Here is a 55,614-nt window from a genome sequence, read left to right on the forward strand (position 1 = left end):
AAACCCGCCTTGCGGCGGGAGTCGTAGCCCATGAAAAAACCCGCCTTGCGGCGGGAGTCGTAGCCCATGAAAAAACCCGCCTTGCGGCGGGTTTTTGGGGGTCTTGCTGTCTTACTTGATCTTCGCTTCTTTGTACGCCACGTGCTTGCGCACGACGGGATCGTATTTCTTGATCTCCATCTTTTCCGGCGTGTTCTTCTTGTTCTTGTCGGTGGTATAGAAGTGGCCGGTGCCGGCCGTGGAGATCAGGCGGATCTTGTCACGCTTGGATGCCATGGTTCAGTCCTCAGATCTTGTCGCCGCGAGCACGAAGCTCGGCGATGACGACCTCGATACCTTTCTTGTCGATGGTACGCAGGGCGTGGTTGGAAAGGCGCAGCTTGATCCAGCGGCTCTCGCTCGGCAGCCAGAAGCGGCGCTCGTGCAGATTGGGCAGCCAGCGGCGGCGGGTCTTGTTATTGGCGTGCGAGACGTTGTTGCCGCTCATCGCACCTTTGCCGGTGACTTGGCATCTACGGGCCATACGTACCTCATCATGTGGTTTTGCCGTCCTTAGCCAGGACGGTATCGGCCCAGCGGCACGAAGACGTGCCACGCGTAGCTGGAAGGCGCCTGCGTCAGCAAAAACTGCGCGGAAATGCCGGAACGCGTGCCGGATTCCCTGGTCTGGACGGGCCAGACGCCGCAAAGCGAGCCGCGCTTTATAGCAGGACAGGCGGTGACGGGCAAGCGGACGGAGCGGCCGCCGGAACCGTTCGGCACGGTCGCGGCGATGACCGGCCAGCGCCGACTTATGGGATACTCCCGCCCCTTTTCTCTCGATCGATACCGGAGACAACCATGTCCGACAACGCCGCCAACGGCCAGGCTGCTGCCCAGGCGCAGCTGTCCGTGCAGAAGATCTACATCAAGGATTCCTCGTTCGAAGCGCCGGCCGCTCCGCACATTTTCCAGGATCAGGGTCAGCCGCAGATTCAGCTGCAGCTGGGCCAGCAGGTCAACGCACTGGCGCAGGACGTGTACGAACTCGTGCTCAGCGTCACCGTCACCTGCAAGCTGGCCGACAAGACCGCTTACCTGTGCGAAGTTCAGCAGGCCGGCATCTTCGGTGTGGCGGGCTTCGACGATGCCAACCGCGACGCGGTGCTCGGCAGCTACTGCCCCAATGTCCTGTTCCCGTATGCCCGCCAGGCCATCTCCGATATGGTCCAGGCCGGCGGCTTCCCGCCGTTCTTCCTGCAGCCGATCAACTTCGACGCGCTCTATGCCGAAGCCATGTCGCGCCGCAACGAAGGCGCCGAAACCCCAGCCCTGAACGCCTGATCGCATGAAAGCGCAAGCCCGGGTTGCCGTCCTGGGTGCCGGCTCCTGGGGCACGGCGCTGGCCAGTCTGCTCGCGCGGCATGGCGTCCACACCACGTTGTGGGGGCGCGATGCCGCGGCGATGCGGGCGATGGCCCAAACCGGGCGCAATGCGCGCTATCTGCCGCAAAGCCCGCTGCCGGAATCCCTGAATTACTGTGCGGATCTGGCTGCCAGCGTCGCGCACGCGGACTGGATCCTGGTCGTAACCCCGAGTCATGCCTTTCGCGAGCTCATCGAGATGCTGGCGAACCTGCCCGCGCACTTTCGCGGCATCGCCTGGGCGACCAAGGGTTTCGAACCGGGTACCGGCCGCTTCCTGCATGAGCTGGTCGAGGAGCTGCTGCCGGGACAGCCCGCCGCCGTCGTGACCGGCCCTTCGTTCGCCCGTGAAGTGGTCGACGGATTGCCCACTGCGGTGACCGTTCACTCGGACGATGCGCAGTTCGCCCAGACCGTCGCCGAACAGCTGCACGGGCCGACCTTCCGCGCCTATACCGGCACCGACATGCTCGGCGCCGAACTCGGTGGCGCGATGAAGAACGTACTGGCCGTGGCTACCGGCGTAGCCGACGGCATGCAGCTGGGTCTCAACGCGCGCGCGGGTCTGATCACCCGTGGCCTCAACGAAATGCTGCGCCTGGGCGTAAGCCTCGGAGCGAGGGCGGAAACCTTGATGGGCCTGGCCGGCCTCGGCGATCTGGTGCTGACCTGCACCGGCGACCTGTCGCGCAATCGTCGCCTTGGCCTGGCACTGGGACGCGGCACGCCGTTGCGTCAGGCCGTGGCCGAGATCGGCCAGGTCGTCGAAAGCGTGCAGACGGTAGACGAAGTCATGCGCCTGGCCGTGCGCCACGGCGTGGAGCTGCCGATCGCGGACTGCGTGCAGCGCGTGTTGCATGAGGAGATAACGCCGACCGAAGGCCTGCGCCTGTTGCTGTCGCGCGAGCAGAAGCCCGAGTATCCGGAGTCGTTTCCGTAGCAGCGAATGGGCGAGAAAAGAGGGAAGACAAGTGAGAAAGCAGCAAGCAACGGCCAAGCCGGCGTCTACTGATTTCCCACTTCTCTTCCCTCTTTCCTGCTCGTAATCAGTTTTTCTTTTTCGCCTTGTCCAGCGCTGCCTGGACGGATCCCGTCGTGATCGGGTGGTAGCCCTGGCGTGCCTTGGCGAATACGCCTTCGGCGAAGGCCAGTCCGTCAGGCGTTGCCATCAGCGCTTCCCAGGTCGGCATGATCAGCTTGCGCCGGCCGATGCCGATGAGGAACTTCTCGATGGACGGTCGCGCCGCCGCGAAGCCGCTGCGTACCGTCAACGGATACCAGCGCTGCGCGATCTCGCCGTTGGCCGTGCCGTTGAAGTGCAGTGCGCCGTCGAGTTCCGTCAGCTGCTTGGCGTCGAGCTTTTCCGGCAGGCCTTCGAGGAAGCGGACCGTTTCCTGCGTACCCCACTTGGCGGCCGCCAGCGCCGCGGCATCGCGCTTGCCGTCCAGCCATTCGGTACGTGCCGCGTCAACCTTGTCGAAGCGCGCGGACTTGGCCGGTTCGGCCGTCTCCGGCAGGCCGGGCTGCTTGAGCCACGCGTCGAGCTCGGCCGGCTTGGTCTTGCCCGGATGCTTGTCGACCAGGTTCTTCTGCAGGTAGGTGATGAAGACGTCGCTGTCGACGCTCTGGAACGCATGCGCATCGAACCAGCCGCGCAGGAAGGCATCGAACGCGGGGCGGCCGTAGCGCTTCTCGAGGAAGGTCAGGAACCAGGCGCCCTTGATGTAGGCGACATCGGTCAGCGCCTCGTCCGGATCGCGGCCGTCCAGCGGCGCGAGCATCAGCAACTGGTCGTTCGGCGCGAGGTCGGCCATTTCCTTCTTGAGACCGAACTGGCTGATGACGTCTTCCATGTCGCCCTGCTCGCAGCCGTAGACGGCTTCGACGATGCGGTTCTCGACATAGCTTGTGAAACCTTCGTTGAGCCAGATGTCCTTCCAGCTCGAATTGGTGACAAGGTTGCCCGACCACGAATGCGCGAGTTCATGCGCGACGAGCGAGGTCAGGCTCTTGTCGCCGACGATCACGGTTGGCGTCGCGAACGTCATGCGCGGATTTTCCATGCCGCCGAACGGGAAGCTCGGTGGCAGCACGAGAATGTCGTAACGCCCCCAGCGGTAGTCGCCATAGAGCTTTTCCGTCGCGACGATCATCTTCTCGGTGTCTTCGAATTCCTTCGCTGCCTTGTCCACCATGCTCGGTTCAGCGTAGACGGCCGTGCGCGGTCCGGTCGTCTTCACCGCGATGTCGCCGACGGCGATTGCCAGCAGGTACGAAGGAATCGGCTTGTCCATTTCAAAATGGAATTCGCCGCTGCCGACCGTCGCATCCGGGTTGTTGTTGGCGCTCATCACGGCGCGCAGCGGCTTGGGCACATGCACGTCGGCCTTGTAGGTGAAGCGCACGGCAGGCGTGTCCTGCAGCGGCACCCACGAGCGCGCGTGGATGGCCTGGGACTGGGAGAACAGGAAAGGATGTTTCTTGCCCGCGGTCTGCGCCTCGCCGAGCCACTGCAGTCCTGACGCGTTCGGGTTGGTGGCGTAGGAGACGCGCACCTTGGGCATCTGCTCGCCGAACTCGATCAGCAGCGGCGTGCCGAGAATCTTGTCCACGGCGCCGAGCGAGAATTTCGCGGGTGATGATTTCCCGGCCGCATCGACCAGTTCCACCGTGGCGATCGACAGGTCGCGCGTATCGAGCTTCAGCTCGCGGGCGCCCTTGTCGCGCCAGTCCAGGCTGAGTTCGACCTTGCCGATGATCTGGCGCGACTGGAACGCCACATGCACGTCCAGCGCAAGGTCAGTGACGCGGACCTTGTCCGTCTCGGCATACGAATTGGGATCGTTCGCGGCCTGGGCCGACATGGCGAACAGGGCAAGGACGGGGAGCACGGAATGGATCGAGGGCATGGCAGGATTCGCGCAGCGTACGAAGGTGCCGAGTATGCCACCGCGCGCCAGCGGCAGCAGTTGCCGCAGCTATCGACTGGAGCGCCGTCCCTCGTATCGCCCTGGCGCCGACACTCAGCGGCGTGAGCGGCGGTTCCGGGTCGCCAGCGGCCGGGTTGCCGTTCAGCGCCGCCGTCAGACCCGGTAGCCGCGGTGAATCGCGACGATGCCGGCGCTGAGATTGCGTACCTCGACCTTGGCGAAGCCGGCCTGCTCCAGCATGCCGCTCAGGGTTTCCTGATCGGGATGCTTACGGATGGACTCGGCCAGATAGCGGTAGCTGTCGGCATCCTGGGCAAACAGCCGGCCCAGGCGCGGCAGTACCTGGAACGAGTGGAATTCGTACAGCGGCTTGAGCCAGTCCTGGCGCACGGCGGAAAATTCGAGGATCAGCGCGCGACCGCCGATCCGCAGCACGCGGTGCATCTCATCGAGCGCACGCTGCTTGTCGGTCACGTTGCGCAGGCCGAACGCGATCGTCACCGCATCGAAGCTCCGGTCCGGGAACGGCAATGCCTCGGCATTCATCTGCGCATAGCGCAGTCCCTGAACCAGGCCGCGGTCGGTGAGGCGGTCGCGGCCCACGCGCAGCATCGCACTGTTGATGTCGCCGAGAACGACCTCGCCGTGTTCGCCGACCAGGGGCAGCAGCAGCGCCGCGATATCGCCGGTGCCGCCGGCCAGATCGAGCACGCGGTCGCCACGACGCAGGCCGCTGATCGCGGCGAAGTGCCGCTTCCAGAGCCGGTGGATGCCGAATGACATGAGGTCATTCATGAGGTCGTAGTTCGCCGCGACGGAGGTGAACACATCGCCGACGAGTTTCTGCTTCTCCGCGACCGGAACGTCGCGGTAGCCGAAATGGGTGGTTGGCTGGTCGCTCATAGGCTGGCGATGCTAGCGCACCCGGCTGCGCCGATCACGGGATTGCGACGGCATGTCGCGGGTGGAGCAAGCCGCACGCCCTGCGCTACGGCGCCAATCATTGCGGCTACTGCACCGGCCGTATCGTGCCGACCAGAGGCTTGCTCAGCGTGGTCCTGTCGCGGGGATTGTCGAGCTGGTCGGACGTCAGCAGCCAGTTCCCGTCGTCGCCACGTCTGAACGTCGTCGTGCGGACCCAGACACCGCGTTTCTGCACGAACTCGAGCTGCGAGGCGCCGGGCGGGTATTCCGCAGTCGCCGGGGGCAGTGGCGGCAGCGGCGCGCCCAGCGCTTCCGGACGTCCATCGCTGGCGTTGCTGATGCCAAAGGCACGTTCTTCCTGTGTGTCGAGGCTGCGCGCGAGAATGGCCTGCGCACCGTCAGGCTGACGAATCTCGATGCGCAGTTCGGTCCTGCCGGGCACCGGGGCAGCGGTTGCGCTGGTCGCGGCGGCAAGACAGACGCTGCCCAACAGTCGAGTCAGGAACCCAGAAACACGCATCGACACCCCCCGCTGCGGCCATGTCGCCTATTTGGCCGGTAATTGCGGCGCAGGGGAAGGGATGAGCCGACCCGGCTTTTGCCGGAATCGGCATTTCGACGATCCGGCCGTTCGCCGTGTCTCAGCGCGCCAGTCCGGCCTGTTCCAGCGCCGCGAGGTATGCAGCCCAGTTCGTTTCCTGGTTGCGGCCCAAGTCGTGCAGCACGGTCCAGGAAAAGATGCCGGTCTGATGGCCGTCGTCGAAACGCAGCAGCACGGCGTAATGGCCGACGGGGTCTATCGCGTCGATGTTGACATGGCGCTTGCCGGCCACGAGCACGCGCTGTCCCGGACCGTGCCCCTGCACTTCCGCGCTGGGCGAGTGGGTGCGCAGGTATTCGCAGGGCAGCTTGAACGTCTCGCCCGACTCGAAGCTCACTTCGAGCAGGTGCGAGGCGCGGTGCAGGGTGATGCCGGTAGGGCGCAACGCGCCGGCCACGATGCGGCGGGCCTAACGCGGGTCGGTACTGTGCAGGCGCGGCTCCTGCGGTACCGGGCCGCCGGGTTCTCCGGCGACACGGAACAGGGTCTGCATGTACGACGTGCCGAAGCCGATGGAGCCGATGTCGTCGTACTCGTAGTCGCCGGCATCCGGATACCAGCGCGCGTTCGGGTCGATCTCGCGCAAGGTCAGCACTTCGGGACCGGCGTTCTCGAGTTTTCCGATGTAGCTGGCTTCGCCGGTTTCCTCATCGAGCATGTTCACCGAGATTACCGGTGCCAGCGCCGCCGCGGCACGCGCCACGTTGGCCCAGTTGTCGAGCGGGAAACCGGGCGGTGCCTTGAGGGTTTCCTCGTTCAGTGCCAGCGCCTTCTCGACAAATTCGCGCGAGGGATCTTCTTCGGCGTGGCTCACATCGCCCAGGGAGAGGGCAAGAAAACCATCAAAACGCATGGAGTCGGAAATTTCGGCAATCAACACGAAATCGCCGGAAACATCGACGATCATGCCGTGAACCCAGCCCGGATCGATGCCTTCGCGCTTGATCCGGACGGGAATCTGCTGCTCCTGCGCCTCGCGCAGATAGGCGCGCGGACCGCGTGCCTTGAATTTCACGATATTGGTCATGGGCGGGATTGTAGCCGAGCCGGTGCGGAGCCGGGTTCACGACGCGTTATCTGGGGGGTGCCGCCTGCGTATCCAAAGCGCCGCAAAGCACGGCCGGACCCGATCCGGCGATCGGGTCCGGCGCACCTCTCTCCTCCCCAGGAGATCTGCTTGATGTCGCGCTGCCTGGAGACCCAGGTCAACGCGCGGCTTGGTCCGCCGGCGCTCAGGCCGCGTGGCGGTTGCCGTGGAACTGTTCTTCCTCGGTCGAGCCTTTCAGTGCGGTGGTCGAGGACTGGCCGTTCTGGATGGCCTGCGTGACCGCGTCGAAGTAGCCGGTGCCGACTTCGCGCTGGTGTTTGACCGCGGTGAAGCCGCGGTCGGCCGCGGCGAATTCCGCTTCCTGCAGTTCCACGAAGGCGCTCATCTGGTTGCGCGCATAGCCGTGGGCGAGGTTGAACATCGAGTAGTTCAGCGAGTGGAAGCCGGCCAGCGTGATGAACTGGAACTTGTAGCCGTAGCTGGCGATTTCCTTCTGGAACTTCGCGATGGTCGCGTCGTCGAGGTTCTTCTTCCAGTTGAAGCTCGGGCTGCAGTTGTAGGCCAGCATCTTGCCCGGGTACCTGGCGTGGATGGCTTCGGCGAACTGCTTGGCGAAGGCGAGGTCCGGCTTGCCGGTTTCGCACCAGACCAGATCGGCGTAGGGCGCGTAGGCGAGGCCGCGGCTGATCGCCTGGTCGATCCCGGGCCGGGTCTTGTAGAAGCCTTCGACGGTGCGTTCGCCCGTGCAGAATGCCTTGTCGTTGGAGTCGATGTCCGAGGTCAGCAGGTCGGCGGCTTCGGCGTCGGTGCGTGCGATCAGGAGCGTCGGCACGCCCATGACGTCAGCGGCGAGGCGCGCCGCGTTGAGCTTCTCGATCGCTTCGCGCGTCGGCACGAGTACCTTGCCGCCCATGTGGCCGCACTTCTTGACGCTGGCGAGCTGGTCCTCGAAATGCACGCCCGCGGCGCCGGCCTCGATCATGGCCTTCATGAGTTCGAACGCGTTGAGCACGCCGCCGAAGCCCGCTTCCGCGTCGGCCACGATGGGCTGAAGCCAGTCGATGTCGTCCTTGCCTTCGGCGTGGTGGAGCTGGTCGGCGCGCAGGAGCGTGTTGTTGATGCGCTTGACCACCAGTGGGACCGAGTTGGCCGGGTACAGCGACTGGTCGGGATACATTTCGCCGGCGATGTTCGCGTCCGCGGCAACCTGCCAGCCCGACAGGTAGATCGCCTTGAGGCCGGCCTTGACCTGCTGCATGGCCTGATTGCCGGTCAGCGCACCGAGCGCATTGACGAACGGCTCCTTGTGCAGATGGCTCCAGAGCTTTTCCGCGCCGAGGCGAGCGATCGAATGCTCGATCGGCACGGTGCCGCGCAGGCGCACCACGTCGGCGGCGGAATAGTTGCGCGTTACGCCGGCCCAGCGTGGATTGTTCTGCCAGTCCTGGGACAACTGTTCGGCGGTCGCGAAAGCACTCGTCATGATCATCAGCCTTGTGGTCGTGTGGTGCGAATGTGGTGGACGTGAGGCGGTTTTGAGGATGTCTTTGACACGCCGCAACACGCATCTGTTTCTGGAGCCCCTTGAGTCAAGGGGGTGAAGGGTGATCGCTGAGAACCGCAGGTTCTGATCACTCTGAACGCCCAACGGGCCGGACCGGCCAATGCCTGCAAAGCAGGCATTCGGCGGGGTTGTGGAGAGTGCAGGGACTTGTCGGGAACTCCCTCACGGCAGCAGCGCGTAGGCCGGTAGCGTCAGGAAATCGGCGAGTTGGCGCGCGTGGGTGAGCTCGGCCAGCATCCAGGCGGCCTGCGGCACGCGCTCCTGTCCGGGCAGGCCAGACTTGGGCAGGCGTTCGGCGATGGTCTGGATGGCTTCGTCGAACAGCGCGAAATCCAGCGGGGTGCCGTCGTCGAGCGTCAGTCCGTCGTGATGCAGCCAGTGCCACAGCTGGGCGCGCGAAATCTCCGCCGTGGCCGCGTCTTCCATCAGGTGATGGATGGGCACGCAGCCCAGGCCATCGAGCCAGGCGGCGAGGTAGCGCACACAGACGTCGATATTGTTGAGGAAACCCGTCCGCGTGATCGTGCCGGGTGGCGCGATGATCAGGTCGTCGCGCGTGACGCGCACGTCGTCGCGATGCCTGTCGAGCTGGTTGGCGCCCGGCATGGCCGCGTCGAACTCGGCCAGCGCCACCGCGATCAGGCCCGGATGGGCGACCCAGGTGCCGTCGTGGCCGGCCTTGGCCTCGCGCTGCTTGTCGGTCCGCACGCGCGCCAGCGCCTGTTCGTTCGCGTCCGCGTCGCCGGAAATTGGGATCTGCGCCGCCATGCCGCCCATGGCGAACGCGCCGCGGCGATGGCAGGTCTGGATCAGCAATTCCGAATACGCCTTGAGGAAGGGCACGGTCATGCCGACCTGGCTGCGCTCCGGCAGGATGTGGCTGCGATGGGCGCGGAACGTCTTGATATAGGAAAAAATGTAATCCCAGCGGCCGCAGTTCAGGCCAACGATGCGCGTCTTCAGCGCGTGCAGGATCTCGTGCATCTCGAACACGGCCGGCAGAGTCTCGATCAGTACGGTCGCCTTCATGCTGCCGGCGGGCAGATGCAGCTCCGTTTCGGCGAACGCCATCACCGCGTCCCACAGCGCCGCTTCGCGATGGCTTTCGAGCTTCGGCAGGTAGAAATACGGGCCGCGGTCGCGGCCTTGCAGGATCTGCGCGTTGTGGAAGGCATAAAGACCGAAGTCGAACAGCGCGCCGGCCATCTCCTCGCCGTCGACGCGGGCATGCTTTTCGGGCAGGTGCCAGCCGCGCGGACGCACGATGAGTACGGCGGTATCGGGCTTGAGGTGGTATTCGCGGCCGTCGGCTGCGCGGTAGTCGATCGTGCCGGCGACCGCGTCGCGCAGGTTGATCTGGCCGTCGAGCATGGATTCCCAGGTTGGTGCCGACGAATCCTCGAAGTCGGCCATGAACACCTTTGCGCCCGAGTTCAGCGCGTTGATGATCATCTTGCGTTCGACCGGGCCGGTGATTTCGACGCGGCGGTCGATCAGGGCGACCGGGATCGGTGCGACGGTCCAGTCGGATTCGCGGATCGCGCGCGTGTCGGGAAGAAAATCCGGTAGCTCGCCGGCATCGAAGCGACTCTGGCGGACGAGGCGGGCGTCGAGCAGCTCGCGCCGCTGCGCGTCGAAGCGCCGGTGCAGCGCAGCAAGAAAGGCCAGCGCCGGCGTGCTCAGGATCTGCTCGTAGCCGGGCTTGAGCACGGCGCGGATGTCGACCGCTGCCGCGCTGAACTGATCCACAGGAACTGCCATCGCCATCTCCGTCCACCGCCTTCGAGGGGATCGAGACTATGCGTGCAGTGCACCATTTGACAAACCAAACATTTCAATGCACTTCTTTAACAACGTTAAAGAAATTCCAAGTGATTGAAATCATGGCCACATCAAACGATCGTTTGAAGCCGGGGCGTGGCGAGACGGCGCAACGAAGCGGCACGCCGTCCCCGCGCGCCAAGCGCAAGACCAAGCCAGGCGGAGATACGGAGAAAACTCCGCGCTTCTACTACAAAGGCAATCGAATCAAGCAGCTGCGTGCGTTCTGCCACATCGTGAAGTTCGGCACGCTGGCGCGCGCAGGCGAGGCGCTGTTCCTCTCACAGGCCGCGATCAGCCTGCAGCTCTCTGCCTTGGAAACCGAGCTGGACGTGCGCCTGCTGGAACGCGCGCGGCCGCGTTTCGTGCTGACGCGCGAGGGTCAGATGCTGTACGAACTGGCGCGGCCGCTGGTGGAAGGGCTCGAAGGGCTGGACCAGCAGTTCCGCAGCCAGCTGCAGGGACTGGACGCCGGCGAGGTCAGCATCGCGGCCGGCTCGTCGACGATCCAGTACCTGCTGCCGCCGCTGGTGCGCGCGTTCCGCGACGAGCATCCCGGGGTGCGCCTCCAGCTCAACAATGTGACCGGCAAGGACGGCCTCGCCCTGCTGCGCCAGGACCAGGTCGATTTCGCGTTCGGCTCCATGCTCGATGTGCCGCATGACCTGTCCTACGAACCCGTGCAGTGGTTCGATCCGATGCTGATCCTGCCGCGCGACCATGCGCTGGCCGGCAAGCCGGACATCAAGCTCGAGGACCTGTCGCCCTACGGCCTGATCCTGCCGCCGCAGCGCCTGACCACGTATCGCCTTGTCGACCTGGTGTTCCAGCAGCGCCGCGTGCCGTACCGCGTCGCGATCGAGGTCGGCGGCTGGGAAGTGATCAAGGAGTACGTCGCCATGGGGCTGGGCATCTCCATCGTCACCGGCATCTGCCTCACCGAGTTCGACAAGACGCGCCTGGAAGTGCGCAACCTGCGGCAGTATTTTCCACAACGCAGCTATGGCGTGGTCATGCGCAAAGGCAAATACCTGTCGACGCAGGCGCGAGCGTTCGTCGACCTGATCCGTCCGGGTCTGTTCGGTCGCGGTGGTTATGACGAGGCGGGGCATTCGGAGCGCTGATGACTCGCGCCACCGGCCGTCGAAGCGAAGAACTGCGCCCGCGCCGGTGAGAGCAACGTGCTACGGCTCGTGCGGCTCGACGCGGAAACCCACGCCGTAGACCGATTCGATCGGATCGTGTCCCGCTTCGCCGAACCTGCGCCGCAGGTTGCGGAGATTTCGTGCAGACGCGCGCCCAGCTTCCGGCACTCGTCGTGGTCGTCCCGGGCGCCTAGGCTGCGGCGATCTACCGGGAGAATCACGATGAAGCTCAGACTGTGCGCAGGCGCGCTGCTGCTGTGCGCGAGTGGACTTGCCGCGGCGGCCGAACAGGTCGAGCGCAGCGAGGTGCTGACGATGGGTACCAAGGCGGGCTTCCAGGAGGCGCGCTACGCCGAGGATGGCAGCGTGCGCGTGCACTACGAGTTCAACGATCGCGGTCGTGGTCCCAAGCTCGATTCCGAGTACACGGTCGGCAGCGACGGCGGCGTCACCGCCATCGCGAACAAAGGCCTGACCTACTTCAAGGCGCCGGTCGACGAGACCTTCCGTCGCGACGGCAACCAGTACACCTGGAAGAATGCGTCCGAGGACGCCAGCCAGGCGTCGGCGAAGCCCGCGTTCTACCTGAGCCTCAACGGCACGCCGGAAGAATACGTGCTGCTGACGCGCGCGCTGCTCAAGGCGCCGGAGCAGCGCCTGGCCATACTGCCGGCCGGCGAAGCACGCATCGAGAAGCTGACCGAGTTGCGCGTCAAGGGCAAGCCCGGCGCGAAGAAGGTCACGCTGTACGCCATGCATGGCCTCGATCTGACCCCGAGCTTCGTCTGGCTCGACGAGCAGCAGCGCTTCTTCGCGAGCTATTCGAGCTGGTCCTCGCTGGTGCGGGAGGGTTATGGCGACGTGCTGCCGACGCTGGCCAAGACCCAGGACGCGCAGGAAAGCCGTCAGGCCCGGCAGCGCGCGCAGCAGCAGACCGAGGTGCTAAAGCGGCCGCTGCTGATCCGCAACGTGCGCGCGTTCGATCCGGCCACGGGTGTGACCGTCGACGATGCCGCCGTGCTGATCGACAAGGGCCGCATCGTCGCGAGCGGGAAGTCCGCCGACGTCACCGCACCGGCCGACGCGGAGACGCTCGACGGCGGCGGCCGCTTCCTGATGCCCGGCCTGTGGGACATGCACGCGCATTTCTTCGGCCAGGCCGACGGCGTGCTCGACATCGCCGGGGGCGTGACCACGATCCGCGATCTCGCCAACAATCCGCCGGTGCTGGCCGCGCGCATCGAGGCGATCGAGGCGAACGAGGACATCGGCCCGCGCATCATCAAGGCCGGCATCATCGATGGTCCTGGTCCGTTCGCCGGCCCGACCAAGGCGCTCGCGGACAACGAGGCCGACGCGCAGCGCATCGTCGACGAATATGCCGCGAGCGGGCATGAGCAGATCAAGATCTACAGCTCGATCAAGACCGAGCTGATGCCGGCGATCGCGCGCATGGCGCATGCCAAGGGACTGCGCGTCAGTGGCCATGTGCCGGCCTTCATGACGGCGCGCCAGTTCGTCGAGAACGGCGCCGACGAGATCCAGCACATCAACATGCTGATGCTGAATTTCCTGTTCGACAAGGTGCAGGACACGCGCACGCCGGCGCGCTTCACCGCGGTTGGCGAATACGGTTCGACCATCGACCTCGGTTCGCCGGCCGTGCACGACTTCGTCAAGTTGCTCAAGGACCGCAACATCGTCGTCGACCCGACGCTGACCGTGTTCGAGGACGATTTCCTGAGCCGTCCGGGCCTGCCCGGCCCGGGCTTCGCCGCGATCATGGACCGTCTGCCGCTGACCTGGCAGCGCGGCATCCGTTCGGGTTCCGGCGGCCTGCCGATCAAGCCCGGCCAGGAGTCGGCCTACCGCGACGGCTACCGGCGCATGATCGACTTCGTCGGCCTGCTGCATCGCAGCGGCGTGCGCATCGTCGCCGGCACCGACGGCTCGGGTGGCCTGCAGATTCCGCGCGAGCTCGAGCTGTATGTTTCCGCCGGCATTGCACCGAAGGACGCGCTGCGCACGGCGACCTACGACGCCGCTGCGGTCATGAAGCGCGACAAGGAATACGGCCGCATCGCTCCGGGCTATGTCGCTGACCTGATTCTCATCGACGGTGATCCGACCTTGAACATGGCCGATATCCGCAAGGTGCGCACCGTGATTCGTGGCGATCGCCGTTACGACAGCGCGAAGCTGTTCACCTCGATCGGCATCGCACCAGCACCGTGACCGGCAAGCCTGCCGCGCATCGCGCGCGGCAGGCGCTCATACCTCCTCACGCTAGGCGGCACCGCTGAAGGTGCCGCGTAGCCGTTCTCAGAACCTCAGCGTGACCGTTGCTGCATTGTTGCTTTCGTCCGGATCCGGTGCGCTGGCGGTCACATCGGCACTGACCACGACGCTCGACAGGCCGCCGAGCACGAAACGCAGCGTCTCCGTCGTGCCGGCCTGCAGCGGGCCGGTAGTGCAGCGATACGCAAGCACCCGAGTCAGGCTCGGCTGGGCAACGCAGTTTGACGGAGCATTGATGCGGCCGAAGCTGCGCGCGCGCAACTCCACCAGCACATCGCCGGTCACCGACGCGCTGCCACCCTGGTGAAGGATGTCGATCGCGGCGACCCTGCGCTCCTCGGCGCGGATGGCGACGGCGAGATCCGCCGTCGCAGCGCAGTCATGCCCACGCAGCGTCGCCACGCCCGTGCTGTTCAGCGCAATCGCCGCATCCGTGCAGCCGTCGCCATTGAGATCGCCGAACGCGAGGCCTTGCTGGTTGTAGTGCGACTGGTACGGAATCGTGACCAGCTGCTCCGCGCCAAGACCCGCTTCGCCTTGCAGGTAGAAGCCGAAGCGCGACCAGCCGCTGTGCAGCACACCCAGATCGCTGCGCCCGTCGCGGTCCAGATCGGCGGCCTCCAGCGTGTCCGGGATCTGGTAGCTCGGCAGACTGGCCACTGGCTGCAATTGCCCGTTGGCGTCCTGGCGGTATTGCCACAGCCAGGTCGGTGAGTTTCGCGCGCGCGACAGCACGGCGTCGTCGCGGCCGTCGCCGTCGAAATCCCCGACCGCCAGGCCGCCGGTGATCTCGCTGGCGCCGACTGTGTAGCTCTGCGCGGCGAGCCAGCCGGCCACACCGTCATGCCGGTGCACGGTCAGGTTCGGAATCGCATACGCCTGGCCCGACATCACGGCGAGGTCCGTGACGCCGTCGTCGTTGAGATCGCCGGTTTCCAGGTCGTTGAAACCGCCCACCGGCGTCGTCAGCGTCTGCTGGCTTGCGATGCCGCCGAAGCCATCGCTGTAGTAGATCGTCGCGGGTCCACTATGGCTCAGGCCGATCAGGTCGCTGACGCCGTTGCGATCGACGTCCAGGCTCGTGAGCACGTCGCCGCCGCGATTCGTGACGACGTTGCGCAGACTGAAGCCGCCGGTGCCATCGCGGCGAAGCAGCGCAAGGCCGCCGCCGTAGCCGACGGCGATGTCGAGTACGCCGTCGGCATCGATGTCTGCCAGCACCAGGCCGCGCGCGGTGCCGTAACTGGTGGTGTAGGCGACCGCGACCGGCTGCGCCAGCGTTCCGTCGGCTTGCTGCGGATACACGAGCACATGGTTTGACCAGGTGTTCGCAAAGTAGGCATTGTTCACCACGACGAGATCGTCGCGGCCATCTCCGTCGACGTCGCCAATTGCGACGGCTTCGGCCTCACCGTTCGTGGGAATCTGGATGTACGGATCGAAGCCGAACGTACCGGCGTGGGCAACGGCGGAAAACGACAGGGCGAGCGCGAGCGCTGCGCCAAGGCGGTGCTTGGGCATGAGTGATCTCCGGCGATTTGAGGGGAACGCCGGCATTGCGCCGGCGCCGCACGCGCACGCCGTGTTCAGCGGTCCGGCCGGACCGTCGTGGCAGTGCATCGTGCAGGCGAAAACGATCGCACTGGCTTGCCGCACGGCCTGAGACGGCGATTACCGGTCATCGGCGACCGGCGGCAGGGCTCTTCGGCCGTGCGGAAAATGCGGCCTGAAGCCGGCGCGAGGCGAGGGATGCTGCCGTCGCCGTGTCGGTACAGACGGCGGACAGGTCAGGTCCGTCGGTGCACGCCGGTCGGGTTACTCCCGTTCCTTGCGCCGCTTGGCCCGCGGATGCGCCGCGTCGTAGACGCGCGCCAGGTGCTGGAAATCCAGATGTGTATAGATTTGCGTCGTGGAAATATCTGCATGGCCGAGCAGTTCCTGCACCGCGCGCAGGTCGCCGGAGGACTCCAGCAGGTGGCTCGCAAAGGAGTGGCGCAGCAGATGTGGGTAGACGCGCTTCCACACCCCCTGGGACTGAGCCCAGCCCTTGAGGCGGAGGCGCACGCTGGCCGGCGAGATCGGCTTGCCGCCACGACCCAGGAACACGGGTGCGCTTCCCAGCGGCTGCGCCTGGGCCAGCAGCGCGTGCAGTGCCTGCAGCGCCTTGCTGCCGACCGGCACGACGCGCGTCTTGGAACCCTTGCCGAGCACGCGTACCAGTCCCTCGGCGAGATCGATGTCGTTCCAGACCAGACCGGTGAGCTCGGCCAGGCGCAGGCCGCTGGAATAGAACAGCTCGAGCATGGCGCGGTCCTGCACCGCGTTCGGGGTGTCGGCGGGGATCTCGACCAGCGCGGCCGCCTCGTCCACGTCCAGCACTTGCGGCAGCTTGCGCCGGAGCTTGGGCGCGCGCACGTCGAGAGCGGGATCCTGCGTGATCACGCCCTCGCGCAGCAGCCAGCGGAAAAAGCTGCGGCACGCGGACAGCAGATGATGCAGGCTGCCCGCCTCGCGGCCGCGGCGGTGTTCGCGCGCGACCAGGCTGCGCAGCGGTTCGGCGCGCAGTTCGCGCCAGTGGGTCAGGCCCAGCGATTGCGCATGCGCCTGCAGCGAGGCCAGCTCGCGCGCATAGTTGACGATGGTGCCGGCCGCGTAGCGCTTCTCGACGCGCAGGTAGTCGAGGAAACGCGCGATGTCGGCGGCAAGGGCGCTCACGAGGGCAGGTCAGTCCAGCGGATAGCGGGCTACCGACGCCGTGATCGCTTCGGCGATGAGCTTGAGGAACACGGTACCCATGCCCGGATGGAAGCGATCCATGTCGTGGCTGCCGATGGCGAGCATGCCAAGGCCGTTGACCGGCATTAGCACGGTCGACTGCACTTCGCCGGCGCGGGCGCCGAACAGCACGGCCAGCTTGTCGGGCTGCAGGCGGCCACACAGCGGTTCGTTGCGCTGCAGGAATTCGGCGAAGGCCGGCATCGCGTTCTTGCCGCCGGCTTCCAGGATCAGCCACTCGTTGGCCGGCGCGCTGTCGCAGCGGCCGAACAGCACGACGCGTACCAGGTCGGTGTGGAAATCCTCGGTCAGCCCGGCGACGACGCGGCTCACGCTGTCGCCGAGCGAGGTCGCCCGCATCAGCGACAGCGTCAGGCTGTGCACGCGGATCATGAGCTGCTCGTTCTCGTGCGCGATCTCGATGAGTTCGCGCAGGCGCCGGGTCAGCTCGCGGTTCTTGTCGCGCAGTACGTCGAGCTGGTAGCTCGCAAGCGACGCGGCGGCGCCCTGGTCGCGCGGCAGGCGCAGCGCGAGGGCGAGATCAGGAAACTCGTTGAGGAATTCCGGATGCCGGCGCAGGTAGCTCGCGACTTCCATTGCGGTCAGGCCGTCCTTCAGGGTCATGTCGCTCATAGGTAATAGTTCCCTTCGAAGACAAAGGTGGCGGGTCCTGTCATCCAGACCGGCTGGCCGGGGCCGGCCCAGGAAATCTGCAGCAGGCCGCCGGGCAGATGCACGTCGACCTCGCGGCCGACGCGGCCGCGGCTCGCGAGCACGACGACCGCGGCGCAGGCGCCGCTGCCGCAGGCCAGGGTTTCGCCGACCCCGCGCTCCCAGACGCGCAGACGGATCTCGCGCGCCGACAGCAGCTGAGCGAAGCCGACATTGGCCCGGTCCGGAAAGTCCGCATGGGTTTCCAGTGCCGGTCCCCACGCATCGACGGGCGCCGTGGCGCTGTCCGGTACCTCGATCACGGCATGCGGATTGCCCAGCGATACGGCGCCGAACGCCACGTCGGCCGTGCCCAGGCGGCGGCGATACAGCGGCGCCTGCACGTCTTCACGCAAGGGCACGGCCTGCGGCGCGAATTGCGGCACGCCCATGTCGACACGCACACGTCCGTCGTCGAGCATCTCGACCGCCACCGCGCCGCTGGGGCTCTGCAGCCGTGTCATGCCGTCGCCGAGCGCGCCGGCGCGGCGCAACCAGGCGGCGACGCAGCGCACGCCGTTGCCGCACTGGCCGGCCTGGCTGCCATCGCGGTTGTAGATGCCGTAGCGGAAGGCGCAGTCCGGATCGCGCGTGGGTTCTATCGTGAGTAGCTGGTCGAAGCCGACGCCGTTGTGGCGATCGCCGAGGCGCGCGATCGACGCGGCGTCCAGCGGCAGTGTCCGTTCGCGGCAGTCGATCACGACGAAGTCGTTGCCGGCGCCGTGCATTTTGCTAAAAGGCAGCAACTGCAATTCCGGAACGACGTTGCGGTTCACTTCGCCGCTTCGCTCTTCGCCGGCGCTGGCGTGGTGCCGGGCTTGACGAGATCGCCCTTGTTGCCGCAGGCGGCGAGCAGACACAGCAGGCAAAGCAGGAGCGAGGTACGCAGGACGATAGGCATGGCGTGGCCCGTAGATGCCCACGGGCCGCTGGCGATCCGTGATGCGAGGTTGACGAGGGATGCAGTATAACGAGGCCCATCATATCGATGCCCACCACGGGTACGGCGATCCACCATGCTGCCAGATATTCCCGCTCTGCTGCCTGCCGTCGCCGCCGCCCTGTTCGGGCTGGCCGCGCTCGCGCAGTCCTTCGCCGTGCGCCGGCGCTGGCGCCAGCGCCGGCGCCTTTCCGCCTGTCATCGCAGCGCCTGGCTGCTGGTTCTGGTCAGCCTCGCCCTGCTCGCCAGCGCGCTGGCCCTGTCGCTGGACGGCTATCGCCGCCTCAGCGCCGAAAAGCCTGTGGCGAGTATCGGCGTGCGCGCATTCGGACCGCAGCAGTGGGCGCTGCGCGTCGATCTCGCCGACGGTACACATGAGAGCGCGCAGATCAGCGGCGACGACTGGCAGCTCGACGCACGCGTGATCAAGTGGACGCCGCAGGCCGTCAGTCTCGGCGCGCAGCCGCTGTACCGGGTCGAACGCATCAGCGGCCGCTGGCGCGACGCGGCCAAGGCAAAGACCGCTCCGCCGAGTGTCAGCGCGGTCGGTAGCGACGGCGTGCTGGATCTGTGGCAGATCAAGCGCCGCTATCCGGCATGGCTGCCCTGGGTCGATGCGGATTTCGGCAGCGCCGCCTACATGCCGCTGATCGACGGCGCGCGCTACGACGTCACCATCGCCGCTGCCGGCGGCCTGATCGCGCGGCCGGCGGATGACCAGACCAAGGCCAAGCTCGACGCCATGGACTGGTGAATGGCCTGATGCGGAACGAAGTGAGAGGAGTGAGAAACGAGTGGATGCGCAGAACGTCGCGTTCCGCTTCCCGTCACGTATTTCAGCCATCCGAAACGGAAACTCAGAGCGAGGAACGAGCAGTGCGAAAAGCATGACGCGCCTACTCTTTTCTCACTCCTCGTCACTCATTCCAGCACGAACGTTCCGGTCAGCACGTCATGAACACGTTGATTCTTCTCGTCGAAAGTGAAAGCTCATGGTCGCCCCTGGTCTGGGCGCTGGAGCAGGGCGGCGAATCCGCCGAGGACGGCCGCATCGTCATCGAAGGCCGGCTCGGATGGCTTTCGATCGAGCCGGATCAGAGCGTCCTTGACGATTTCGACGACGACGAACGCGCCGACGCGGTTGCGGCGCTCGTGGATCCTTCCCTGTTCGTGATCGAGTGGCGCGGAGACGTGTTGATAGAAACCTTCGTCCGTGCCGTTCCGTCCGACAGCCGAGTGTTCGTGGACAACGAGCATGGCGTGTTCGCACCGGTCACGGTACTCAGGAACATTCCGTTCGCGTCTTGGGCACGGGCGATTTCGGTGCTGTAGCCGCGGGACCGGCAATCTGGCGAACCGGATCCGGGATGATCGCGCCGTCCGGAACAGCTGCCGCGAACGTTCGCTCCGGCCGCATCGCTCGGGGGGACGCTATTTGCGCTTGAATCGCAAGGCCATCCCGTGCCGCGCGTCCGCGTCCAGCGCGTGCACGTCTTCGCCGTGGCAGGACTTCACGTCGGTGATGGAGTAGATCGCGGCGGGATCGAGTTCATGGACCAGGCGCAGGAGTTCAGGCATGCGTCGGCGCTTGTCGACGACATACAGCACCTGCACCGAAGCCTGGCCGCGGTGGCGGCCGGCGAGTTCGACGACGGAATAACCGCGCTGCGTGAGCTGTTCGGCGAGGTTGCAGGCGCTGCAGTAGGAAATGATCCGAGCCAGTTCGGTGCCGACGCCGAGGCGGCGCTCCAGCGTGATGCCGACGAAGTTGCCGGTGGCGTAGCCGGCGGCGTAGGCGACGACGAGGTACCAGTAGTCGAGATGGCCGATCACCTTGCTCGCGGCGATGACCCAGATTGCCGCTTCGCAGAAACCGATCAGCGCAGCGAGCAGGCGGTAGCCGCGAAAGCCGACGAGGATGCGGACGGTGCCCAGCGAAACATCGACGATGCGTGCCAGAAAAATGGCGAGTGCGAGCATGGCCGGGTAGGTGTCGATCAGTTCGGCGATGGTGGTCATTGGGCCTTGGGAGTCGCGGGGGAAAGCACCGGAAGTGGCGACGCGGGTTTCTGGCGATGACGCCGAGGCGTCGGAGCAACGCGCGCCGCGCGCGCGTCCCAGGCCGCCTATCGCATCGTCTCGCGCTGTACGTTCTGCTTGACCGAGTCGGCTTCGATCGCGATCCAGACGAAGCGGCGGCCGCTGTCGGCGGTCATGAGCTTGCGCATCTCGCTGAGCGCCGTGCCGCAAGGACCGCACCAGTTCGCCCAGTACAGGACGACCACGGCGTCGGCTTCGGCGATGTCGGGCCGGGCGATCGGCAGGCCCTGCTTGTCGGTCAGGTGGGAAACGAGTTCGTCGACGCTCAAGCCGCCCGGAAGGGCCCGCCGCTCGGTCAGCGCGGCATTGAATCGCCACGGCATGCGGTAGTTCCAGCCAACGCTGTGCAGCACATGCCGCCCGTCCTTGATGAAGACATCCATGCGGGGCAGCCGCAGTCCACCCATCGATTCCAGCTGATGCAGCCGCCGGCGCGCGAGCACCGTTTCGACGAGGCTGACGTTCGGCGGCATCTGCGCCGCTGCCGGCAGCCGGCTCAGGCGCGTCGCGTCGGTCACGTCGGTGGCCACGCCGGCTTCCGCCTGCGGTGAATCGTCACTCTGCGCCAGCGTCAGGGCAGCAAGGAGGATCAGGGTTTTCACGAAGCGTCGGCCTGCAGGGGTTTCTCGTAGCGCCACGCCGGCGCACCGTCGTCGTAGTAGTTCTCGAGCGCCGCGCTGCGCCGGTAGCCGTGCGCTTCGTACAGGTGTACGGCAGCGCTGTTGTCGCGGCGGACCTCCAGGCTCAACGTGCGCAGCCCGCGCTCGCGCGCGACGCGTTCGGCGGCCGCGAGCAGGGCCTTGCCGATGCCGCGGCCGCGCGCGGCTACCGATGTCGCCAGCGAATAAAGCCGGGCTCGCGTGCTGCCGCGGCGGAAGAAGACGATCACGGAGCCGAGCAGTCCGTCATCGCCCTCGGCCAGCAGCACGGCGGCGCTGGGACTGGACAGGTGGCGGCGGAATTGGCGGGCGCTCATTCGGTCGTAGGCGAAGCTGGCGAGTTCGAGATCGACGAGGGCGGCCAGGTCGGCGGGCCGGGCACGGCGCAGATGGAAGTCGGTGGATCGAGGCACTCGCGGAGACTATCAGGGTGCGGCGGCTGTGGCTGCGCCGCCAGCCGCAGATCGGCGCAGAGCGGCGACGTCGTGCCGCATTCGCTGAACCGGGCATGGCTGGTTTTCGCTGACGGTGGCTCCGTGAACCATCGCCACATGTTGACCTCAGATGCCTGTGGCACACTCGCGCCGCTCGCCGTCCACTGCCCCCCTCCTATCCGTCCATGCCCGATCCCGACCCTGTTCCTGCGGCCGATGTCCGCGTCCGCGTCGTCACTCCGGCCGGTTCGCCATGAGCCGCCTGGTCATCGTCGTCGAGAAAGCCTCGGACTGGGGTTCCTACTATCCGTCCGACAATGTCGTCACCGCGAAGGATTACCTGCGCGAATCGCTGGCGACGGATGAGGAGCGCACGCAGGTCATCAACCTGTGCCGCAGCTACAAATACCTGGGAACCGGCTACTACGTGTCGCTGCTGGCCGAGGCGCGCGGGCACAAGGTGATCCCGTCGGTGCGCACGATCAACGACCTGCGCCGGCGCTCGCTGTACGGCCTGGATATCGAAGACCTGGAGCAGAAGCTCAGCCGCTTCCTGCCCGATTCGCGCGACACCACCGATTTCGGCCTGCAGGTCTACTTCGGCGAGACCAGCTACGCGCCGCTGCAGGATCTCGCCCGCCAGGTATTCGAGACCTTTCCCTGTCCCATCCTGCGCATCGAATTCGAACGCGAGCGCGAATGGGGCATCGCGGCGATCAAGCCGGCCGGCCTGCACACGCTCAACGATCCGCAGGAAGACGCGTTCGCCGATGCGCTCGACCGCTTCTCCAAGAAGCTCTGGCGCAAGCCGCGTGTGCGGCGCAAGTACCGCTACGACATTGCCATGCTGCACGATCCGGCCGAAGCCATGCCGCCGTCGAACAAGCGCGCGCTGAAACTGTTCATCGAGGCCGGCAAGGATCTCGGCATCGAGGTCGATCCGATCACGCGCAACGACTACACCCGACTGGCCGAGTACGACGGACTGTTCATCCGCGAGACCACGGCGCTCGACAACCACACCTACCGCTTCGCCAACAAGGCGGAGAAGGAAGGCATGGTCGTCATGGACGATCCGACCTCGATCCTGCGCTGCACGAACAAGATCTACCTGCACGACCTGCTGCGCTCGCGCAAACTGCCGACGCCCAGAACCGAGATCCTGTTCCGCGACGATGCGAAGAAGCTGACCGAGCTGCCGGCGACGCTGGGTTTTCCCATTGTGCTGAAGATCCCGGACGGCTCGTTCTCGCGCGGCATCGTCAAGGCCGAGAATGCCGAGGAGCTGAAGAAAGGCACCGAGGACCTGTTCCAGCACACCGCGCTGGTCATTGCGCAGGAATACCTCTACACCGAATTCGACTGGCGCATCGGCGTGCTGAACAAGGAGCCGCTGTACGCGTGCCAGTACTACATGTCGCGCGGTCACTGGCAGATCTACAACCACGGTGCGCGCGGCACGGCCAAGTCCGGCGGCTTCAAGACCCTGCCGGTACGCGAAGCGCCGGCCGAGGTGATGCGACTGGCGCTCAAGGCGACCAGCCTGATCGGCGACGGGCTCTACGGTGTGGACATCAAGCAGGTCGGCAATCGCATCGTCGTGATCGAGGTCAACGACAATCCGTCGATCGACGCTGGTGTGGAGGATCAGTACCTCGGCGAGGATCTGTACCGGCGCATCATGGAAGAGTTCCTGCGCCGCCTCGAACGCAAGCGGCTTGGCATCACCGACTGAGCGTGGCGTCCGCGCCGCGCGGATGCACGGCGACACTGCGCAACGCGGGCCGCAGGCGTCGTGCCTGCGCCCTGACGTGACGCCATCCCTGGCGCCGGTCGAACGGGCTTCCCGCCCCGGCCACGTCAGAACGGCGGCGCACGAACGAACCGACGAGGAAGGTCCGTGCACGGGCCGCCAGCCGCTGGCGATGCTGCATCGCCCACATCAGGCTTGGTGCACCCACGAGCCAGTACGCGATCCAGCCGAATGCGATCGAATGCGCGCGTGCCGCGGGCAGCAGCAGTACGCCGGCGATGCCGAGATACAGCCAGATCTCGATGAGGCGCGCGATCAGGGTGGATTCGTGCGGGCTATCGACAGGCTGAGGCGACCGGTTCGGGTGCATGACGTTCTCGGCTCGTGAGTGCGGGGCCAGTGTGCGCATCGCCAGTCTCAGATCCTGCGAGTCCTGCGAGTGCCGCGAAAGTCGCGTGACATAATCCGGATACATCTTCCGGAGGCGGCGCGTGGAAACCCACACCATCCTGCAATACACGGTCGTGCTGCTGGCTGCCGCCGTCGTCGCCGTGCCGATCGCCAAGCGCTTCGAACTCGGCGCGGTGCTCGGCTATCTGATCGCTGGTGCAGTGATCGGCCCAGCCGGACTGAAACTGCTGCAGAACCAGGACGGGATCGCCCACATTTCCGAGCTGGGCGTCGTGCTGCTGCTGTTCGTCATCGGACTGGAACTGTCGCCGCAGCGTCTGTGGGTCATGCGCAAGGCGGTCTTCGGCGCGGGCCTGGCGCAGGTGCTCGCGACCGCGGGCATCGTCGCCGCCATCGCCATCTTCGCGTTCGGCATGGCGCCCAAGTCGGCCATGATCGTCGGCCTGGGGCTCGCGCTGTCGTCGACCGCCTTCGGATTGCAGCTGCTGGCCGAGCGCAAGGAACTCACTTCACCGCACGGGCGGCAGGGCTTCGCGGTGCTGCTGTTCCAGGATCTGGCCGCGATCCCGATTCTTGCGGTCGTGCCTGTGCTCGCCGTCGGCCAGGGCGCCGCGGTCAACACTATCGAGGCTGGCAAGGTCGTCGGCACGATCGCGCTGGTCGTGCTGGCAGGACGCTTCCTGCTGCGCCCCGTCTTCCGCATCGCGGTGAATACGCGCATCCCGGAGGTGTTCACAGCGACGGCGCTGCTGGTCGTGATCGGAACGGCCTGGCTCATGGAGCTGGCCGGCATCTCGATGGCGCTGGGCGCGTTCCTTGCCGGGCTGCTGCTGGCGGATTCCGAATACCGGCACGAACTCGAATCGCAGATCGAACCGTTCAAGGGACTGCTGCTCGGCCTGTTCTTTGTGAGCGTGGGCATGGCGGTCGATCTCGGCCTGCTGGTGCGCGAGCCGTGGCTGGTGATCGGCCTGACCGTGAGCCTGCTGCTCGTCAAGGGCGCGGTGCTGTTCGTGGTCGGCAACAGCATCGGTGGCCTGGATCGCTGGCAGTCGCTGTCGCTCGCCGCGGTGCTCGCGGCGGGCGGCGAGTTCGCGTTCGTCGTCTTCCAGCTCGCCGCGGGCAGCCAGCTCATCGATGAGGGCGTGCACGGCATGCTGACCCTGGTCATCACGCTGTCGATGGCATTGACGCCGCCGCTGCTGCTCGCGCTGGGCCAGTTGATCAAGGCGCGCGAGCACAAGCCCGAGCGCGAATTCGACCGCATCGACGGCGATCCGCCGCGCGTGATCATTGCGGGCTTCGGCCGCGTCGGCCAGATCGTCGCGCGCGTGCTGCGCGCGCAGAAGATTCCGTTCACGGCGCTGGAAAATTCCATTGAACAGGTCGACGCCTCGCGCCGTTTCGGCAGCACGATCTATTTCGGCGACCCGAGCCGTCCGGAACTGCTGCGCGCCGCTCACGCGGACAAGGCCGAGATCTTCGTGCTCGCGACCGACGATCCGGAAGCGAACGTGCGCACCGCGCGCATGGTCAAGCGCATGTACCCCAATCTCAAGATCTTCGCGCGCGCGCGCAACCGCCAGCACGCGTTCCGGCTCATGGATCTCAACGTCGACGGGGTGATTCGCGAGACGCTCGAAGGCAGCCTCGACCTGACTCGCCAGGTGCTCGAAGCGTTGGGCCAGCCGCCGCGCGTCGCACAGGAGCGCGTGGCGCAGTTCCGCGCGCACGACGAGGAGCTGCTCAAGGCGCAGCATCTGCTCTACGACGACGACGCAGCGCTGATCCAGTCCTCGCAGGACGCGCTGATCGAACTCGAACAGATCTTCGCGGCCGACACGACCGAGACACGCGGACAGAAATGGGTCGGCGGCGTCAATCGCGAGTGGTGAAGCACCTCGCGGCCGCTTCGCCTCGTCGGGCCGCGACGGACAGGTAACGAGGCGTTGCGGTGGGAAACCAGCGAACGCTCCGCCTCTGCCGTTACTGCCGACTCACTTCTGATTGCTCATTGACCGCATTTCAGCCGTGATTTGCCGGCTGGCGCAGCATCTGCGCCAGGCTGGGAATCGCCGTGCTGGAACCCAGTTCAGCCGCAACATCCACATGGCCGAGCAGTTCGGCGAGATCGGCCGGCCGGCGCCCGAGGCGGTCGCGGATATCGCGCTCGGCGCCGCGCGCGAGCAACTGGCGCGCGCAGCCGAGCAGGCCGTGGATCGCGCACGCATGCAGTGCGCTGACGCCGCGTTCGTCCTGCGCGTCGAGATCGGCGGCGAAATCCAGCAGCAGCGCAACCAGGTGTGCGAGCTGCGCCGGATCGCAAGGTGAGCCCGGATCGGCGCGGCCGCCGACCAGCAGCAGCAGCGCGGTCTGGCCTTTGGCATTGCGCGCGTTCGGGGCCGCGCCGAGGCGCAGCAGCACTTCGAGCACGGCGCGCGCGCGCGTCCCGGCATGGCTGAAGGCGTAGTGCGCGGCGGCATGCAGCGCGGTCGAGCCTTTCTCGTCGGCGACGTTGGCATCGGCTCCGCTCGCCAGCAATTTCTCCACCAGCTCGGGAAAACCCAGCGCCGCGGCGATCATCAGCGTGGTGCCGCCGCCGGGCAGGCTCCGGTCCAGCGCGGCGCCGTGCGCGAGCAGCAGGTCGACGATGCCGTCGCGGCGCGCGCTTGCCGCGGCCGACAGGCAGGTCGCGCCACCCGCTGCCGCGTGCTCCACATCCGCACCTCGGCTCAGCAGGAGCCGCACCACATCGCCATGCCCGTGGCCGCAGGAACGCAGCAGCGCCGTTGCACCCTGCGCGTCGGTCCCTTCCAGCGGCAGGCCCAGGGTCAGCAGGCGATCGACCGCGGCCGTGTCGCCACAGGCAGCAGCGGCGACCAGATCTTCGGCACGCAGGCGACGCCGCGGCAGTGGCCATTTCGGCCAGTGCAGCCAGTACTGCAGTGATTTGCCGCCGCCCCCGAGGGCGCGGCCGAGCGCGGTTTCGCCGTCGTTGGAGGCCAGTTCCGGATCGGCGCCGTGTCGGATCAGCGACTGCACGACACCATCGAGCTGCGCCGGGGGCAGGCCCAGCGCCGCATGCAACGGCGTGCGGCCCGCCTGATCGCGCGCATTGGGGTTGGCGCCACCATCGAGCAGGCGATCCAGCAGCGTAGCGGCGCCGAGCTGCGCGGCGAGGTGCGTCGCGGATTCGCCCTGCTCGTTGACGGCGAACGCGTCGGCACCGCGCTGGGCGAGATCCAGCGCGAGGGCGAGGAGCTGTTCGCGCCGCGTCGCATCACTGACGCCGCGCGCGGCTTCGAGCACGCGCCGCAGTACGCCCGCGCCGCCGCTGTTGGCGCCGGCCTGGACCAGCTCGGCCACCGCGGCCGCGGCATCGGGCAGGCGCTCCAGCGCAGCGGAAAACAGACTGCTGCGCGTGGTGAACGCGTCGGCCCGCAGGCCGTGGTTGAGCAGCCACTGGCGCGGTCGCGCGTCGCTGTGGGTCGCCAGTTCGAGCCAGATACCGGCGAGGTCGGCCTGCGACCACTGACCCAGCCGCGGCAGTAGCCCTTCGGCAATGGTCCAGTGGCCGAAGCGCAGTGCGTCGAGCAGATGGGCCGGCGAGTCGGCGACCGCGCTGCCCGCACTTTCGGCGACGGAACTCGGCAAGGCGTAGTCCGGATCGATGAGGGCGACCAGATCCCAGCGTCCACCGGCGATCGCGTGATCGAGCGCGCGGCGGCCGTCGGTGCAGGGACGATGGCGGTCGATGCCGAGCGCGAGCAGCGCGCGCACCACGGTCGCGTTCGCCTGGCGTGACTGGCATGCGATCGCGAGCGCGCTGCGCCCGAGATGATCGACACGGTTCGGATCCGGCTTGCGCGCTGCAAGCAGGGCGATCACCTCGGCGGCGCCGGCGCGCGCGGCTTCCATCAGCGCAGTCGTGGCATGGCTGTCGCTGAGGTCGACGCTGGCGCCCGCATCGAGCAGGCAGCGCGCAATTGCCGCATGGCCGCTCAGCGCGGCGGCCATCAGCGCGGTGCGTCCCAGCGGGCCCTGCGCATCGACGCGCGCCTTCTGCTTGAGCAGCAGCTTCACGCCGGTCATGTCGTCGTCTGCGATCGCCGCCGCCGCGCTCAGCGCCGGCTGGGCGTGCTCGACCTCGTTGCGTGCACCGTGTTCCAGCAGGAAACGCAACAATGTCCAGTTTGCCGCATGGGCTGCCTGCCCCAGCGGCGTCAGGCCGTCGCGATTGATCGCGGCCAGCGGCGCGCCGGCGTCGATGAGCATGGCCGCCACGATGGGCTCGGCGGCGAGCGCCGCGTAGTGCAGGGCCGTATTGCCCCGCGCGTCGCCGATGGCTGGGTCGGCGCCGTTGGCGAGCAGCGTCAGTACGGCATCGGGGCGGCCCTGGTAGCTGTCGCGGGTTGCGGCCAGCAGCGGACTCAGCCCCGCATGCACGCGGTTCACATCGGCGCGCTTGGCAATGAGCGCGCGCAGTAGGCGCACCTCGGGCAGTGTCGTGGCGAGCATCAGCACGCTGCGCTGGTCGCGCTCGCCGGCACCTGGCACGGTATTCGGATCTGCACCGCGTTCGAGCGCGGCCAGTGCCAGTTCGACCTGGCCGCAGCGCGTGGCGTGCAGCAGCGCGGCGTCGAGTTCGGCCGGGGCAAGGCCAGTGGGCAGCTCGCGCGGCAGCGCGCAGTCGCCGACGGCGGGATCGGTACGGATCGCCGGCGTCTGGGCGTAGCGCGCGCGGCGCGCCGTCAGCAGCGCGCGCAGACAGCGGTTTGCGACCAGCAACTGCGCCAGTGGCAGCGCCGCTACATAGATCAACAGCAACAGAGTGCGCAGTTCCGTCGGCAGACCCTGGCCAAGTCCGGCGATGCCGACGGCCAGACAGACCATGACCAACTGCGCCAGGGCCACGGGCAGGCCGTGGCTGAAGAACAATTCGTGCTCGCCGGTCAGATGGCGCGCAAAGCTCACACTGCGCGACACCGCGGTCAATATCCATGAACCCTGTTCGTCGTCGGGATAGGCGTCGTCCCAGACCAGCACGAGGCCGAAGGCCGGCCACAGGCGCCAGAGCAGCAGCAGGGCGACGACGACCGCCGCCGACAGGCACATCGTCGCCGGCAGCGAACCGCCCTGCAGCAGCCAGGCCAGCGGCCAGCCGAGCAGCAGCATCACCGCGGCGGTGTACGTGGCCAGTACAACGAAATGGGCTGCGCCGCGGCGCAGCACCGTACGCGCGAAACTGTCTTCCTGGTCGAAGCCCAGGCCGTGGCAGATGGCCGCCAGCGTGAGGGAATTGGCCGCGAGCAGCAGCAGCAGCACGGCCGGATGCACCACGAACGCGACGATCAGCAGACACAGCGCCGCCGGCAGGAAGTAGGGCAGGCTGGCGACGAAGGCGGCAAGGCGCGTCGGCTTGGCTCGGGGCACGCGGAACTTCCGTACAGATCGGGCGGGTGGGGAACAGGCCGGGCGATCCGCTGCGGTCGCGCCCGGGCCGCCGGCGTTTCCGCGCGAACGGCCAAACCCGCGCGAGTATATGCAGTTACTACCGCGCCCGCGGTAAAACCCGGTTCAGCCTGTCGCGCCGTTCATGTTGCGGTGCCGCAGAGCCGCTTCATTGCGTGGTCCCCACTGGCGGTGGCGGCAACTGCAGGTGAAAGCCAGGACCCCGCAGATTCGCGATGACGGTATCTACATCCTCGCGCGCCAGCCTGCGTTCCGGCGACAGCGCCAGCTCGATCACGAAGCTCAGCGGTCCCAGCGTGGCGGCCAGTGTCGGCGGCACCAGCTCGAACGCATCGCGTTCGCGCAGATAGACAAACGTGTCGGCGCGGCGCAGGCTTTTGTATACAAAGCATTGCATCATGGGCTCTCCCGGTAGACCGCGTCGATGGTAGCGCGTACGACGAGGAGCGTTGCGCGGGAGGTTGCGCGGGCAGGAACATCGTCGATCCGGTGTGGATGGCAGACAACGGGCGGACAGGCGCCCGAGCGCCTGTCCGTATCTGCCCTGCCATCAATCCCCGAATTTCGCCGGTGCCGGCGGCGCCTGCAGGCGCGGCTTCGGGTTTGCAGGCAGCTGGCCGAGCAGTACCTCGACCGCCTTCTCGATGCTCGGATCCTTGCCAGCGGCGATCTGCTCGGGCCGATCGATGACCTCGATGTCCGGCGCCACGCCTTCGTTCTCCACGGCCCACTGGCCGTCGGTGCTCATGAAGCGGAAGGTTGCCGCCAGCACGCTGCCGCCGTCGGCCAGGCCGGGATTGCCGGAAATGCCGATCAGACCGCCCCAGGTGCGCGTGCCGATCAATTGTCCCAATTTCAATTTCTTGAAATAGTACGGGAACGCATCGCCGCCGGAACTCGACAGGCCATTGATCAGCATCGCCTTGGGTCCGTCGTGCGATACCAGTGGCGTCGGCGCCGGATCGACGCCGCGGCGCTTCCAGTAGTTCAGCGGCGTGCGTGCGAGCAGTTCGATCATGCGGTCGGGAATGAAGCCGCCGCCGTTGTAGCGGTCGTCGATGATCAGCGCTTCCTTGTCGTGATACGCGAGCAGGCCGCGGTTCAGTTCGCGGTTGCCTTCGACCGCGGTGTTCGGCACATGGATGTAGCCGATGCGGCCGTTGGACAGCTTGTCGACATAGGCGCGGCGTGCCGCGACCCAGTCGGCGTAGCGCAGGCCCAGCTCCGAGGTCAGCGTGCGCACGCGCACTTCGCGTGCGCCGCTGGCGCTGGGCCGGCGGTTGACGCTGAGGCTCACGACCTGATCGCCGCGGCCCTGCAGCAGCGCGTAGGGATTCTTCACGCTGCGCGCATCGACGCCGTCGACCGCGATCAGGTACTCGCCTTCCTTGACGTTGACGCCGGTCTCGGTCAGCGGCGAGCGCAGGTCGCGATTCCAGTTCTCGCCGGCGAAGATCTTCGCGAAGCGGAAATAGCCGGAGGCGTCGGTCGCGAACTCGGCGCCGAGCAGGCCGCCGGCGCGGCGCTCGACCTTGGGCATGTCCGACGAGGACTGCACGTAGACATGACCGGCATTGAGCTCGCCGGCGACTTCCTGCAGCAGATAGTCGAGATCGGCGCGACTGCCGAGGTGCGGCACCCACGCGGCATAGCGGTCGCGGATCGCATTCCAGCGCTCGATACCGCCGTGCACGCCGGGATCGTAGAACCAGTCGCGCAGGATGCGCCAGGCGTCGGCGAACTCCTGCTGCCATTCAACGCGCGGGTCGACGTAGAGCTCGAGCTTGTCGAGATTCAGCGCACCGGCGTTGAAGTCCTGGCCGGCATCGGCCTTGACCACGGCGAAGCGCTCGCCCTGCTTGAGCAGCAGCATGTCGCCGCCCGTGGACAGGCGGTAGTCGGCGATGTTCGCAGCGACGGCCTTGTCCTGGTCCGCGTCGAGCGCGAGGCGGCGCAGTTCCAGTGGCTGCTGCTGGCGCGGATTGCCGGAAAGGAAGTAGACCGCGTCGCCGCCGGCCTGCAGGCTGCGGTAGTTGCCCGAGCCGACCTTGAGTGCGACGGCGCGCCCGACGATACCGTCGCGGTCGACGCTGATGTCTTTCGCGATCGCGGCGGCGGTTGCGTCCTTGCCCTTGTCCTTGGCAGGCTTGTCGGCTGCCGCTGCGGCGACCGGCTTCACCTCGTCGCTGGGCAGCGGATAGACCGCCGGGCCGCTGCCGGCCAGGGTCAATGCGTAGGGGCGCGTGGCATTGGTATACAGGTAGTTTTGTTCAAACGCGCTGAAGGTCAGGTTGTAGTCGCGGTTGGACAGGAAATATAGCCAGCGGCCCTTGGGATCGAAGGCCGGATTGAATGCGTTGCTCGTTGCCTCGGTAACGGCGTCGGTGTTGCCGTCGCGCAGCGAATACAGCCATACCTGCGACAGTCCGGCCGCGTTGGCCTTGGCGTAAGCCAGCCACTTCGAATCGGGCGACCACACGTAGTCGGTGAGATCGTCGAACGTGCTCTGGTCGACCTCGCGCTGGCTGCCGTTCGCTACATCGACGATGCGCAGGCGCTGGCGTTTGTCCGCATAGGCGAGCTTGCCCGAATCCGGCGACCAGACCGGCGGGAAGCGCCAGATGCCGCCGTCGCGCGTGACGCGGCGCGGTTCGCCGCTGCCGTCCTGGCTGCGCACGTAGACCTCGTATTCGCCGCTTTCGTCGGACAGGTAGGCGATGCTCTTTCCATCGGGCGACCAGGTCGCACTGATCTCGCGCGCGGCCGGAGTCTTGCTGATGTTGCGGATCTCGCCGTTCTTCGCGGGCACGCTGAACAGTTCCCCGCGCGCGCCGAACACGACGCGTTCGCCGTGTGGCGAGACGTCGAAGGATTCGATCTGTGCGGCGACTTTCTTCCAGGCCGGCAGCGCCTGCGGCTGGTCCCCGGTCACACGGATGTCGATCTTGGCTGCCTGCGCCGTGGCCGGGTCGAAACGCCAGATCCAGCCGCCCTGCTCGAATACCAGCGCGTCCTTGCCTGCGCTGGGCCAGAGGATGTCGAAATCGTCGAAGCGCGTGAGCTGGCGCGCCTCGCCGCCGCTCGTGGGCATGGACCAGAGATTCAGCGTGTGGCCGCGGTCGGAGACGAAATAGATGGTGTCGCCGATCCACATCGGCTGGTGATCGGTCGCGCGGTTGTCGGTCAGGCGCCTGGAGGTGTTGCTGGACAGGTCGTAGGTCCAGACGTCCTGCGCGCGGCCGCCGCGATAGCGTTTCCAGCTGCGGAAGTCGCGGTCGATCGGCGTGTAGACCACCGACTTGCCGTCGGGCGAGAACATGCCGCCGCCGCTTTCGGGCATGGCCAGCGGTGTTTCCAGGCCGCCAGCGACCGGCACCTGGTAGAGGCGGCCGCTGCGCTCGTCGTACGGCACGCGATTCGCGCGCACGAGCACATTACTGCCGTCCGGGCTGAAGTCCAGCACGCGATAGTCGGTGCCGCCGCGCGGCGGCATGCTGCCGACGTCGGCGTACCAGGTCAGTTGGCGCGGCAGTCCGCCGTCGGCCGGTATCACGTAGACCTGGCGCGTCCCATCGTATTCGGCGGAGAAGGCGATCCAGCGGCAGTCCGGCGAAAATTTCGGGTACAGCTCGTTGCCGATGTGCGACGTCAGGCGCTGCGCTGTGCCGCCGGCGGCCGCGACGCGATAGATGTCGCCGGCCTGGACGAAGGCGACGGCATCGCCGCAGATATCGGGAAAGCGCAGCACACGGCTGCTTCCCGCTTCGGGCGCGGTAGTCGCGGCGGCCAGCAGGACGGCGGAAACGAACAGCGACATCGGCGGTTCCTTGCGGGAGATGGCTGGCCCGATTGTAGGTAAGGCGACGCGGTCTGCCCTGGGCCAAAAGGGCTAGTGCAGAGGGAGGAGGAGTGAGAAACGACTGAGCGGAAGCCGGGCCGATGCAGCCGGGCCGGCACAGTGATGTGAACCGGAGTCGCTCTGCTGTTTACTCGTTTCTCACTTTTCTACCGTATTTTCCTCGACTTCAATGCGGCAGCGCCGCCAGTTCCCTCTGCGCGGCGTCGAGAAACGCCTGCTCCTTGCGCCGGTAGTACTTCGGCGCCGCGCGGGCGCGCTTGAGCATGTCCTCGAACACGCGGCGCGCCTCGCCGGGACGCTGCAGCTGCTTGAGCAGCAGGCCGTAGCGCAGGCGCGGCTCCTCGCCGGGATAGCTGGACGCGAGCACTTCGTATTCGTCGAGCGCCCGCTGGTGTTCGCCAAGTTCCTCGAGGCAGCGCGCGTAGAGAAAATGGCCGTCGTCGGAACGGAACTGCGGGTTGGCCCTGATCAGCGTATCGAGCGTGTCGCGCGCGGCGGCGTACTGCTGCAGTCCGGCCTGCGATCGCGCGAGGCCGAGCAGAAAGGCGGGGTCGGTCGCGTAGATGCCCTTGAGCACGGACTGATAGAGCTCCGCTGCATTCGCGTAGTCGCCCAGGCGCAGCGATTCCTCGGCCAGGCGGCGGCGGTTGTCCACGGTGTCCGCGACGTCGAGCTGCTGTGCGATGTGCCGGCGCTGGCGCTCCGGATCGATCCGGTCGCGTACGGTGCGCACGAGGCGGCGGCTGGCCGGATCGTTGCGCAGGTCGGGCAGCACCTGCGTGAAGACATACACGGCCACGCCGAGGAAGGAGCCGATCACGATGACCCACAGCCACCAGTGCGGCCGGCCCGTGCGCACCATGTGCACCAGGCAGAAGAACTGCAGCAATACCGAAACGATCAGGAAGATGGGCATGGGCGGGGCAGTGGCACGGGGACGTGGAAGCTTGTCGCCGGGCCGGCAACCGCGCAAGCCGCGCGGGCGCAATCGAAGTGCGGCCCGTGCTCTTCCCCTCGCCTGGGCTCGCTCAAAGCTCGCCCCTGAGCGGAAGTCAGATGTGCGGATGACGCAACAAAAAGACCTCTTCCCAACGTTCGCAAGCGAGCGTGGGGAAGAGGGAGGTTGTGGCGGCTGATTTCATTTATAGATTTCGCATATAAAACAAAATAGCTATTTCTTGCTCGCGTCCCGCGCCGCCTTGAATTCGCTGTCCGCAGCCCATTGCGGCCAGCTCGCCTCGCCGGCCAGCTTGCTGCCGACTTTGTACATGACTTCGAGATCCGCGATCACACCGTCCAGCGGCATGCCGTCGCGATATTCGTCGGCAACCTGGTGGTAGCGGTTCTTGCCGTAGTCGTCGAACGCCGTGCGGCCGGCCGCTTCGCCACCCTCGAACAGGTCGACGCCGCCCTTGGCATATAGCGCCGGCACGCCCTTGCGCGCGAAGTTGAAATGATCGGAGCGGAAGAAGAAGCCTTTCTCCGGCGATTCCTCGGCCGTGACGACGCGGCCCTGGGTTGCGGCGGCGTCCTTGAGGTAGGTGTCGAGTTCGGACTGGCCGAAGCCCACGACGGCGAAGTTGCGCGCGGTCGGTACGAGGTTCAGTGCGTCCATGTTGATGTTGGCGACGGTCTTGTCCATCGGAATCGGCGGATGCGTCGCGTAGTAGCGCGAACCGAGCAGGCCGGATTCTTCGAGCGTCACGGCGGCGAACACGATAGAGCGCTGCGGCGCCGGGTTCTGCTTGGCAAAGGCCTCGGCGATGACGAGGAGGCCGGCGACGCCAGTCGCGTTGTCGACCGCGCCGTTGTAGATCTGGTCGCCGCTGAGCGTCGTGTCCTTGCCCAGGTGATCCCAGTGCGCGCTGTAGACGATGGCTTCGTCGGGCTTGCTGCTGCCCGGCAGCAATGCGATGACATTGTCGGACGTGCCGCTCTTGATCGTGCTCTTGAGCGTGGCCGACAGTTTCGCGCCGAGCGGCTGAGCCTTGAAACCGCGCACGTCGGCGCTCTTTCTGAGCGCGGCGAAATCTATCCCGGCCTTGCCGAACAGGCGCTCGGCCGAGGCCTTGGTGATCCAGCCGGCCACGTCCAGGCGCGGTGCCGGGTCTTCGCTCAACGGCAGGTCGAATTGCGGCCCGCTCCAGCTGTTCTCGATCACGCCCCAGCCGTAGCCGGCGCCTTCGGTCTCGTGCACGATCAGCGCGGCGGCCGCACCCTGGCGAGCGGCTTCCTCGAACTTGTAGGTCCAGCGGCCGTAGTAGGTCATGGCGCGGCCCTTGAACAGTTCCGCGTCGTTATTGCCGAAACCCGGATCGTTGACGAGCACGACGACGGTCTTGCCCTTGACGTCCAGGCCGGCGTAGTCGTTCCAGCTCTGTTCCGGCGCGTTGACGCCGTAGCCGACGAAGACGAGTTCGGAATCCTTCAGCGTCACCTCAGGCTTGGCAGAGAGATTGCCGACGACCATGTCGGTCTTGTAGGCGAAGGTCTCTGTGCCGCCGCCGACCGCGATGGCCAGCGTGAGATCGGTGTTCTGCAGCGCGGTCTCGACGGTCGGCACCGACTGGAACCACGAACCGTTGTTGCCGGGCTTGAGGCCCATGCGCTCGAACTCGTCCTTGAGGTACGCCGTGGTCAGGCGCTCGCCGAGCGTACCCGGCTCGCGGCCCTCGAATTCGTCCGAGGACAGCTTCTTCAGACGTTCGGCGAAGTCGACGCCGCTGCTGGCGAAGGTCGACTTGTACGTGGCCGGCGCGGTCGCAGCGGCGGGAGCGGGCGGTGCTGCCGGCGGCGGTGCTTCAGAACAGGCGACGAGCGTGAGTGCGGCGCTCGCGATGAGAATGACGTGGCGCATGAAGCCTCCGGAAGAACACGCAAAGCGCGAGTGTAGGTGCGCTCGCGTATTCGCGGCCAGGCCGGAAGTCATGACAGGCGCCATGCGTTACGTTCGCCAGGGGTTCGGCGGGAGCCGTGCGCGGCTCCCGCTACCGGCATGCGCCTCGCTTTGCCTTTGTTACGGCGTCGCCCCGCTGAAGGACTTGGCCGTCGCGCCTTCGACCGCACCTATCCTGGCGCTGGAGCTGACGTAAAGCTCGACTTCGCGTTGGAATACCAGGCGTCCCTGCACGACTGCGTTCGGGCCGATCACGACGCGCGGCAGCTTCTGCTTGCCCCAGGACCAGCCGCTGGGCTTTTCCACGAGCAGGCCGCCGTCGATGCGCGAGTCCGCGCCGATCTCGATATCGCCGGCAACGGTCTCGATGTCGCCGCCGACGCGTGCCGCTTCCGTGCGAATGCGGCCGTTGACGTTGGACACCTTGCCGCTGATCTCGGCACCGCGCTCCAGCGTGATCGCGCCGTTGACCGACTCGACGTCGCCGTGCACGCGGGCGCGCTGGCCCAGCGAGACGGCGCCGTTGACGGTTTCGGCCGACTTCAGTTCGCTGTCGTCGCCGATCTCGATCGAGCCGTTGACCGTATCGGCCGAGTCGGCCTTGGCGTGAGGGGCGAGGTGGATGGATCCGTTGACGGTTTCGAGATCACCGGCGAGCTGGCCTTCGTCGATGCGGATCGAACCGTTGACCTTGTCGATGTCCGGCCCGGTACTGCCGGCCTGGGCGGTAGCGGAGAAGATGACGCAGAGGGCGATAGCAAGCGTTCGGGTGACCATGAAACGACTCCTGTGAAAGTGAACCCGGCGGCCGCGACGGCCCCGGTGATGACGGAAGCGTGGCTTCCTGCTGGCAGCAACTCTGATGCGAGGTTCCCGCAAAGGGTTGCAATCCCAGAGGTGACCCTGCCATTGGTCATGCCGGGCGGACTCCGGGTTGCGGCGATTCCGCTACCATGCGCGTTCCGCGACTGCAGCCGTTCCCGCCGTGACCGCACCCAAGCCCGTTCTGTTGCTGATCCTCGATGGCTGGGGCCATCGCGTCGAAACCGACCACAATGCGATCGCGCTCGCGCATTGTCCGAACTGGCGCCGCCTGCTGGCGACCTGCCCGCACGACCTCGTTGACACGCATGGCCTGCACGTCGGCCTTCCCGACGGTCAGATGGGCAATTCCGAAGTCGGGCACATGAACATCGGTTCGGGCCGCGTGGTCTACCAGGACCTCACCCGCATCGATCACGACATTTCCACGGGTGAATTCTTCAACAATGCGGCATTGCTGCAGGCCTGCGCCGCGGCCCGCGCCGGCAGCGGGACGCTGCAGGTTTTCGGCCTGATGTCGCCGGGTGGCGTACACAGTCACGAAAACCACATCTTCGCCCTGCTCGACCTGGCCGCGCGCGAAGGCGTTCCGCGCATCGCCGTGCATGCCTTCCTCGACGGCCGCGACATGCCGCCGAAAAGCGCCGAACCGTCGCTGCGTGCGCTCGAAGCCAAGTGCGCCCACACCCCCGGCGCGTTCATCGCCACGGTCGGCGGGCGCTATTACGCGATGGATCGCGACCATCGCTGGGACCGCGTGCAACTGGCCTGCGACGCGATCATCGATGCGAAGTCCGAATACCACGCCGCCAGCGGCATCGGCGCGCTGGCCTCGGCGTATGCACGTGGCGAGAACGACGAATTCGTCAAGCCGACCGTCATCGGCGCGGGGGCGCCGCTGCGCGACGGCGACGCGATCGTGTTCATGAACTTCCGCGCCGATCGCGCGCGCCAGCTGACCCAGGTCTTCACCGATGCGGCGTTCGACGGTTTCGTTCGCGAGCGTCGCGTCGCGCTGTCCGCCTTCGTCACGCTGACCGAGTACAGCGCCAGCCTCGCCGTCACTGCGGTCGCGTATCGCCCGCAATCGATGGCCAATACGCTGGGCGAATACCTGGCCGCGCTCGGCAAGACGCAGCTGCGCATCGCCGAGACGGAAAAGTACGCGCATGTCACGTTTTTCTTTTCCGGGGGGCGCGAAACGCCGTATGCAGGCGAGGAGCGCCTGCTGATCCCGAGCGCGAAGGTCGCCACTTATGACCTGCAGCCCGAGATGAGCTGCCCCGAACTTACCGACCGGCTCGTCGATGCGATCGCCTCGCAGCGCTTCGACTTCATCGCCTGCAACATCGCCAATCCCGACATGGTCGGGCATACCGGTCTGCTGTCGGCGGCCATTGCCGCGGTCGAGGCGGTCGACGTCGCGCTCGGCCGCATCGAGGCCGCGATCCGCGCCGTCGGCGGCGCGATCCTGATCACCGCCGACCACGGCAATCTCGAGCAGATGATCGACGAGAACGGCCAGCCGCATACGCAGCATACGGTCGGACCCGTGCCGCTGGTCTACGTCGGACCAGGCCATCCGCGCATCGAGCACGGCGCCCTGCGCGATCTCGCGCCGACCGCGCTGGCGCTGATGGGACTGCCTGCGCCGGCGGAAATGACCGGGCGTTCGCTGCTGACATTCGACGCCTGAGATCGCCTGCGTGCCTACGTCCGCCGGGTGCAGCGCTGTCGCCGGGTATCCGATGCGCGGCGCATCGGGCTACTGTGCGGCCTCGCGAGGGTTGCTCATGACGGCGCGGCACGTAGCGCAGCAGGCCGTTTTCGTTGCGGTCGGTGCCATGCTGCTTGTCTGTTGCTTCGACGCGTTGGCGCAGGAGACCGTACCGTCCGCTGCGCAGACCCAAGCGGTCGCAGCCGGCGCCGAGGAGCGCGAGGCGCAACGCAAGCTGCAGGCCACGCGTGACGAAATCCGCAAACTCGCCGAGCAGCGCAAGGCCACCGAAGCGGAAAAAGGCGGCGTCGCGGTCGAGCTGCGCGAGCGCGAGACGCGCATTGCGTCGATCGCGCGCGAGCTGCGCGAGCTCGACGAGAAGCTGGCCGAGCAGCAGCAGGCGTTGGACCAGCTGCAGCGGGCGCGCAAGGAACTCGAGCACAAGCTTGCGACGCAGCGCGATGCGCTCGCCGCGCTGCTGCGCTCGGCCTATGCGCTGGGCCGGCACGAGGAACTCAAGCTGATGCTGCAGCAGAACGAAGTCGCCACGACCTCGCGCGTGCTGGCCTACCACCGCTATTTCCAGCGTGCGCGCATGGGCCGCATCGGTGAACTGCTGGCCGACCTTGCGGATCTCGCACGCGTGCAGCAGGCGATCGAGGAGCAGGTCGCGCAGATCGGCGCGACGCGCGCCGAGCGCAATGGCGAAAGCGCGCGGCTGGATGCGGAGCGTGTCGAGCGCCAGGCCATGCTCGATGCGCTGGATCTGAGCCTGCGCGACCAGGCGGCGCGCCTGGCTGCGCTCGGCAAGGACGAGGCAGCGCTGCTCGAACTGCTCGAACGCCTGCGCGATGTGTTCGCCGACATCCCCAAGGAACTCACGGCGGCCGAGCCTTTCGCCGACCGTCGTGGCCGGTTGCCATGGCCGCTGGCTGGCAAGGTCGCGGTCGGCTTTGGCTCCAGCGACGATTCCGGCCGCGCGATTTCCGGCATCGTCGTCGCCGCCGACGACGGCGCGGAAGTGCGCGCCGTCTCGCACGGTCGCGTCGCCTATGCCGATTGGCTCAAGGGCTATGGACTCATCCTGATTCTCGATCATGGCGACGGCTACATGAGCCTGTACGGCTATAACGAATCCTTGCTCAAGGATGTCGGAGACTGGGTCGACGTCGGCGAGGCCATCGCCACGGCCGGTTCGAGCGGCGGACGCAAGAGTGCCGGCCTCTACTTCGAGCTGCGCGCGCGCGGCAAGCCATTGGATCCGCGCGGCTGGCTCAAGCCCGCGTCCTGACCCGCGAGACCGGGTCCGGTCTTGATAGTCGCGTGCACGCCGGCACTTCTGGGTGCAGCGCCGGTCAGACCGTATCGATCAAAGCCCCGCTGTCGCCGCTGTATAGTCGTTGCACGTTCGCTGGAGCCTTCCCCATGCCGTCGCGTTCACTGCTTTTCCTCGCCCTTTCCGCCTTCGCGCTCGCGGTCCAGGCCGATGCGCCGGCCACCCCGGAAACGCCGGAGGCCGTTGCGGCCAAGGCCGGTGTGAGCATCGAGGATGTGCGTACCTTCACCGCGGTCTACAACCTCGTGAAGCAGGCCTATGTGGAGGACGTCGGCGACAAGCGGCTCATGGAGGCGGCGATCAAGGGTCTGCTCTCGGGCCTGGATCCGCATAGCGAATATCTCGACCCACGCCAGCTCACCGATCTGACCGAAGGTACGAGCGGCGCCTACGACGGCCTCGGCCTGGAAGTGCTCACGATCGACGGCGTGCTGCGCGTGATCGCACCGATCGACGACACGCCAGCCGAGCGCGGCGGCATCAAGGCCGGCGACATCATCACGCGCATCGACGCCAAGCCGGTGTCTTCGGACAACGTCAACGAATCCGTGGAGCTGCTGCGCGGGAGTCCCGGCAGCAGCGTGGTGCTGACCGTGCTGCACGAAGGCGAGTCGGTGCCGGTCGACATCACCCTGAAGCGCGAGAAGATCAAGGTCGCGAGCGTGCGGGCACGCTGGCTCGAGCCGGGCTACGCCTACCTGCGGGTGAGCCAGTTCCAGGAGGAAACCGGTGCCGAGCTCAAGCGCAAGTTCGCCAAGCTCAAGGGCAAGGATCTGCCGATCCGTGGCGTCGTGCTCGACCTGCGCAGCAATCCTGGCGGCCTGCTCACCGCGGCGGTCGAGGTCAGCGATGTCTTCCTCGACAGCGGCGTGATCGTGTCCACGCGTGGACGCCTCAACGATACCGATCTGAGCTTCAGCGCCACGGCCGGCGATCTCGCCGCAGCGGCGCCGCTGGTGATCCTCGTCGACCGCGGCACGGCCTCGGCCGCCGAAATCGTCGCCGGCGCGCTCAAGGACAACCATCGCGGCCTGATCCTGGGCCAGAAGACCTTCGGGAAGGGTTCGGTGCAGACCGTGCTGCCGCTCGAAGACGGTCATGCGGTGAAGTTGACCACGGCGCGCTACTACACCCCCAGCGGTGTCTCGATTCAGGCCACCGGCATCGCACCCGACATCGAGCTGCGCGATCTCAAGCTCGCCGTGCGCGATGCGCCGCCGTCGCTGATCCCGAGCGAGCGTGACCTACCCAATCACCTCAAGGGCGAGGACGAAAAGCCGGAAGCGGCCGCCGCGAACACCGAAGCGCCGCCGCTCGACGACTACGCCCTCAACGAAGCCATGCATGTGCTCAAGGCCATGGCGCTGCGCAAGCCCACTACCGGTACGCCAGCCAAGGGCTGAGTCGCCGGGTCTCGCGCCTTGCCTACTGGCGCAGGCGCCGGGCTATGGCCGGTCGCGAGATCAGCGCCATCACGGCACCGACGAAGAAGCCGGCGATGTGCGTCCACCAGACGACGGCGCCGAAGGTAGGACCGACGTAGGTGAACAGCAATTGCAGCAGTACCCAGAAGCCGATCAGCACCGGCGCGGGCACCTTGACGAATTCCAGGAACAGGCCGAGCGGCAGCACCAGGCCCAGGCGTGAGCGCGGAAACAGGGCGAGGTAGGCGCCGACCACGGCCGACACGGCACCGCTGGAGCCGACGATGGGCGTGACCGCGCTGGACAGCGTGAGGGCGCCGACGAGATTGGCGATCGCGCCGCCGACGAGGTAGAGCGTCAGGAACCGGCGCGAACCGAGCAGGCGTTCCGCCGCGAGGCCGAAGATCATCAGGAACAGCAGGTTGCCGGTCAGGTGCAGCCAGTTCGCGTGTACGAACAGCGCACTGAACAGACGCAGGGCGCGCAGTTCGATCAGCTGGCGGATCAGCGGCGCGCTGGTGTCGAACAGACGTGCGGGCACCGTGCCCCAGCGGGCGAGCAGGGCCAGGCGCTCGTCGCCGGTGGTGGCCGCGAGCCAGAAGAACGCCAGCACATTCAGCGCGACGATGCTGATCGTTGCCCACGGTGGACCCGGACGGCGGCGCGATTCGACACGGATGAAGACCACGGAACCCCTCGCTGGCGCTGCTGTCAGCGCCGGCGAGCGGCGCAGGAACGATTCATGAACCGCCGCGCGGCACGATGAAGCGCTGGCCCTGGAAGATCAGCACGACGCCGTCCTTGCGGATCTCGCTGACGCGCACGTCGCCGCCGAGTTCGTCGCCCTCGACCTGACGATTGCCGTTGAGTACGACGAACCGCTGCGCCGGCGTGGCGCTGTAGACGTGCATCGACATCTTGAGATCGGGCAATTCCTTGCGCACGTTGTACGGCAGTTGCCAATAGACCGGCAATTGCTCGAGCGGTTGCACCGCTGGCGCTTCCGGGGACGGCGCTGCTGCTGCAACCGGCGGTGTGGGTGGCGGTGGTGCGGCGGTCGGCGCGCTCGTTTCCGGCGGCATGAGCCCCGCGGTCCCGCCTGGGGGTACCGCTGTCTGGGAGACGGCAGGCGTCGTCGGTCGTGGGGATTTCGCTGCCTGGGTCGGCGGCTGGCTCGGGCGTTCCTTGATGAACGGCGAGCGGCCGGATTCCGGGGTCGGCGGCGCCGCCGCATCGGCGCCGCGCTCTTTTTCCTTGACTGCCATCTTGCTGGCCAGACCCGCGGGATCGTTGACCGGCGTTTCTGGCGGCGCGGCGCCCAGGGTCAGCGGCGCGGCCTCGCCCGGCGCGAGCGGATTGGCGCCGGGTGGATGCGGCTCGGATTCGCGCTCGGCGATTTCTTTGACGGTCGGCGGATTGCTCTGTGCCGGCGCTTGGTTGTTCAGCCGCGGCGGCGGTGCCAAGGTGGTCACCAGATTGGTGTTGGCTACTGCGTTCGCACCCATGGTCGGGCGGCGTTCCGAGGCGCTGCTCGCCGAGGCCGGATCGGCACCGGATGCGGCCGCTGCGGTGCCGCCAGTCGCTGCTGCCGGTGTGGCGCTCGTTGGAGCGGTCTTGCTGTTTGCCGTCGCCGCCTCGCTGCTCGCTGTCGCAGGGGCACCTTTTTCCGGGGCCGCGGTGTCCCGCGTCAGAAACCAGCCCGCACCGAGCGCGATGACGATGGCTGCCGCGAGGTAAGGCAGCAGCGAGCGCTGCCGCGGGGAGCGGGCGAACGGCGTCGCCAGGCCTGGCGGTTCACCCAGGCGGCGTTGCTGTTCCGCTTTCTTCAGCGCTTCATGGATCAGGGACATGGGGGTCGGGTCTTGGTCGTCAGAATCAGTTTAAGCAAAGGGGTTCGGTCAAAACGGCTTGATAAAACCGGCTCGGCACATCGTTCAGTCGACACTGCGTGCCAGCCGCGGCCCGTCGGCCGCGAGCGAGGACAGCGCGAACAGGGTTTCCTGCCCGACGATGCCGTCGGCGGTCAGCCCGTAGGCGACCTGCAGCTTGCGCACACGCTCTTCCAGAACCGTATCGAAGAAGGCCGGCCCGAGGCTGGCTTCGGCGTTGCCGTCCAGGCGCGCGAGCTGTTGCTTGGTCCAGCTGACCGCGTTGCCCGCGTCGCCGAGGCGCAACGGTACCGGCGTGTCGGCCGGCAGGCGCCAGGTGACGGCGAAGCCGCCTTGCCACAGGCGTTTCAATTCCGCGCGCGTCAGGCGATAGCCGACGCCCGCAAAGTCTAGCTTAACGGCGTCGCCGGCCACGCCGCGCAACAGGGCCAGGCCGCGCCTGCCCTCGTACTCGAGTTCCAGCAGCAGCGGACGGTCGAAGCGCAGCAACTGGTCCAGCGTGGCCTTACCGCGCAGGCAGTCGAAGCCGGGGAAGATATGCGGTTGGCAGCGTGCCGCGTCGGCGACGCTTACGTCGCGTGAACTGACCTGCCAGCGTGCGAGTAGCTGCGTCCAGGCCATCAGGTCGGCACCGTCGACCGTGCCGAGCTTTTCGCCCAGCACGGCTGCGCCGTCGGCCTGCACCACGGTCGGCACCGGCGCGACGGGTGCGGGCGGCGGTGGCGCGGCCCGGCGCAGCCAGGCCACGCCCACTGTCGCGGCGATAATCATCAGGCCCAGCGCGACCCTGCGACCGTAGCGACGCAGGTAGTAGCGCGCGTGACCCGGCAGGGTCTCGTCGGCGGCGAGATCGACGAGGCGCTCGCCGATGCTGTCGGTCTCGCGCGCGAAGCCGGCCATCAGCGCGCGATCGCCGATCACATTGATCAGGCGTGGCACGCCGCCGGAGCGCTGATACAGCGCGCGCAGGCCCAGGCGCGAGAACGGCAATTTGCGCGACCCGGCGACGGCCATGCGATGGCGCACATAGGCTTCGCATTCCTCCGAGTTCAGCGGGGTCAGGTGGTAGCGTGCGGTAATGCGCTGGGCGAGCTGGCGCAGGTCGTCGCGCTCGAGCAGACGGCGCAGCTCCGGCTGGCCGAGCAGGATGATCTGCAGCAGTTTCTGCGTCGGGGTTTCCAGGTTGGTCAGCAGGCGCACCTGCTCCAGCGCCTCGACCGACAGGTTCTGCGCCTCGTCCACGATCAGGACCACGCGCAATCCTTGCGCGTAGGCGTCGAGCAGGAAGGTGTTGAGCGTGTCGACCAGCGCCTTGAGGCTGCCGCGTCGGCCTTCGATATCGAGCTTGAGTTCCTCGCAGACCGTTTCGACCAGTTCCACTGGCGAAACCTTGGGATTGAGCACGAGCGCGACGCGCGTGTTCTCGGGCAGTTGTTCCAGCAGCAGGCGGCACAGCGTGGTCTTGCCGGTGCCGACCTCGCCGGTCAGCTGCACGAAGCCGCCGGAACCGCCCTTGCCAATTCCGTACAGCAGGTGCGCGAGCGCGTCCCGGTGACGCTCGCTCAGGAAAACGTAGCGCGGATCCGGGGTGATCGAGAACGGCGTTTCCTTGAGACCGTAGTGCTCCAGATACATGCGGCCGGGTTCCTCGACGGCGACCCGCCGGGCCGGTCTGGCAGGCGGGGCGGGCAAGCTTAACCGATGCCATCCGGCGCTCCGCGTTAAAAAAACGCTGACGGCTGGCTAAATGGACGTTATTGGGCGGATAGCGACATGGCGTGCGCTCGGGCAGCATCAGGCGCGCCAAGCAATTTCCGGACGCAGCTATGAACCGCTTGTTGGTGTGTTGGTTCCTCTTCGCTGCCGCGTCCGCGCAGGCCGCATGCCCCCCCATGCCTTCCGCTGCCCAGATCGCTAAAGCCCAGGCGCGCAGCGACGATGCGATCGAATGGCTGCAGCGCTACGCATTCGCTCGAACGCTCAAGTGCGGCTGGGACGATGCCTTGCCCGCCATCGAGCGCGCGCTGGAAGCGACGCAGGACAGCCACGCAGAACGATTCCATGAAGGGGCGGTGCTTCTCGCCCTGATGCACCCGCAGGACGTGGTCGAAAACTACGTGGAAGAATCCGACGAGCTGGCCGACGACCGCTGGCTGCGTCCGTTCTTGCTGCGGCCCGGTGAACGGGACGCAGCCGTGCGACATTTCGATCAGGCGATACCCAAATTCGTCGCGTTGCTGGCCGGTCGGGCAGGCGGCGACAGGACGTTCGAGGCCTACGCGCAGATCGCGTTGGTCGCCCACGAGGTGCGCAGCGGCGAGGTCGCGGCGGCGAGGTCGCGCCTGGAGCGGCTGGCGTCGTCCCCCGTGGTCCTGTCGGAGGATGACGAAGGCGAGGACAGTGCGGAACTGATATCCCGTATGCGCACCGCACTGGCGCCGATGTCCCAGGTCGGACCGGAACCCAGTGACTGGGTGCTCGACAAAACGGGCGGCACGAATCGGCGAATTTGCGGCTTCGCGCAGCTCGGCTCCGGTATCGATCCTGCGGGACTGCGCGCCGATGTCCTGCGCGCGCAAGGCGACGAGGCGCGCGCGCTGGCAGTGCTGCTGCGCAACGAATGGCGCGGGCCCGCGCCAAGCGGTGTCACTCATGCGCTGCGCCTGTTGCCGTTGCTCAAACGCAGCCATCCCGGCGACGGGCTGCGCCAGGGCTGGCTCGACGCGGAAGGCTCGATCCGCACCGAAGGCGAGCGTCCGGGATTCGTGCTCTACGGCGTGGAGCTGCCGTTGCCGAGGGCCGTACGCGAGAACGCGCCCGGCGATCCGTCCGGCACGATCGAACGGCCGTTGCGCCGCGACGAAGCCATTGCCTACTTGCGCGACTGGAGCTTCTTCGAGGTGTTGTTCCCGCAGGGCTTGCCCCCGCACCGATGAACCTCTGAAAGCCCGTGAGCCTTCGGCGGGCCCGGGGCGATCTGCTGCTCGACCCCGGTGCGACACTGTTTTCGGTTGCTTCGGCGTCTTCGACGTCAAGCGCTTGCGCCGCTGGACGGTCCGACTTGACGAATCCGCCAGTGCTGGCGGCCTGGCCCCGCGTGTAGACTGTGCCGGCGCCGGATTCCGCTGGCGCTACGTTTCCAACCTGGCTTCCGGATGCATCCGGCGCGGCGTCGGCCCGCACCGGCAACGGCTGCAGCCGTTGTGCTCCGAGCCCGAATGTCATTCGCCTTAGGGGTTACTCCATGGAATACACAACGCAACAACTTCCGGAAGCGGGGCTAGGCAGCAGTCGCATCGGCTTCATCCGCTCGGCCTACGTGCATCTGGCCGCCGCGATCGTCGCGTTCACGCTGATCTCCACGGCGTTCTACATGTCGGGCGTCGGCGTCGCCATGCTCAAGCTCATGGGTGCGAGCAAGTGGGCCTGGATCGGTTTCCTCGGTGCCTTCATGGTCGTCGGCTGGCTCGCCAGCAGCTGGGCCGACAATGCCGAAAGCAACGGCAAGCAACTCATCGGCCTGGGCATCTACGTGGTCGCCGAAGCGCTGATCTTCGCACCGCTGCTCGCGATCGCCGCCAACATCGCTCCGGGCGCCATCGGTGCAGCCGCCTTCATCACGCTGGTGCTCGTCGGCGGCCTGACCTTCACCGCCTTCACGCTGAAGAAGGACTTCTCCTTCCTCGGCGGTCTGCTCAAGATCGGTGGCTTCGTCGCACTCGGCGCGATCGTGGCCAGCGCGATCTTCGGCTTCCAGCTTGGCATCTGGTTCTCCGCGATCATGGTCATCTTCGCCGGCGGCTGCGTGCTGTACGACACCTCGCAGATCATCCACCACTACCCGGAAGATCGTCCGGCCGGCGCCGCGCTGCACCTGTTCGCCTCGGTCGCGCTGATGTTCTTCTACGTACTGCGCATCCTGCTCTCGCTGGCCAGCAGCGACGACTGATCCAGCCTCGTATCGACTGCTGTACCGACGCAGGACCGGCGATCCAGGGAGGGATCGCCGCGCCGGTCGCCGCGACGGCGGCGTACCGGCAAAGCGGCACCGCCCGACGGTGAATCTGCTTCAGGGACGAATGTTCCATCCCGCCGTTGACGGGTCGGCGGTTGCCCATCGGCCGATGTGGCATCCGCAGCGCATCCGATAGTCTTTCCTTCTCACTTTTTCTCACCACTTCCTGGCGCGTAGGCGCGGCGGGGCGAACAGACACAGGGGTACGACATGGGTTTTCTGGGGAAACTGCGTGGAATTCTGATTTTGCTGGTGCTGCTTGTCGGCGGTCCGGTAATGATTGGCGCCGGCTACAACGAAGCCAGGGACAGCAAGGCGCTGGCCGACCACGGCGTCGTCACCGACGCCGTGGTGACCGAAGTGACCTGGAGCAAGAAGCGCGGCAGCGAACGGAACTTCCACGCCAAGGTGAGCTTCGTCACGCCCGACAACCGCACGGTCGACGCCAACCTGAGCGTGCCGACCACGCTCGGCAAGGAACTGCGCGACGCGCCGGAAGACAAGCCGACGACCGTGTCGGTGCGTTACCTGCCCGAAGACACCAGCACGGTGGCGCTGGCCGATCACAAGGACGAATCGGGTTTCCAGTACGGCGTCGGCGCACTGATGTTGCTCGCCGGCATCGGCCTGCTGGTCTGGCGTCTGCGCAAGAAGCCGGAAGAGGCTGTGGACGCGCAGACGGCGTAGTCCGACAGGCGTCAGGGTGTGTGGCGCTCCCTGGCGTTTGTGTTGCAAGCATTTCCGCGGAGGCGCCGCCCATGCAAGGCTGGCGCCTCCGCCGCCGATTACTCGCCCAGCGTCAGCAGCGAGGCGTTGCCGCCGGCCGCCGTGGTGTTGATCGTCAGCGTGCGTTCGGTGACGAAGCGCGCGAGGTAGTGAGGGCCGCCGGCCTTGGGGCCGGTGCCGGACAGGCCTTCGCCGCCGAAGGGCTGCACGCCGACGACCGCGCCGATCTGGTTGCGGTTGACGTAACAGTTGCCCACTTTGACACTTCTGGAAATCTGCTCGATCGTCGAATCGATGCGGCTGTGCACGCCGAGCGTCAGGCCGTAGCCGGTAGCGTTGATCTGATCGATGACCTTGCCGAGTTCCGACGCCTTCCAGCGCAGCACGTGCAGCACAGGTCCGAATACTTCGCGCTTGAGCTGGTCGAGCGAGGCGATCTCGTAGGCGCGCGGCGCGAAGAAGGTGCCGTGTTCGCTGCCAGCGCCGAGTGTGGCGACCTTGATCAACTTCGCTTCCTTGTCCATGCGCGCGGCATGGTCCTCGAGGATCTTCTTCGCGTCCTCGTCGATGACCGGTCCGATGTCGGTGGACAGCAGCCGCGGTTCGCCGACCTTGAGCTCGTCCATGGCACCGGCGAGCATGTGGATGACCTTCTCGGCGATGTCTTCCTGCACGAACAGGATGCGCGCGCACGAACAGCGCTGGCCGGCGGAGTAGAACGCGCTGCTGACGGCGTCCTTGACGACCTGCTCGGGCAAGGACGAGGAATCGGCGATCAGCGCATTCTGGCCGCCGGTTTCGGCGATCAGTACGGCGATCGCCGCTTCGCGCGCGGCGAGCGAGCGGTTGATCGCACGTGCGGTGTCGGTCGAACCGGTGAACACGACGCCGGCGACGCGCGGGTCCCTGCACAGTGCCGCGCCGACCGTGGCGCCGTCGCCGGGTACGAACTGCAGCACGCCGGACGGTACGCCGGCGTCGAGCAGCAGTTGCGTGGCGCGGAACGCGACGAGATTGGTCTGTTCGGCCGGCTTGGCGATCACGGCATTGCCGGTGACCAGCGCGGCGACGACCTGTCCCATGAAGATCGCGAGCGGAAAATTCCAGGGGCTGATCGCGACAAACACGCCGCGGCCATTGAGGAACAGCTGGTTCGATTCGCCGGTAGGTCCCGGCAGCGTGTCCGGATGCGCGAGCATGCGGCGCGCCTGTGCGGCGTAGTAGCGACAGAAATCGACCGCTTCGCGTACTTCCGCGATCGCGTCCGGAATGGTCTTGCCGGCTTCGCGTACGCACAGTGCGATGAGTTCGCCGCGATGCGTTTCCATCAGATCCGCGGTGTGCTCGAGGATCTTGGCACGGCCGGCGGCCGGCGTGCGATCCCAGTCCGGTTGTGCCGCGAGGGCGTTGGCGATCGCCTTGTCGACGGCCGCGGCATCGGCCGGCTGCCAGCTGCCGACGGTGCGGCGGCGATCGGCCGGGTCGGTCACGGTGATCAGGGCGGAAGAGAAGTTCGCGCCTGGGATCAGCGGTTTGGCCGTCCAGGTCTGCGGCGAGGCGGCGATCGCGTCGGCGAGCGCCTTGAGTTCGTTGTCGTTACCGAGATTGACGCCCATGGAATTCTTCCGTTGCTCCCCGAACAGGCCGGCCGGCTGTGGAATGCGCGGGTGCGGCTTGGTAGTGAAATGGCGCACGATATCGACCGGATCGGCGACGAGGTCGCGGATCGAAAGGCTTTCGTCGACGATGCGGTTTACAAAACTGGTGTTTGCGCCATTTTCCAGAAGGCGGCGCACAAGATACGGCAGCAGGTCCTCATGTGAACCAACCGGTGCGTAGACGCGGCACGGCGCGTTCATGTTGCGCGGGCCGATGACCTCCGCGTAGAGGTCCGCACCCATGCCGTGCAGGCGCTGGAACTCGAACGGGCGCCCCTTGGCCATGTGATGGATCGCGGCGATCGTATGCGCGTTGTGCGTGGCGAAGGCCGGATAGAACAGGTCGCCGTAGTCGAACAGGCGGCGTGCGCAGGCCAGGTACGACACGTCGGTATTCGGCTTGCGCGTATACACCGGATAGCCGGCGTGGCCGCTTTCCTGCGCGCGCTTGACCTCGGAATCCCAGTACGCGCCCTTGACCAGACGCACGCACCAGCGCTGGCCGTTGGCCTTGGCTCTTTCGGCGAGCCAGTCGATCACGAACGGCGCGCGCTTCTGGTAGGCCTGCACGGCCAAGCCGAAGCCCTGCCAGCCGGCCAGCGACGGATCCGCATGCACCGCGGCAATGATGTCGAGCGAGATTTCCAGGCGCTCGGATTCCTCGGCATCGACGGTCAGGCAGATGCCCTGTGCCTTGGCGAGCTTGGCGAGTTCCAGCAGCCTGGGCTGCAGCTCGGCGAAAACACGCTCGCGCTTGGCGACTTCGTAGCGCGGATGCAGAGCGGACAGCTTGATCGAGATCGACGGCGCATCCAGCACGTCATTGAACGGCCCACGATTGCCGAGCGCCTTGATCGCGTCGATGTAGGCGCGGTGATAGCGCTCGCCGTCGGGTGTGGTCAGTGCGCCTTCGCCGAGCATGTCGTAGGAATAACGGTAGACGCGGTTTTCCTTTTCCTCGGCGCGGTCGAGGGCCTCCTTGATGGTGCGGCCCATGACGAACTGGTGGCCCATGATGCGCATGGCCTGGCGCACGGCGAGGCGGATCACCGGCTCGCCGGCGCGGCCGATCAGCCGTTTGAGCGCGCCCAGGAAATTGCGCTGCGTCTCGTCGGCCAGCGTGACCAGCTTGCCGGTCAGCATCAGGCCCCAGGTGCCGGCGTTGACGAGCACCGAATCGCTCTTGCCCACGTGCGATTCCCAGTTCGCGTCACCGAGTTTGTCGGAGATCAGCTTGTCGGCGGTTTCCTTGTCGGGAATGCGCAGCAGCGCCTCGGCGACGCACATCAGCAGCACGCCTTCCTCGGACGAAAGATCGTACTCGCGCATGAAGGATTCGACCGCGGATTTCTGGTCGGCCTTGGCGCGCACGCGAGCGACGATCTCGCTGGCTCGGGCCAGGACGAGATCGCGCTCGGGCGGAGGCAGCGCGGCCTGGGCAACGAGTTCGTTGACCGCTTCGGTCTCGTCGCGGCAGTAGGCGGCGGTCATGCGCGCGCGCGCGGCGTCAGCCGGCGCAGGCAACTCGGGTGTCAGGATGTCGGCACTCACGGAGGGTCTCGGTGATGGAATGCCGGCCTGGCGCGGGCCCGGCAAGGGAGAAGCGGGATTCTAGAGGGTGCCGGTACCCGGTCAAGGTCATATCGTCGCAATGGCGACCGTATCGTTCCTGCGGCAATTCGCCGCAGCATCTACGGTTCGGGCGCGTCGCGTCATCGTCAGGCCGTTCTGCGGTGGCTTTGCTTTCCTTGCCCGTGTCCGGCCTAGCCACTATCATTTCGCGGTTCTACGCTTGGCGCTCGCTGCCGGCGCGGCGCCTGGCGCCGGCGCCTCAGCCTGCGACAGTGCCGATATCCTGCGGCCCCGTCCCATCGCTGACCTGCGCGACCCCTCGGGCCTGCGCTGCGGCATGACGGCGTGCCGCGCGGCCCACAGCCGGGCAGGGAATCGGCGGCACAATGGCATTCGGTGCGTGGCCGGACGCAAGCTTGGCGTTGACCTTTCCAGGGTCACGTCCCGGCTCGCGGACGGCGGCGGCCCCAACGACTGGGATGGCTTTAGGGTGATGGCAATGAAGTCTCTGGCAACTACGCGAACCGGGCGAGCCGCCGCGGCGGCAGCGCTCGCGATGGCGACGGGAATGGTGCACGCCTCGACGATGCCGGCGCGCTGGCAGCTCAACATGGGCAAGGGCGTCACCGAGTCGGCGCACAACGCCTACCACGCGCACATGATCGCGCTGTGGGTATGCGTCGTCATCGGCATCATCGTGTTCGGCGCCATGGCCTACGCCATGTTCAAGTTCCGCAAGTCCAAGGGCGCGGTCGCGGCCCAGTGGAGCCACAACACGAAGGCCGAAGTGATCTGGACTGTCATCCCAGTCGTCATCCTCATCGCCATGGCCTGGCCGGCGACCCAGATCCTGGTCAAGCAGGCCGACACGTCCAATCCCGTGCTGACGGTCAAGATCACCGGCTACCAGTGGAAGTGGCGCTACGAATACGTCGACTACCAAGGCAAGCCCACCGGCGTGAACTTCGTCTCCAAGATCGATGCCGAAAGCGACAAGGCGCGCCAGCTCAACTCCGGCCTCGACCCGCATGCGGTCAAGGTCGGCAATGAACAGACCTACCTGCTCAACGTCGACAAGCCGCTCGTGCTGCCGACGAATGCCAAGGTCCGCTTCGTCATCACCGCCGACGATGTGATCCACGCATGGTGGGTGCCGGCGCTGGGTTGGAAGACCGACGCCATTCCCGACATCATCAACGATGCCTGGACCCTGATCGAACAGCCAGGTACCTATCGCGGCCAGTGCGCCGAACTCTGCGGCCAGGATCACGGATTCATGCCCATTGTCGTCGAGGCCAGGCCCAAGGCCGAATTCGACCAGTGGCTCGCCGCGCAACAGGCGGCCGCCGCTCCCGCTACCGCTCCTGCCGCGCCGGCTCCCGCCGCCGCGCCGCAGGGTTAAGTCTCAGTACGAGGTCGAATCCATGGCTACGCACGCCGCCGCCGGTCACCACGCCGATCATCACGACGACCACGATCACAAGCCGCAGGGCTTCATGAATCGGTGGGTCTTCACGACCAACCACAAGGACATCGGTACGCTGTACCTCGTCTTTGCTTTCATCATGTTCTGCATCGGCGGCGCCATGTCCGGCGTGATCCGAGCCGAGCTGATGACGCCGGGCCTGCAGCTCGTCGAGCCGTACTTCTTCAACCAGATGACCACGTTGCATGCGCTGGTCATGATCTTCGGCGGCGTGATGCCGGCCTTCGTCGGCCTGGGCAACTGGATGATCCCGCTGCAGATCGGCGCGCCCGACATGGCGCTGCCGCGCATGAACAACTGGTCCTTCTGGATCATGCCGTTCGCGTTCACCGTGTTGCTGCTGACCCTGTTCCTGCCGGGCGGCGCGCCGGCCGGTGGCTGGACGCTGTACCCGCCGCTGTCGCTGCAGGGCGGCTCGTCCGTCGCCTTCGCGATCTTCGCGATCCACATGATGGGCATCAGCTCGATCATGGGCGCGATCAACATCATCGCGACCATCCTCAACATGCGCGCACCGGGCATGGATCTGCTCAAGATGCCGCTGTTCGTGTGGACCTGGCTGATCACCGCGTTCCTGCTGATCGCCGTGATGCCGGTGCTGGCCGGTGCGGTCACCATGCTGCTGACCGACAAGTTCTTCGGTACGAGCTTCTTCAACGCGGCCGGTGGCGGCGACCCGGTGATGTTCCAGCACATCTTCTGGTTCTTCGGCCACCCCGAGGTTTACATCATGATCCTGCCGGCTTTCGGCGTGGTGTCGGAAATCATCCCGACCTTCTCGCGCAAGCCGCTGTTCGGCTACCAGGCCATGGTCTACGCGACCGCGTCGATCGCGTTCCTGAGCTTCATCGTCTGGGCCCACCACATGTTCACGGTCGGCATGCCGCTCGGCGGCGAACTGTTCTTCATGTACGCGACCATGCTGATCGCCGTACCCACGGGCGTGAAGGTGTTCAACTGGGTCTCGACCATGTGGAAGGGCTCGATGACGTTCGAGACGCCCATGCTCTGGGCGGTCGGCTTCGTCATCCTGTTCACGATCGGCGGTTTCTCGGGCCTGATGCTCGCGATCGTGCCGGCCGACTTCCAGTACCACGACACCTACTTCGTCGTCGCCCACTTCCACTACGTGCTCGTGACCGGTGCACTGTTCTCGATCATCGCCGCGGTGTACTTCTGGTGGCCGAAGTGGACCGGCAAGATGTACTCCGAGAAATGGGGCAAGTTCCACTTCTGGTGGACCATCGTGTTCGTCAACCTGCTGTTCTTCCCGCAGCACTTCCTGGGGTTGGCCGGCATGCCGCGCCGCATCCCGGACTACAACGTCGCGTTCGCCGACTGGAACCTGGTCAGCTCGATCGGCGCGTTCGGCATGCTGCTGACGCCGATCTTCATGTTCCTGATCCTGTGGCATTCGAAGAAGCACGGCGCCACCGCGACTGCGCAGGTCTGGGAAGGCGCGCACGGCCTGGAATGGACGGTGCCCTCGCCGGCGCCCCACCACACCTTCACCGAGCCGCCCGTGATCCGTGCGCAGGATCTGGCCCACGGCGACCCGACCCACTGAGAACCCAGGCGCGCCAGATAGCTCTGCCGCGCCGAACCGACCATGAGCACCGAACCCGCCCGCTTCGACCCGACCCAACGCCGCGCGGCTGTCCGCCGCACGGCCTGGATCATCGCGGGCGTGATCGCGCTGATCTACGCCGGCTTCTTCGTGCGTGCCGTGCTGCTGATGGGCACTCCGGGGACGGGATCGTGAGCACGGCCAATCGCGTCTGGCAGAAGAAGGGCTGGCTCATCGCCGGCGGGTTCTTTGCTTTCGGCTTCGCGCTGATACCGCTGTACAACATCGCCTGCGAGCACGTGCTCGGCATCAAGCTCGAGCAGGGCGCCGTCGACGCCGATGCAGCCGCGGCGATGACGGTCGACGAATCGCGCCTCGTCACGGTGCAGTTCGTCGCCAGCACGAAGTCCACGCTGCCCTGGGCGTTCAGCGCCGAAAAGGTCAGCATGCAGGTGCATCCGGGCCAGCTCAGCGAAGCCTGGTTCGATGCGACCAACATTTCCGCGCGCGACATCGTCGGCAATGCCGTGCCGAGCGTCGCGCCGAACTCGGCCTCGCTGTATTTCAACAAGACCGAGTGTTTCTGCTTCACCGAGCAGATGCTCAAGGCCGGCGAAACCAAGCGCATGCCAGTGCGCTTCATCGTCGACCCGCGCCTGCCCAAAGACATCAGTACCTTGACCCTCGCCTATACGTTCCTGGAGAACGATATCGCGACCAAGAAACTGGCCGAATCCAACCAGGCCGCCGCGCCGGCGTCCTGATCCAGCGTTCCAACCGGGGTTTCTCACCATGGCGACAGCAGCAGAAGGCAAGAACATCTACTACGTGCCGCACGGCAGCAAGTGGCCCGCGGTCGGCACGATAGGCCTGTTCACGACCATGATCGGCGCGGCGAACTGGCTCAACGAAGTGAGCTGGGGCAAGCCGGCGTTCTATGTCGGTGTCGCGATCCTGCTGTTCATGATGTGGGGCTGGTTCGGCGACGTGATCCGCGAGTCTCTCAAGGGCATGTACAACGCGCAGGTCGACGTGTCGTTCCGCATGGGGATGATGTGGTTCATCTTCTCCGAGATCATGTTCTTCGCTGCGTTCTTCGGGGCGCTGCTCTACGCGCGCATGTATTCGGTTCCGTGGCTCGGCGGCGAAGGCGACGGCGCGCTGACCAATTTCTACCTGCACCAGGGCTACGCGGCCGCCTGGCCTACCAACGGCCCCGACGCGATCGGCGGCGCCTTCCAGACCATTCCGGCCTGGGGCGTGCCGCTGCTCAACACGCTGATCCTGCTGACCTCGGGCGTGACCATCACGATCGCCCACCACGCCCTTCGCGCCGGCCATCGCAAGCAGCTGCTCGTGTTCCTGGGCCTGACCGTCCTGCTCGGCGCGATCTTCCTGTTCTACCAGGCCGAGGAATACATCGAGGCCTACCAGCATCTGAACCTGACCCTGGGTTCCGGCGTGTACGGCTCCACATTCTTCATGCTGACGGGTTTTCACGGTCTTCACGTCACGCTCGGCACCATCATGCTTGCCGTGATCTGGTTCCGTTGCCTCAAGGGCCATTTCACCAAGGACAACCACTTCGCTTTCGAAGCCGTCGCCTGGTACTGGCACTTCGTCGACGTGGTGTGGCTAGGTCTTTTCATGTTCGTTT

Annotated in this window: 47 protein-coding genes; 19 read left to right on the forward strand and 28 right to left on the reverse strand. The window is 66.6% G+C overall.

The window, feature by feature from the left end:
- Positions 1–111: 111 nt before the first annotated feature.
- Together rpmG and rpmB are read right to left on the reverse strand one after the other, a co-directional pair.
- Complete coding sequence (gene rpmG / locus RUU78_RS06025) at positions 112–276, reverse strand: 50S ribosomal protein L33 (RefSeq protein WP_133821923.1); 165 nt, start codon at positions 274–276, stop codon at positions 112–114.
- A 10-nt stretch (positions 277–286) separates the two neighbouring features.
- The gene (gene rpmB / locus RUU78_RS06030) at positions 287–523 is read right to left on the reverse strand and encodes a 50S ribosomal protein L28 (RefSeq protein ID WP_313914690.1); all 237 of its coding nucleotides are present in this window, start codon (positions 521–523) and stop codon (positions 287–289) included.
- A 317-nt stretch (positions 524–840) separates the two neighbouring features.
- On the opposite strand from rpmB, the gene secB reads away from it, so the two are divergent.
- Both secB and RUU78_RS06040 read left to right on the forward strand, forming a co-directional pair.
- Positions 841–1,323, forward strand: a complete 483-nt coding sequence (gene secB, locus RUU78_RS06035; protein WP_313914692.1) for a protein-export chaperone SecB — start codon at positions 841–843, stop codon at positions 1,321–1,323.
- 4 nt (positions 1,324–1,327) lie between these two features.
- A complete protein-coding gene (locus RUU78_RS06040; RefSeq protein ID WP_313914694.1) occupies positions 1,328–2,344 on the forward strand; it encodes an NAD(P)H-dependent glycerol-3-phosphate dehydrogenase in 1,017 nt (338 codons plus the stop codon).
- Positions 2,345–2,450: 106 nt separating this feature from the next.
- Here the strand turns inward: RUU78_RS06040 and RUU78_RS06045 are convergent, their stop codons facing one another.
- The 7 genes from RUU78_RS06045 to aceB all read right to left on the reverse strand — a co-directional run bounded on the left by RUU78_RS06045 (position 2,451) and on the right by aceB (position 10,232).
- On the reverse strand, positions 2,451–4,313 hold the full coding sequence (locus tag RUU78_RS06045) for a M1 family metallopeptidase (RefSeq protein WP_313914696.1): 1,863 nt from the start codon (positions 4,311–4,313) through the stop codon (positions 2,451–2,453).
- 174 nt (positions 4,314–4,487) lie between these two features.
- Complete coding sequence (gene ubiE, locus RUU78_RS06050; protein WP_313914698.1) at positions 4,488–5,237, reverse strand: bifunctional demethylmenaquinone methyltransferase/2-methoxy-6-polyprenyl-1,4-benzoquinol methylase UbiE; 750 nt, start codon at positions 5,235–5,237, stop codon at positions 4,488–4,490.
- Positions 5,238–5,343: 106 nt separating this feature from the next.
- A complete protein-coding gene (locus tag RUU78_RS06055) occupies positions 5,344–5,778 on the reverse strand; it encodes a hypothetical protein (RefSeq protein ID WP_313914699.1) in 435 nt (144 codons plus the stop codon).
- Between the two features lie 121 nt (positions 5,779–5,899).
- Entirely contained in the window at positions 5,900–6,256 is a 357-nt protein-coding gene (locus RUU78_RS06060; protein WP_313914702.1) for a DUF971 domain-containing protein, read from the reverse strand.
- A gap of 12 nt (positions 6,257–6,268) precedes the next feature.
- Positions 6,269–6,886: a hypothetical protein gene (locus RUU78_RS06065; protein ID WP_313914704.1), complete on the reverse strand. Its 618-nt coding sequence runs from the start codon at positions 6,884–6,886 to the stop codon at positions 6,269–6,271.
- Positions 6,887–7,091: 205 nt separating this feature from the next.
- Entirely contained in the window at positions 7,092–8,390 is a 1,299-nt protein-coding gene (gene aceA / locus RUU78_RS06070) for an isocitrate lyase (RefSeq protein ID WP_313914706.1), read from the reverse strand.
- 243 nt (positions 8,391–8,633) lie between these two features.
- Positions 8,634–10,232 (reverse strand): malate synthase A, encoded by a 1,599-nt coding sequence (aceB, locus tag RUU78_RS06075; protein WP_313914708.1) that lies wholly within the window; start codon positions 10,230–10,232, stop codon positions 8,634–8,636.
- A gap of 122 nt (positions 10,233–10,354) precedes the next feature.
- Between aceB and RUU78_RS06080 the strand changes: the two genes are divergently transcribed.
- On the forward strand, positions 10,355–11,416 hold the full coding sequence (locus tag RUU78_RS06080) for a LysR family transcriptional regulator (protein WP_313914710.1): 1,062 nt from the start codon (positions 10,355–10,357) through the stop codon (positions 11,414–11,416).
- A 243-nt stretch (positions 11,417–11,659) separates the two neighbouring features.
- On the forward strand, positions 11,660–13,672 hold the full coding sequence (locus RUU78_RS06085; RefSeq protein ID WP_313914712.1) for an amidohydrolase family protein: 2,013 nt from the start codon (positions 11,660–11,662) through the stop codon (positions 13,670–13,672).
- A gap of 87 nt (positions 13,673–13,759) precedes the next feature.
- Here RUU78_RS06085 and RUU78_RS06090 read toward each other — a convergent pair whose 3' ends face one another.
- The 5 genes from RUU78_RS06090 to RUU78_RS06110 all read right to left on the reverse strand — a co-directional run bounded on the left by RUU78_RS06090 (position 13,760) and on the right by RUU78_RS06110 (position 18,122).
- The gene (locus tag RUU78_RS06090) at positions 13,760–15,256 is read right to left on the reverse strand and encodes an FG-GAP-like repeat-containing protein (protein WP_313914714.1); all 1,497 of its coding nucleotides are present in this window, start codon (positions 15,254–15,256) and stop codon (positions 13,760–13,762) included.
- A 294-nt stretch (positions 15,257–15,550) separates the two neighbouring features.
- Positions 15,551–16,450: a tyrosine recombinase XerC gene (xerC, locus tag RUU78_RS06095; protein ID WP_313914717.1), complete on the reverse strand. Its 900-nt coding sequence runs from the start codon at positions 16,448–16,450 to the stop codon at positions 15,551–15,553.
- Between the two features lie 9 nt (positions 16,451–16,459).
- Positions 16,460–17,143, reverse strand: coding sequence for a DUF484 family protein (locus tag RUU78_RS06100; protein WP_313914719.1), 684 nt, complete (start codon positions 17,141–17,143; stop codon positions 16,460–16,462).
- Positions 17,140–17,967, reverse strand: a complete 828-nt coding sequence (dapF, locus tag RUU78_RS06105; RefSeq protein WP_313914722.1) for a diaminopimelate epimerase — start codon at positions 17,965–17,967, stop codon at positions 17,140–17,142. The genes RUU78_RS06100 and dapF overlap by 4 nt, the downstream gene beginning before the upstream one ends.
- Before the next feature lie 26 nt (positions 17,968–17,993).
- On the reverse strand, positions 17,994–18,122 hold the full coding sequence (locus tag RUU78_RS06110; RefSeq protein ID WP_313914724.1) for a lipoprotein: 129 nt from the start codon (positions 18,120–18,122) through the stop codon (positions 17,994–17,996).
- Positions 18,123–18,237: 115 nt separating this feature from the next.
- Between RUU78_RS06110 and RUU78_RS06115 the strand changes: the two genes are divergently transcribed.
- Both RUU78_RS06115 and RUU78_RS06120 read left to right on the forward strand, forming a co-directional pair.
- On the forward strand, positions 18,238–18,915 hold the full coding sequence (locus tag RUU78_RS06115) for a hypothetical protein (RefSeq protein ID WP_313914726.1): 678 nt from the start codon (positions 18,238–18,240) through the stop codon (positions 18,913–18,915).
- A gap of 200 nt (positions 18,916–19,115) precedes the next feature.
- The gene (locus RUU78_RS06120; RefSeq protein WP_313914728.1) at positions 19,116–19,493 is read left to right on the forward strand and encodes a hypothetical protein; all 378 of its coding nucleotides are present in this window, start codon (positions 19,116–19,118) and stop codon (positions 19,491–19,493) included.
- A 99-nt stretch (positions 19,494–19,592) separates the two neighbouring features.
- On the opposite strand, the gene RUU78_RS06125 is transcribed toward RUU78_RS06120, so the two are convergent.
- The 3 genes from RUU78_RS06125 to RUU78_RS06135 all read right to left on the reverse strand — a co-directional run bounded on the left by RUU78_RS06125 (position 19,593) and on the right by RUU78_RS06135 (position 21,333).
- Positions 19,593–20,180 carry a DUF5698 domain-containing protein gene (locus RUU78_RS06125; protein ID WP_313914730.1) on the reverse strand — a complete coding sequence of 196 codons (588 nt, stop codon included), beginning with the start codon at positions 20,178–20,180 and terminating at the stop codon, positions 19,593–19,595.
- A gap of 107 nt (positions 20,181–20,287) precedes the next feature.
- Positions 20,288–20,863, reverse strand: a complete 576-nt coding sequence (locus tag RUU78_RS06130) for a thioredoxin domain-containing protein (RefSeq protein WP_313914732.1) — start codon at positions 20,861–20,863, stop codon at positions 20,288–20,290.
- The gene (locus tag RUU78_RS06135) at positions 20,860–21,333 is read right to left on the reverse strand and encodes a GNAT family N-acetyltransferase (protein WP_313914734.1); all 474 of its coding nucleotides are present in this window, start codon (positions 21,331–21,333) and stop codon (positions 20,860–20,862) included. The genes RUU78_RS06130 and RUU78_RS06135 overlap by 4 nt, the downstream gene beginning before the upstream one ends.
- A gap of 274 nt (positions 21,334–21,607) precedes the next feature.
- Between RUU78_RS06135 and RUU78_RS06140 the strand changes: the two genes are divergently transcribed.
- Positions 21,608–23,089 (forward strand): RimK family protein, encoded by a 1,482-nt coding sequence (locus tag RUU78_RS06140; protein WP_313914736.1) that lies wholly within the window; start codon positions 21,608–21,610, stop codon positions 23,087–23,089.
- Here RUU78_RS06140 and RUU78_RS06145 read toward each other — a convergent pair.
- On the reverse strand, positions 23,079–23,477 hold the full coding sequence (locus RUU78_RS06145; protein WP_313914739.1) for a hypothetical protein: 399 nt from the start codon (positions 23,475–23,477) through the stop codon (positions 23,079–23,081). The genes RUU78_RS06140 and RUU78_RS06145 overlap by 11 nt on opposite strands.
- Positions 23,478–23,598: 121 nt before the next feature.
- On the opposite strand from RUU78_RS06145, the gene RUU78_RS06150 reads away from it, so the two are divergent.
- Positions 23,599–25,413 carry a monovalent cation:proton antiporter-2 (CPA2) family protein gene (locus RUU78_RS06150; RefSeq protein ID WP_313914741.1) on the forward strand — a complete coding sequence of 605 codons (1,815 nt, stop codon included), beginning with the start codon at positions 23,599–23,601 and terminating at the stop codon, positions 25,411–25,413.
- A gap of 130 nt (positions 25,414–25,543) precedes the next feature.
- Here RUU78_RS06150 and RUU78_RS06155 read toward each other — a convergent pair whose 3' ends face one another.
- From RUU78_RS06155 to RUU78_RS06180, 6 genes are all read right to left on the reverse strand, one after another.
- The gene (locus tag RUU78_RS06155) at positions 25,544–28,951 is read right to left on the reverse strand and encodes an ankyrin repeat domain-containing protein (RefSeq protein WP_313914744.1); all 3,408 of its coding nucleotides are present in this window, start codon (positions 28,949–28,951) and stop codon (positions 25,544–25,546) included.
- A gap of 187 nt (positions 28,952–29,138) precedes the next feature.
- Positions 29,139–29,387, reverse strand: coding sequence for a YcgL domain-containing protein (locus RUU78_RS06160; RefSeq protein WP_313914786.1), 249 nt, complete (start codon positions 29,385–29,387; stop codon positions 29,139–29,141).
- Between the two features lie 153 nt (positions 29,388–29,540).
- Positions 29,541–32,807, reverse strand: a complete 3,267-nt coding sequence (locus tag RUU78_RS06165) for a PDZ domain-containing protein (protein WP_313914746.1) — start codon at positions 32,805–32,807, stop codon at positions 29,541–29,543.
- A 208-nt stretch (positions 32,808–33,015) separates the two neighbouring features.
- On the reverse strand, positions 33,016–33,765 hold the full coding sequence (locus RUU78_RS06170) for a tetratricopeptide repeat protein (RefSeq protein WP_313914747.1): 750 nt from the start codon (positions 33,763–33,765) through the stop codon (positions 33,016–33,018).
- Positions 33,766–34,020: 255 nt separating this feature from the next.
- Positions 34,021–35,706, reverse strand: coding sequence for a M28 family metallopeptidase (locus tag RUU78_RS06175; RefSeq protein WP_313914749.1), 1,686 nt, complete (start codon positions 35,704–35,706; stop codon positions 34,021–34,023).
- Between the two features lie 159 nt (positions 35,707–35,865).
- Positions 35,866–36,522: a hypothetical protein gene (locus RUU78_RS06180; RefSeq protein ID WP_313914751.1), complete on the reverse strand. Its 657-nt coding sequence runs from the start codon at positions 36,520–36,522 to the stop codon at positions 35,866–35,868.
- Between the two features lie 208 nt (positions 36,523–36,730).
- Between RUU78_RS06180 and gpmI the strand changes: the two genes are divergently transcribed.
- The 3 genes from gpmI to RUU78_RS06195 all read left to right on the forward strand — a co-directional run bounded on the left by gpmI (position 36,731) and on the right by RUU78_RS06195 (position 41,023).
- The gene (gpmI, locus tag RUU78_RS06185) at positions 36,731–38,263 is read left to right on the forward strand and encodes a 2,3-bisphosphoglycerate-independent phosphoglycerate mutase (RefSeq protein WP_313914753.1); all 1,533 of its coding nucleotides are present in this window, start codon (positions 36,731–36,733) and stop codon (positions 38,261–38,263) included.
- Between the two features lie 97 nt (positions 38,264–38,360).
- Positions 38,361–39,575 (forward strand): peptidoglycan DD-metalloendopeptidase family protein, encoded by a 1,215-nt coding sequence (locus RUU78_RS06190; protein WP_313914755.1) that lies wholly within the window; start codon positions 38,361–38,363, stop codon positions 39,573–39,575.
- A 134-nt stretch (positions 39,576–39,709) separates the two neighbouring features.
- Positions 39,710–41,023: a S41 family peptidase gene (locus RUU78_RS06195; RefSeq protein ID WP_313914757.1), complete on the forward strand. Its 1,314-nt coding sequence runs from the start codon at positions 39,710–39,712 to the stop codon at positions 41,021–41,023.
- A gap of 22 nt (positions 41,024–41,045) precedes the next feature.
- Here RUU78_RS06195 and RUU78_RS06200 read toward each other — a convergent pair whose 3' ends face one another.
- The 3 genes from RUU78_RS06200 to RUU78_RS06210 form a co-directional block, all read right to left on the reverse strand.
- Positions 41,046–41,732: a rhomboid family intramembrane serine protease gene (locus RUU78_RS06200; RefSeq protein ID WP_313914759.1), complete on the reverse strand. Its 687-nt coding sequence runs from the start codon at positions 41,730–41,732 to the stop codon at positions 41,046–41,048.
- A 52-nt stretch (positions 41,733–41,784) separates the two neighbouring features.
- Entirely contained in the window at positions 41,785–42,894 is a 1,110-nt protein-coding gene (locus RUU78_RS06205) for a general secretion pathway protein GspB (RefSeq protein WP_313914761.1), read from the reverse strand.
- A gap of 84 nt (positions 42,895–42,978) precedes the next feature.
- Positions 42,979–44,568, reverse strand: a complete 1,590-nt coding sequence (locus RUU78_RS06210) for an AAA family ATPase (RefSeq protein WP_313914764.1) — start codon at positions 44,566–44,568, stop codon at positions 42,979–42,981.
- 257 nt (positions 44,569–44,825) lie between these two features.
- Between RUU78_RS06210 and RUU78_RS06215 the strand changes: the two genes are divergently transcribed.
- The 3 genes from RUU78_RS06215 (at position 44,826) to RUU78_RS06225 (ending at position 47,635) form a co-directional block, all read left to right on the forward strand.
- The gene (locus RUU78_RS06215) at positions 44,826–45,869 is read left to right on the forward strand and encodes a hypothetical protein (RefSeq protein WP_313914767.1); all 1,044 of its coding nucleotides are present in this window, start codon (positions 44,826–44,828) and stop codon (positions 45,867–45,869) included.
- Positions 45,870–46,177: 308 nt separating this feature from the next.
- Positions 46,178–46,882, forward strand: a complete 705-nt coding sequence (locus RUU78_RS06220) for a Bax inhibitor-1 family protein (protein ID WP_313914769.1) — start codon at positions 46,178–46,180, stop codon at positions 46,880–46,882.
- 276 nt (positions 46,883–47,158) lie between these two features.
- On the forward strand, positions 47,159–47,635 hold the full coding sequence (locus RUU78_RS06225) for a DUF3592 domain-containing protein (RefSeq protein WP_313914772.1): 477 nt from the start codon (positions 47,159–47,161) through the stop codon (positions 47,633–47,635).
- A 98-nt stretch (positions 47,636–47,733) separates the two neighbouring features.
- Here the strand turns inward: RUU78_RS06225 and putA are convergent, their stop codons facing one another.
- The gene (gene putA, locus RUU78_RS06230) at positions 47,734–50,883 is read right to left on the reverse strand and encodes a bifunctional proline dehydrogenase/L-glutamate gamma-semialdehyde dehydrogenase PutA (RefSeq protein WP_313914774.1); all 3,150 of its coding nucleotides are present in this window, start codon (positions 50,881–50,883) and stop codon (positions 47,734–47,736) included.
- 577 nt (positions 50,884–51,460) lie between these two features.
- On the opposite strand from putA, the gene coxB reads away from it, so the two are divergent.
- The 5 genes from coxB to RUU78_RS06255 all read left to right on the forward strand — a co-directional run.
- Positions 51,461–52,306, forward strand: a complete 846-nt coding sequence (gene coxB / locus RUU78_RS06235) for a cytochrome c oxidase subunit II (protein ID WP_313914788.1) — start codon at positions 51,461–51,463, stop codon at positions 52,304–52,306.
- A gap of 94 nt (positions 52,307–52,400) precedes the next feature.
- On the forward strand, positions 52,401–53,957 hold the full coding sequence (gene ctaD, locus RUU78_RS06240; protein WP_313914790.1) for a cytochrome c oxidase subunit I: 1,557 nt from the start codon (positions 52,401–52,403) through the stop codon (positions 53,955–53,957).
- A gap of 42 nt (positions 53,958–53,999) precedes the next feature.
- A complete protein-coding gene (locus RUU78_RS06245) occupies positions 54,000–54,152 on the forward strand; it encodes a hypothetical protein (RefSeq protein WP_313914776.1) in 153 nt (50 codons plus the stop codon).
- The gene (locus RUU78_RS06250) at positions 54,149–54,721 is read left to right on the forward strand and encodes a cytochrome c oxidase assembly protein (RefSeq protein ID WP_313914778.1); all 573 of its coding nucleotides are present in this window, start codon (positions 54,149–54,151) and stop codon (positions 54,719–54,721) included. The genes RUU78_RS06245 and RUU78_RS06250 overlap by 4 nt, the downstream gene beginning before the upstream one ends.
- Before the next feature lie 28 nt (positions 54,722–54,749).
- Positions 54,750–55,614, forward strand: an 865-nt coding sequence (locus RUU78_RS06255; protein WP_313914780.1) for a cytochrome c oxidase subunit 3, incomplete at its 3' end; no start/stop codon positions are given.

The sequence above is a fragment of the Tahibacter sp. genome, assembly GCF_032229445.1.
Taxonomy (GTDB): Bacteria; Pseudomonadota; Gammaproteobacteria; order Xanthomonadales; family Rhodanobacteraceae; genus Tahibacter.

What these genes read in the sequence shown, in the direction of transcription:
- rpmG (WP_133821923.1), bottom strand. Translation starts at nt 276, where the DNA reads ATGGCATCCAAGCGTGACAAGATCCGCCTGATCTCCACGGCCGGCACC.
- rpmB (WP_313914690.1), bottom strand. Translation starts at nt 523, where the DNA reads ATGGCCCGTAGATGCCAAGTCACCGGCAAAGGTGCGATGAGCGGCAAC.
- secB (WP_313914692.1), top strand. Translation starts at nt 841, where the DNA reads ATGTCCGACAACGCCGCCAACGGCCAGGCTGCTGCCCAGGCGCAGCTG.
- RUU78_RS06040 (WP_313914694.1), top strand. Translation starts at nt 1,328, where the DNA reads ATGAAAGCGCAAGCCCGGGTTGCCGTCCTGGGTGCCGGCTCCTGGGGC.
- RUU78_RS06045 (WP_313914696.1), bottom strand. Translation starts at nt 4,313, where the DNA reads ATGCCCTCGATCCATTCCGTGCTCCCCGTCCTTGCCCTGTTCGCCATG.
- ubiE (WP_313914698.1), bottom strand. Translation starts at nt 5,237, where the DNA reads ATGAGCGACCAGCCAACCACCCATTTCGGCTACCGCGACGTTCCGGTC.
- RUU78_RS06055 (WP_313914699.1), bottom strand. Translation starts at nt 5,778, where the DNA reads ATGCGTGTTTCTGGGTTCCTGACTCGACTGTTGGGCAGCGTCTGTCTT.
- RUU78_RS06065 (WP_313914704.1), bottom strand. Translation starts at nt 6,886, where the DNA reads ATGACCAATATCGTGAAATTCAAGGCACGCGGTCCGCGCGCCTATCTG.
- aceA (WP_313914706.1), bottom strand. Translation starts at nt 8,390, where the DNA reads ATGACGAGTGCTTTCGCGACCGCCGAACAGTTGTCCCAGGACTGGCAG.
- aceB (WP_313914708.1), bottom strand. Translation starts at nt 10,232, where the DNA reads ATGGCAGTTCCTGTGGATCAGTTCAGCGCGGCAGCGGTCGACATCCGC.
- RUU78_RS06080 (WP_313914710.1), top strand. Translation starts at nt 10,355, where the DNA reads ATGGCCACATCAAACGATCGTTTGAAGCCGGGGCGTGGCGAGACGGCG.
- RUU78_RS06085 (WP_313914712.1), top strand. Translation starts at nt 11,660, where the DNA reads ATGAAGCTCAGACTGTGCGCAGGCGCGCTGCTGCTGTGCGCGAGTGGA.
- RUU78_RS06090 (WP_313914714.1), bottom strand. Translation starts at nt 15,256, where the DNA reads ATGCCCAAGCACCGCCTTGGCGCAGCGCTCGCGCTCGCCCTGTCGTTT.
- RUU78_RS06100 (WP_313914719.1), bottom strand. Translation starts at nt 17,143, where the DNA reads ATGAGCGACATGACCCTGAAGGACGGCCTGACCGCAATGGAAGTCGCG.
- RUU78_RS06110 (WP_313914724.1), bottom strand. Translation starts at nt 18,122, where the DNA reads ATGCCTATCGTCCTGCGTACCTCGCTCCTGCTTTGCCTGCTGTGTCTG.
- RUU78_RS06115 (WP_313914726.1), top strand. Translation starts at nt 18,238, where the DNA reads ATGCTGCCAGATATTCCCGCTCTGCTGCCTGCCGTCGCCGCCGCCCTG.
- RUU78_RS06120 (WP_313914728.1), top strand. Translation starts at nt 19,116, where the DNA reads ATGAACACGTTGATTCTTCTCGTCGAAAGTGAAAGCTCATGGTCGCCC.
- RUU78_RS06125 (WP_313914730.1), bottom strand. Translation starts at nt 20,180, where the DNA reads ATGACCACCATCGCCGAACTGATCGACACCTACCCGGCCATGCTCGCA.
- RUU78_RS06140 (WP_313914736.1), top strand. Translation starts at nt 21,608, where the DNA reads ATGAGCCGCCTGGTCATCGTCGTCGAGAAAGCCTCGGACTGGGGTTCC.
- RUU78_RS06145 (WP_313914739.1), bottom strand. Translation starts at nt 23,477, where the DNA reads ATGCACCCGAACCGGTCGCCTCAGCCTGTCGATAGCCCGCACGAATCC.
- RUU78_RS06160 (WP_313914786.1), bottom strand. Translation starts at nt 29,387, where the DNA reads ATGCAATGCTTTGTATACAAAAGCCTGCGCCGCGCCGACACGTTTGTC.
- RUU78_RS06165 (WP_313914746.1), bottom strand. Translation starts at nt 32,807, where the DNA reads ATGTCGCTGTTCGTTTCCGCCGTCCTGCTGGCCGCCGCGACTACCGCG.
- RUU78_RS06170 (WP_313914747.1), bottom strand. Translation starts at nt 33,765, where the DNA reads ATGCCCATCTTCCTGATCGTTTCGGTATTGCTGCAGTTCTTCTGCCTG.
- RUU78_RS06175 (WP_313914749.1), bottom strand. Translation starts at nt 35,706, where the DNA reads ATGCGCCACGTCATTCTCATCGCGAGCGCCGCACTCACGCTCGTCGCC.
- RUU78_RS06180 (WP_313914751.1), bottom strand. Translation starts at nt 36,522, where the DNA reads ATGGTCACCCGAACGCTTGCTATCGCCCTCTGCGTCATCTTCTCCGCT.
- RUU78_RS06190 (WP_313914755.1), top strand. Translation starts at nt 38,361, where the DNA reads ATGACGGCGCGGCACGTAGCGCAGCAGGCCGTTTTCGTTGCGGTCGGT.
- RUU78_RS06195 (WP_313914757.1), top strand. Translation starts at nt 39,710, where the DNA reads ATGCCGTCGCGTTCACTGCTTTTCCTCGCCCTTTCCGCCTTCGCGCTC.
- RUU78_RS06205 (WP_313914761.1), bottom strand. Translation starts at nt 42,894, where the DNA reads ATGTCCCTGATCCATGAAGCGCTGAAGAAAGCGGAACAGCAACGCCGC.
- RUU78_RS06210 (WP_313914764.1), bottom strand. Translation starts at nt 44,568, where the DNA reads ATGTATCTGGAGCACTACGGTCTCAAGGAAACGCCGTTCTCGATCACC.
- RUU78_RS06215 (WP_313914767.1), top strand. Translation starts at nt 44,826, where the DNA reads ATGCCTTCCGCTGCCCAGATCGCTAAAGCCCAGGCGCGCAGCGACGAT.
- RUU78_RS06220 (WP_313914769.1), top strand. Translation starts at nt 46,178, where the DNA reads ATGGAATACACAACGCAACAACTTCCGGAAGCGGGGCTAGGCAGCAGT.
- RUU78_RS06225 (WP_313914772.1), top strand. Translation starts at nt 47,159, where the DNA reads ATGGGTTTTCTGGGGAAACTGCGTGGAATTCTGATTTTGCTGGTGCTG.
- coxB (WP_313914788.1), top strand. Translation starts at nt 51,461, where the DNA reads ATGGCGACGGGAATGGTGCACGCCTCGACGATGCCGGCGCGCTGGCAG.
- ctaD (WP_313914790.1), top strand. Translation starts at nt 52,401, where the DNA reads ATGAATCGGTGGGTCTTCACGACCAACCACAAGGACATCGGTACGCTG.
- RUU78_RS06245 (WP_313914776.1), top strand. Translation starts at nt 54,000, where the DNA reads ATGAGCACCGAACCCGCCCGCTTCGACCCGACCCAACGCCGCGCGGCT.